Below are 57,671 nucleotides of genomic sequence, written 5' to 3'. Positions count from 1 at the left end.
GACCGTCAGGGCGCGGCCATCGCGCACGATCTCGCGGCCGCCGACGAAGACTTGCCGGACCGCGCGGTCGCCGGCCGAGTAGATCAGCGACTGCACGGGATCGCGGCACGGCCGCATGGCCGGATGCGTGCAGTCGACGAGGACGAAGTCGGCCTTGCAGCCCGGCGCGAGCCGGCCGATGTCGTCGCGCCCGAGCGCCCTTGCGCCGCCCACAGTGGCGGCGTGGAACACGTCCGCCGCGCGGGTATCGCGGGGATTCTCGGCGACGACCCGGGCGAGGTACGCGACGAGGCGCATCTCGTCGAGCATGTTGTGCGGGTAGACGTCCGTGCCGATGCCCATGTTCACCCCGGCCTGGCGGTAGCGGCCGAAATGGTGGAGCGCGATGCCGCGGCGGGCGAAGACCGTCGGGCAATGGGCGACCGTGGCGCCGCGCTCGGCCAGGCGGCGCATGTCCGAGCCCGGGCTGTGCCAGTGGGTCCAGGGATGGTCGTCGAGGAAGATCCCGTGGCCCACGATCGTGCGCTCGGTGAGCACGCCGAGATCGTCGAGCCACTCGATCGGCGTCATCCCGGTGCGGCGGGTGATCTCGTGGAATTCCGACAGGGACTGCGCCGCATGGGTGTGGAACCGCAGGTCGCGCCGGACCGCCTCGGCATGGGCGTCGCGCATCAGCTCCGCCGTACAGGTGTCGACCTGGGCCGGGCAGAGCATGCCGGAGAGGCGTCCGCTCGGGTGGCGCTGCGCCGCCTCGATTTCGGCGAGCGCTTGCTCCAGGCCGCGCTGGCCCGCCGCCGCGTCCCATTCGTACTCGACGCTGTGGCCGTTCCGGGTGAGCCATCGCCCCGACCGGAACATCGGGGCGATGCAGACCCGCAGGCCCGACGCGCCGAGGCGATCGAGCCAGCCGTCGCTCGGCAAAGCGAGGTCGCAGACGGTGGTGACGCCCGAGAGCGCCAACTCGGCGAGCGCCACCCCGTAGGCGGCGCGGGTGCCCTCCGCGTCGGGCCGCAGGATCGGCAGGTACTCGTAGAGCGAGGTGTTGTAGAGCCGCTGGCTGCCGACCTCGTCCCACATGCCCTTGTTCATCGGCTCCGAGAACAGGTGGGTGTGGATGTCCACGAGGCCGGGCATGACCAGGCAGCCGGAGGCGTCGATGGTCCGGGCCGGCGCGGGGCCGGCGTAATCCGGACCGACATGGATCAGGACGCCGTCCTCGAACACCACATCCGCCCCGGTGCGGTAGACGTGGCCGCCGCTGTCAGGGTCCCAGGCGACGACCCACCGGGCCCCTGTCACCAGGGTGGCGCCCATCGCCCCGTCCGCAGCTTCGTCGTGCATCGATACCCTCGCTCTTGCGCCGACGAGGCGGGCAAGATCGGTGCCCAGTCGGGCCGGCATCGCGGCGCGGCGCGGCCCGGGTTTCGCATCGCGCGGGCCACTGTCATCAGCGGCAGGCCCGCGCGTCGGTTCCGCAGGAGGCGGCATGCATCATCGCGGCACCACCGGACCCGCGCGCATCCTGGTCATCAACCCGAACGCCTCCCGGGCGGTGACGGCCGCCATCGACGCGTCGCTGACGCCGCTGCGCCTGGCCGGCGGCCCCGTCATCGCGGTGACGGACCTGCCCGAGGGGCCGGCGGGCATCGCGACCCAGCAGGACGCGGATTCCGTGGTGATGCCGCTGGTCCGGCGCATCGCGGAGGATCCGGCGGACGCCTTCGTCATCGCCTGCTTCAGCGACCCGGGCCTGCATACCGCCCGCGAGGTCGCCGGCGGCAGGCCCGTGATGGGGATCGCCGAGTGGGGCCTCCTCCGGTCGCTCACCCTCGGCGAGCGCTTCGGCATCGTCGCCCTCTCGGAGGGCAGCGTGCGGCGCCAGCGCCGGACGGTCCGCCAGATGGGCCTCGGCGAACGCTATGCCGGCAGCCGGCCGGTGGAGGCCCGGGCCGACGAGACGGCGGGGGAGGCGATCCGCGACCGCCTGATCGCGGCGGCCCGGACCCTGGTCGCGCGCGACGGCGCCGACGTCATCGTGCTCGGCTGCGCCGGCATGGCCCCGCACCGGGCCGCCGTCGAGCGGGCGGTCGGGTGTCCGGTCGTCGAGCCCTGCCAGCAGGCGGTGGCGGCGGCCCTCGGGGCGGTCCTGCTCCGGGCGGACCTGTAGGGAGACACCGGCGATGCACTACGACCTGCTGATCCGCGGCGGCACCTGCGTGACGCCCTGGGGCACCGAGGCGATCGATCTCGGCGTCAGCGACGGGCGCATCGCGGCCCTCGCGACCCCGGCCGGCGCGACCGCGGAGGCGGTGATCGACGCCGCGGGCCTGCACGTCCTACCCGGCCTGATCGACAGCCACGTTCACCTGCGCGACCCCGGCGACCCGGCGGTGGAGACGATCGAGACCGGCACGCGGGCCGCGGTGCTGGGCGGGATCGCCACCCTGTTCGACATGCCCAACACCGTCCCGCCGATCGCCGATACCGAGCGCCTCGCGTGGAAGCGCGACTACGTTGCGGGCCGGAGCTGGTGCGACATCGGCCTCTACGTGGCCGGCACGAAGGCCAATATCGACGCGCTCGCCGCGCTGGAGCGCGCGCCGGGCGTCTGCGCCGTCAAGGTCTTCGCCGGCAGCTCCACGGCGGCGCTGATGATCGAGGACGACGCGCATCTCGAACGCGCCATGCGCGCCGGCCACCGGCGCATGGCCTTCCACAGCGAGGACGAGGACCGGCTCCAGGCCCGCAAGCCGCTGTTCAGCCGGGGCCAGCCGTACCGGACCCACATGGAATGGCGCGACCCGGAATGCGCCTTCCTGGGCACGCGCCGCCTCATGGCGCTGGCGCGGAAGACCGGCCGGGCGACCCATATCCTGCACGTCTCCACCGCCGAGGAACTCGCCTACCTGCGCGATTTCCGCGACGTCGCCACCGTGGAGGTGCTGGTCAATCACCTCACGCAGGTGGCCCCGGACTGCTACGACACCCTCGGTGGCTTCGGCGTCATGAACCCGCCGATCCGCGACGAGCGCCACCGGGCGGCCGCCTGGGCGGCCGTGCGCGACGGGACCGTCGACACGATCGGCAGCGATCACGCGCCCCATGCGCGGGCCGCCAAGGAACGGCCCTGGCCGGATTGCCCGGCCGGCCTCACCGGGGTCCAGACCCTAGTGCCGATCATGCTCGACCACGTCGCGGCCGGGCGCCTGCCGCTCGCCCGCCTCGTCGACCTGATGGCGGCCGGGCCGGCCCGCGTCTACGGGCTCCGCGGCAAGGGCCGGATCGCCGCCGGCTACGACGCCGACTTCACCCTCGTGGACCTGAAGGCGCGCCGCAGGATCGAGGAATCCTGGATCGTCTCGCCCTGCGGCTGGACGCCCTTCGCCGGCACCGAGGTCACCGGCTGGCCCGTCGCCACGCTCGTGCGCGGCCACCTCGTGATGCGCGACGACGCGGTGCTCGGCACGCCCGTCGGCGGCCTCGCGCGCTTCGCCGCATGATGAGGCCCGCCCTCAGCCGTCGCAGGTTTCCGCCGCCAGCCAGGTGGTGAGGATCGCGACGGCGTCGAGAAGGTCGTCGATCGCCATGGCCTCGTCGGGGTTGTGGCTGCCGTTGGCGTTGCGCACGAACAGCATGGCCATCGGCACGCCGGCCTTGGCGAAGGCGGCGGCGTCGTGCGAGGCCGGGCTGCCGAGGGGCCGGGTGGCGATGCCGAGCGCGTCCGCGGCCGCCGCGAGCCCGTCGCGGATCCGGGGCGAAACCGCGCCGACGCCCGCCTCGGCGCGGGGCCCGAGGGCCACCGTGACACCGCGGCGCTCCGACACGTCCGTTACGGCGGCCAGGAATGCGGCCTCCAACGCCGCCAGCACCTCGGCCGCGTAGGCCCGCATGTCGAGGCTGAACCGGAACTCGCCGGGGACGGTGGTCAGGCCGTGGGCCGCGGCATCGGTGTGGAACCGGCCGAAGGTGACGGCCATCGGGCAGCCGGCCGCCTCGCGCTCCGCCCAGACCCGATCGAGGGCCAGGGCGATCTCGGCGCCCGCCATGGCTGCATCGCGGCGGAAGCGGCGGGGCGTTCCGACATGGTCGTAGCGCCCAAGGATCCGGACGTCGGGGTAGCGGACGTTGCCGGGGATCCCGGTGCAGAGGCCGACCGGGATCCCGGCCTCCTCCAGGCTCGGCGCCTGCTCGATATGCACCTCCAGGAAGGCGTGGATCGCGGCGGCGTCGAGGGCGGGCGGGCCGCTGCGCAGCGCCTCCGGGTCGCCGCCCTCCCGGGCGATGTGCGCGGCGAGGCTGAGGCCGCTGTCGATCCGGGCGGCGTCGAGCGCCCCGTCCGGCAGGGTTCCGAGGGCCGCCCGGCTGCCGATGTAGGAGACCTGGAACCAGACGCTCTCCTCGGCGCGGATGCCCATGACGGTGATGTCGCGCGCCGGGGTCAGCCCCAGCTCGCGGAGCGCCGCGACGGCGGCGAGGCCGGCCACCACCCCGGCGGCGCCGTCGAAATTGCCGCCGTGGGCCACGGTATCGAGGTGGGAGCCGATCAGGATCGGCGGCAGGCTCCGGTCCCGCCCCGGCAGCGTCAGGGTGGTGTTGGCGGCCGCATCCCGCCCGATCGCGAGGCCGAGAGCGGCGGCGCAGCGCGTCACCACCCCGTGCGCCGCACTCTCCTCCGGACTGTAGGAGGCCCGCGTGAACCCGGGATCGGTCCGGCCGCACCGGGCGAGGTCGTCGAACAAAGCCGCCACCCGGCCGCGCTGCGCGCGGACCGCCGTGCCGATCGCCGATACCGTGTCCATCCCGCCGCTCCCGGTGCGCGGGCCCGGGGCGGACCGCGACGGCGCCATCCTGCCACTTTCGTGCCGGCGTCGCGGAGATCCGGCCACCCGGCAGCCCACGGCTTCGCCGGCACGCTCGCCGGTCCGCGCCGCGTCCGGCGAGGGCACCCCGACCGGCGCGTCCGTCCGCGCGCGGTCGGACACGGCTTCCGATTGATGCGGTCGCTGGATGCAGGCATCCCGTCGACGCACTACGGGCGACACCAGTTCGACACCCGATACGAGAATTTTGACGTTCTCGGCACAGGACCGCCCGCAGCGCGCACAAATGCTGCCAATATGCGCAAGGCCCATGCCGGCCTGCAGCCTCTTTGACCTTCCCGTCCCCCGGACCTCGGCCGACAATCGCCAGGTCCATCCATGGGAGCTTCGGGGTCGATGACGCATCTCACGCGACGCGGCGTCTTGGGCACAGGCATCTCGGGCACGGCGGCGCTGCTTGCGGCCCCGGCCCTCATCCGGCCGGCCTTCGCCGCCGACACCGTCAAGCTCGGCTGCCTGTTCTCGTCCTCGGGCACGATGGCCAATCTTGAGGGCCGGCTGAACCACGTGGTCCGCATGGCCGCCGACGCGATCAACGGGCGCGGCGGCGTCAACGGCCGCCAGATCGAGGTGCTGACCTCCGATCCCGCCTCCGACTGGCCGCTCTACGCGCAGGTCGGGCGGCAGATGCTCCAGCAGGAGAAGGTCGCGGCCCTGTTCGGCTGCTGGACCTCCGTGTCGCGCAAGTCGGTGCTGCCGGTGGTCGAGCAGAATGACGGGCTGCTGTTCTACCCGCTGCACTTCGAGGGCGACGAGAACTCCAAGAACGTCGTCTACGTCAACTCGCCGCCCGCGAGCTCGGTGCTGCCGGCGGTCGATTACCTGATGGGCCCGGACGGGGTCGGGGCGAAGCGGTTCTTCATGATCGGCTCGGACTACGTCTGGCCGCGCACGATCAACAAGCAGCTCAAGGGCTACTGGAAGAGCAAGGGCATCCCCGAGAGCGCGTGGCGCGAGGAATACGTGCCGTTCGGCTTCTCGAACTTCCAGACGCTGGTGAATCAGGTCCGCAGCTTCGCCAGCCAGCCGGGCGGTCAGGCGATCGTGGTGCTCACCGTGGTCGGCTCCTCGATCCCCGACTTCCTGCGCGAATTCGCCAACCAGGGCATCAGCGCCACCGACGTGCCGATTCTCGGCCTCGACATGGTGGAGGCGGACCTTGAGGGGCTCGATACCGCCAAGCTCGTCGGCCACCTGAACTGCTGGGCCTATCTTCAGGCCGCCAAGGGCGAGCGCAACCAAAAGTTCCTCGCCGACTGGGCCGCCTACGTGAAGGCCAAGAACGTCCCGTTCAGCGCCGACACGGTGATCGACCCGATGGTCTCGGCCTATGACAGCGTCAACCTCTGGGCGCTCGCCGCCGCCAAGGCCGGCTCCTTCGCGGTGCCTGAGGTGCGCAAGGCCTTCGCGGGGCTCAGCTTCGACGACCCGTCGGGCTACACGCTGACCATGACGGGGGAGAACAACTACGTCTCCCGCGGCGTGTTCATCGGCTCGGTCAACGAGAAGCGCGGCTTCGACGTCCTCTGGCAATCCCCGGACGCCCCCAAGCCGGTCCCGTTCAGCCCCTATGGCTGATCGGCTCCGCGCGCTCCTGGCCCTCTGCTGTCTGGCGCTGCTGACGTTTCCGGCCTCCGCCGCGCCAATCGACCGGGCGGCCTTCGCGGCGGGTCTGTGCGGGGACGGCGCCGCGCAGGTCCGCGCGGCCGAGGGTCTCGTGCAAGCCAGCGGCGATCTGGCGGCCGACGACCTCGCCTATGCCGGCGGGCTCCTCGGCGCGCTGGCCGAGCGCCGTCTCGCCTGCCCGGCGGAGGGCGCACTCCTGCTCGACCGCCCGGGCGCATCCGAGGGGCGCGATGCGGTCAGCGGCGCGCCGCGTCCGGCCGCCGAGGCGCGCGCGCCGGTCCTCGGCCTACGCCAGCGGGCCGCCGTCGAGACCGCGCGCGGCACCGTCGCTCTGTTGACCGGCCCGGATCCGGCCGCCCGCAGCGCCGGTCTCGCGATCCTGGAACGGCGCATCGCCACCGTTCCGGCTTCGGTCCTCGACCGGGCGCGGGACGCGGAGACGGATGCCGGCCTGAAGGGGACGATCGCCGGTCTCGCCCAGGCCGCCGCCCTGTCGTCGCCCGATCCGGCCCGGCGCCGGGCGGCGATCGCGGCCGTGGCGGCGAGCCCGTCCGGGGCCGCTGAGGCGCGCCTCGCCGCGCTGAAGAGCGATCCCGCCTACGCCTCCGACCCGGCCTTCCGGGCGGCCCTCGATGCCGGCCTCGCGCAGGTCTCCCGCGCGGTGGCGATCGGCGACGGGCTCGCGGTCGTCTATAACGGCCTGAGCTTCGCCAGCATCCTGTTCATGGCGGCGGCCGGGCTCGCGATCATCTTCGGGCTGATGGGCGTGATCAACCTCGCCCAGGGCGAGTTCATCATGCTCGGCGCCTACGCCACCTACGGCGTGCAGGAGGCCTTCCGCCGCCTCGCCCCCGGCCTGCTCGACCTCTACCTGCTCGCCGCCATCCCGGTCGCCTTCGGGGCGGTCGCCCTGGTGGGGATCACGGTCGAGGCGCTGATCCTGCGCCACCTCTACCGACGGCCGCTCATGAGCCTGCTCGCCACCTGGGCGGTGAGCCTGTTCCTGGTGAACCTCGTGCGCGTGACGGTCGGCACCCAGAACCTGCAATTCGTCATGCCGGCCTATGTCAGCGGCGGCGTTCCCCTCTACGCCGACTTCGTGATGACCTGGAACCGGCTGTTCGCCATCGCCTTCGCGGCCGCGACGCTGGTCCTGACGCTCGTGATCCTGCGCCGCACGCCGCTCGGCCTCGACATCCGCGCCGTGACCCAGAACCGCGACATGGCCGCCTGCCTCGGCCTGCCGACCCGCCGGGTCGACCGGCTCGCCTTCGGGCTCGGCTCGGGCCTGGCCGGGCTTGCCGGGGTGGCGCTCTGCCCGATCTACAGCGTCAATCCCGGCATGGGCTCGGGCTTCATCGTCGACAGCTTCATGGTCGTGGTGCTGGGCGGCGTCGGCAGCCTCGTCGGGACCCTGGTGGCGGCCGTCGGCGTCGGCGGCGCCAACGTGCTGATCGAGCCGATCTCCGGCGCGGTCGCCGCCAAGGTGATCGTGCTCGTCGGCATCATCCTGTTCCTGCAGCGCCGGCCCGAGGGGCTGTTCGCCGTGCGGCGGCGGCGATGAGCGGCGCCGTGCAGACCGCCCTCGCCGCCCCCGCCGGACCGGGACGCCGCGCCGTGCGCGATCCCCTGGTCGCCGGCCTTGTCGGGCTCTGCCTCGCGGCCGCGGTCGGGCTCCTCGTGGCACCGCCCGCCCCGTATCTCGTCAACGCGGTGGGTCAGCTCGCCGCCTTCGCGATCCTCGCCGTGTCGCTGGATCTGGTCTGGGGCTATCTCGGGATCCTCAGCCTCGGGCACGGGCTGTTCTTCGCCATCGGCGGCTATGTCTGCGCCATGCACCTGCTGGCCCACGGCGTGGCCGTGACCGGCGTGCTGCCGGACTTCGTGCAGTTCATGGGCTGGAAGAGCCTGCCGGCCTATTGGGCCGGCCTCGACCACGCGGCCTACGCCTTCGTCCTCGCCCTGGCGCTCGCCGGCCTCGTCGCCTTCGTGTTCGGGCTGGCCTCGTTCCGCTCGCGGGTCAACGGCGTCTACTTCTCGATCATCAGCCAGGCGCTCGTCTACGTCGCGATGCTGCTGATGTACCGCAACGATACCGGGCTCGGCGGCAACAACGGCATGACCGGCTTCCCGCTGCTGTACGGCTGGCCGATGGGCTCCCCCGGCGTCGTCACGGGGCTCGCTGTCGCCGCCCTCCTGACGCTGGCGGCGGTACTGGCCGGCGCGCGGCTCCTGGTCGGCAGCGCGATCGGGCGGCGGATGCTTGCCTGCCGCGACGACGAGACCCGCCTGCGCACGCTGGGCTACAGCACCACCCGGCTCAAGCTCGGGATCTGGTGCCTCTCGGCCATGATCGCGGCGCTCGCCGGCATCCTGTACGTGCCGCAGGTCGGCATCATCAACCCGCGGGTGCTGGCGCCGGACCTGTCCATCGAGATCGCCGTCTGGGTGGCGATCGGCGGGCTGGGCCGGCTCGGCGGGGCGGTGATCGGCGCGATCCTGGTCAACGGCCTGAAGTTCTGGCTCAGCGCCGCGATGCCGGAAGCGTGGCCGTTCATCCTGTCGGGGCTGGTGCTCGTCGTGGTGCTGGTCCTGCCGAACGGCCTCCTCGACCTCGTGGGCTGGCGCCCGCGCCCGACCTGGCTGCGGGGCGCCCGATGACCGCCCTCACCATCGACGCCCTGACGGTCGCCTTCGGTCGCTTCACGGCCCTCGATGCCGTCTCGCTCGCGGTCGATCCCGGCGAGGTGCGGGCCGTGATCGGCCCGAACGGCGCCGGTAAGACCACCCTGCTCGACGTGATCTCAGGGATCACCAAGCCGGTCTCCGGCCGCGTGATGCTCGGCGACCGGATCGACCTGACCAAGCGCTCCGAGGCCGAGATCGCGAAGGCCGGCGTGCGGCGCAAGTTCCAGAAGCCCAGTGTCTTCCCCGCGCTCACTGTGCGCGAGAACCTGGAGATCGGCTGCGGGCCCGCCCGCCCCGCCCGCGAGCGGCCCGCCCGCATCGCCTCCGTCCTCGGCGAGATCGGCCTCGGACCCCGCGCCGCGGTGCCGGCCGGCCGCCTCGCCCACGGCGAGAAGCAGTGGCTGGAGATCGGCATGGTGCTCGCCGCCGAGCCGGCGCTGCTCCTGCTCGACGAGCCCGTGGCCGGGCTCTCCGACGCCGAGACCGCCCAGACCGCCGCGCTGATCCGGAGCCTGCGCAGGCCGGACCGGGCGATCCTGGTGATCGAGCACGACATGGGCTTCGTCGAGGCCATCGCCGACCGGGTGACGGTGCTGCACGAGGGCCGGACCCTCTACGAGGGCAGCATGCAGGGCGCGCGCGCCGATGCCCGGGTGATCGAGGTGTTCCTCGGCCGATGACGCAAGCGTGTGCATCTCCGCCCGCACGCCTCGCCGTCGAGGGGCTCGACCAGCATTACGGCAGCGCGCAGGTGCTGCGCGGGATCGGCCTCGACGTCGAGCCGGGCGCCTGCCTCGCCGTGCTCGGCCGCAACGGCGCCGGCAAGACCACGCTGCTGCGCTGCCTCACCGGCCTGATCCCGGAAAGCCGCGGCCGGATCGCCCTCGACGGGACCGAGCTGACGCGCCTGTCGCCCGACCGGCGCGCCCGCTCGGGCCTCGCCTACGTGCCGCAGGGGCGCGAGATCTTTCCCGACCTGACCGTCGCCGAGAATCTGCGGGTGGCGGCCCGGGCCCACGGGCTGGAGCGGACCGACGCAATTGACGAGGCGGTCGCCCTGTTCCCGGCGCTGCGCGGCCTCTGGCACCGTCCGGGCGGCAACCTCTCGGGCGGCCAGCAGCAGCAGCTCGCCATCGCCCGGGCGCTCGCCACCCGGCCTCGCGCGCTCCTCCTCGACGAGCCGACCGAGGGCATCCAGCCCTCGATCGTCGCCGCGATCGAGGCGGTGATTGCCGGGCTCAAGGGCCGGATCACCGTGCTGCTCGTGGAGCAGTATCTCGATTTCGCCCTCCGGGTCGCCGATTCCGTGGTGGTCTTGTCCCGCGGCAGCGTCGTCGAGCGCGGCGATCCGAAGGTGCTGAACCCCGAAGCCCTCACCCGTCACATCGCCGTCTGACATCCGTAGAAGGAGCCGCCGTGTCGACCCATCACGAGATCCCCGCGACGCCCGAGACCATGGTGCTCGGCTATTTCGACGCCGCGCTGCCGCCCGTGCTGACCGTGAAATCGGGCGACACCGTCACCCTGCACTCGCATCCGGCGGGCGGGCGCGAGTCGCTCCACCCCGACCCCGCCCGGGTGCCGGCCGACCTGCTCCACGCCCTCGACACCCTGGAGCGCGGCCCCGGCCCGCACTTCGTCACCGGCCCCGTCCACGTGGAGGGCGCCGAGCCGGGCGACATGCTGCAGGTCGACATCCTCGACGTGAAGTTCCGCCTCGACTGGGGCTTCGTGGCGATCCTGCCGCTCCTCGGCACCCTGCCGGACGAGTTCACCGAGTACGAGACCGTCCACGCCGACATCGACACCGCCCGCGGCCTCTGCCGCCTGCCCTGGGGCACGGAGCTGCCCCTCGACCCGTTCTTCGGCATCATGGGCACCGCCCCGCCCCCCGCCTGGGGCCGGGTCGGCAGCCCGGTGCCCCGCGCCTTCGGCGGCAACATGGACAACAAGGAGCTGCGCGTCGGCACCACCCTCTACCTGCCGGTGTTCAACCCCGGCGGCGGCTTCTACGCGGGCGACGGCCACGGCGTGCAGGGCGACGGCGAGGTCTGCATCACCGCCCTGGAGACCGGGCTGACCGGCACGTTCCGCCTCACCGTCCGCAAGGACCTCCCGGGCGCGTGGCCCTTCGCCGAGACGCCCACCGACCTGATGTCGATCGGCCTGCACGAGAGCCTCGACGAGGCGATGCGCCAAGCCGTGCGCGAGATGGTGCGCCTCGTCTGCGCACGCACCAGCCTCACCCGCAACCAGGCCTACATGCTGTGCTCGCTCGCCGGGAACCTGCGGATCACCCAGACGGTCGACGGCAACAAGGGCGTGCACATGCTGATGCCCAAGACTGCCCTCGCGTCGACGTCCGGGTCCGCCTGAGCGCATTCTCGGCTGATGCTGCCTCCTCCGTCTTTGCGAGCGCAGCGAAGCAATCCGGCAGCGCTACGTTCAACGGTCCCGCTGCCCTGGGTCGCTTCGCTGCGCTCGCGATGACGGGGAGGAACGCCTCACCCAATTCCTGCAGATGGAGACCGCCTCAGTTCGCACTGCGTCCGAAGGCGAACCGGCCGACACAGGCTTGGGCGCCGCGATGGTGCGGCGGCTGGCTCAGGCTCGTGCGCTCCGTCGTGGCCGGTGCCCCGCGCCCCGGCTGGACGAGCAGGGCTGCCCGAAGCCGCAGCACCTCGGCCCGGAGGCCGGCATTCTCCCGCTCGACCTGATCGAGCCGGGCCACACCGGCGGGCTTCAGGCCGCCGAGGCGTCTTCGCCAGCGGTAGAAGGTGCCGAGCGAGACATGGGCGCTGGCGCAGATCGCGGCGATCGGTATGCCCCGCGCGGCCTCGTCCAGCAGGAAGGCGATCTCCTCGTCCGTGTGCAGGGATCGACGCATGCAGGGTCTCCCGGTTCGGCAGCCTCGGGGCACTCTTCGGGCGGAGGATCAGCAAGAAGCGGACCGGCCGCGACGGGCCGACCGCGGCGCTTTCGTGCCGCGAAGCCCGCGATCCGGGCCGGCGGCCGCCGATTCACGTAACCGGCGCTCGGTTCTGCGGTCTCCGTACGCTTGGGTTTGCGGGCGCTTGTCAGGCGCGCGTGGATCAGCGCTGCGACCGCATCGGAGTGGATTTTGGCATCGCCCAATCAGCTATGCCGCGGCGCGGCTGGCCAGGTAGCGGCGCCAGCCGCCGAACTGCGTGATGTCGGCGGCCCCCGCGACGCCCGCCGTCTCCACCAGGAAGCCCTTCGGCGCGGTCCCGTCGGCGAGCCGCAGGGTGCCGATCCCGAGCGGTTCCGGGATGGCCGCCACGAAGGCCCCGAAGGCGGCGGGCGGCAGGGCCCAGACCTCCGTCTCGATCGCGCCGCCGTCGCCCTCGGCCACCCGGAGCAATCCGGGACGATGCGGCGGTCCGCCGGGCAAGGCGTAGAGGCGGTACTCCGGTCGGGTCGCCACCGTCCGCAGATACCGGGCGCCGTGCGCGGCGAGTTCGCGGTTCAGCGGCAGGCCCGACAGATGCGCCCCGACGACCGCCAGTTCGATCTCGCCGGGCCATCCGCGGGCCGGACCCGGCGCCACGGCCGGCACGGTCGTCTCCCCCGCGCCGATCCGGCCGGCCGCAGCCGCGTGCAGGCGGGCGCCCAGGGCGGCGAGGAGCCCATCGGAGCCACGCGGCGCGAGCAGGGTGATCCCCGAAGGAAAGCCGTCGGCGCGGGGCCGCCCCGGGACCGCGAGGGCGCACCAGTCGAGCAGGTTGACGAAGTTGGTGTAGGTGCCGAGCTCGCTGTTCGGGCCGATCGGGTCGGCGGCCACCGCCGCGCAGGTCTGCGGGCGCGGGTAGGTCGGCACGGCGAGCACGTCGACCCGGTCCCAGACCGCGTCCGCGTGCCGTCGCAGTTCCGCCAAGCTGTAGAGACCCGCGAAGGCGTCGGCGGCGTTGTAGCGCCCGGCGGCGGCGATCACCGCCAGCGTCGTCGGGTGCAGGATCTCGGGGCGCGTCTCCATGATCGGCCGGATCGCCGCGTAGCGCTCGGCGACCCAGGGCCCGTCGTAGAGCAGGGCCGCTACGGCGAACATCGGCGCGAAATCGACCGGCAGCGCCGCCCCGACGAGGGTCTCCAGATCGGCAATCGTCGCCGCGAAGGCCGCCTCCGAGTGGCCGTCGCCGCCGAAACGGAGGCTCGCCGCATCGGGAAGGCCCAGCCGCAGGCCGGGTGGAAGGCCGGCCGGTGCGGGCGGCACCGGCAAGGCCCGCGACCAGGGATCGGCGCTGTCGAAGCCCAGCATGACCCGGAAGGCGGCGTCGGCGTCGGCGACGGTGCCGGCGAACACGGAGAGCGTATCGAGGGTCCGGCAGGCCGGCAGCATGCCGCGGCTGGAGATTGACCCCAGGGAGGGTTTCAGACCGACGACGTTGTTGAGCGCCGCCGGCACACGCCCCGAGCCCGCCGTGTCGGTCCCGAGGGCGAAGGTCACGATTCCGTGGGCGACCGCGACGGCCGAGCCGCTGCTGGAGCCCCCCGGCACGTAGGCCGGATCGATGGCGTTGCGCGGGACCAGGTCGGGCGTGCGCAGGCCGACGAGGCCGGTGGCGAACTGGTCGAGGTTTGTCTTGCCGATCAGGATCGCCCCGGCCGCCTGTAATCGGGCCACGGCGGGCGCCGTCTCGGTCGGGGTGTAGGCGAAGTCCGGGCAGGCCGCGGTGGTCGGCAGGCCGGCCACGTCGATGTTGTCCTTGACGGCGAAGGGCACGCCCCAGAGCGGCCTCGACACAGGGTCGAAGGGCGGAAGCGCGGCCGCCTGCGCCAGCGCCTCGGCCTCCGGCACCAGGGCCAGGAAGATGCCGGGGTCGTCAACCGCGGCGAGCCGGCGGTAGGCCTCGGCCACGACGGTGCGCGGGTCGCGGCCGTCGGCGTAGGCCGCGTGCAGGAGCGGGATCGTCGGGAAGGGCGGCACGGCGGTTCCTCGGGTCGCTGCTCAGGATTCGTCGCCGGTGGCGCGGTACCAGTCGAGGATCTCGCCCCCCTGCATGAACACCGCGTCGCTGCGCGCCAGGATCGCGTCGAGCAGTCGCTCCAGCAGACCGATCCGGTGCGGGACGCCGGTGATGTAGGGGTGGATCGCGAAGCCCATCACCTTGGCGCCGCCGAGGGGACCGGGACCCGCCGCCTCGGCGGCGAGGCGGTCGAGGTTGGCGAGCGCCCGCTCCACGAACTCGTCGGCCCGGTGATGCTGGATGGCGAGCAACGGGATGTCGTTCAGCTCCACCGAGTAGGGCAGCGCCACGAGGGACCCCGTGCGTGTCGCCACCCGACAGGGCCGATCGTCGACTACGAAGTCGCCGACATAGTCGACGCCGGCCGCGTGCAGGTGGTCGGGCGTGTCGAGGGTTTCGGTGAGGCCCGGCCCCAGCCAGCCGCGCGGCGGACGCCCCGTGGTCGCGGTGATCGCCGCGATGGTGCGAGAAATCATCTCCGGCTGGTCCTCGACCCGGTGGGTCGGAACCTGATGGAAGCCGTGGGCCATGAATTCCCAGCCGGCCGCATGGGCGGCCTCGGCGATGCGGGGATAGGCCGTGCAGACCGAGCCGTTGATCGACAGGGTCGGGCGGATGCCGCGGCTGGAAAAAGCCTCGAGGAAGCGCCAGAAGCCGACCCGCATCCCGTACTCGTGCCACGCCCAGTTCGGGATGTCCGGGAGCAGGCTCGCGGCGGTCGGCGGCACCAGGATCTGGCGCGGCATCGGATGGTCGATGAGCCAGTGCTCGACATTGACCACCGGCCAGACGGCGACGTGCTTGCCCCCGGGCAGGGTCAGGCGCGGCCGGTCCACGGCGGCGCGGTAGGCGAGCCGGTTCTCGGGCCGGCGGGGATCGTCGGGGGCGGTGTCCATCAGGCGGCGGCCCGCGGGGCGTGGTGGCTGTGGAGCTGGGCCGCGAGCATCCGGCGCAGGTCGTTGAAGGCCGGGCTCGACACGTCGCGCCGCCGCGGCAGCTCGACCGGATGGATCGCCTCGATCCGGCCGGGGCCGGGCGACATCATCACGATGCGGTCGGCGAGAAAAATCGCCTCCTCGATGGCGTGCGTGACGAACAGGATCGTCAGCCCCGTCCGCGACCAGAGGTCGAGCAGCTCGTCCTGCAGCCGCTCGCGGGTCATGGCGTCGAGCGCCCCGAAGGGCTCGTCCATCAGCACGACCTCGGCCTCGTTGGCGAGCACCCGCGCGATGGCGACCCGCTGCTTCATCCCGCCCGAGAGCTGGTGCGGGTAGGCGTCGGCGAAGGCCTGGAGGCCGACCAGCGCGATGTAGCGCTCGGCGGTGTCGCGCACCTCGGCGGCGGGCCGCCCGCGGGCCTTCGGGCCGAAGCCGATATTGTCGCGCACGGTGAGCCACGGGAACAGGCCGTAATCCTGGAAGACCATGCCGCGGCTCGGCCCCGGCCCGGCGATCGGCTTGCCCCACATCAGGGCCTCCCCGGCGGTCGGGGCCTCGAAGCCGGCGGCGATCCGCAGCAGCGTCGACTTCCCGCAGCCCGAGGCGCCGAGCAGGCAGACGAACTCGCCGCGCGCCACGGTGAGGTTCGCCTCGCGCAGGGCCTCGGTCCGGCGGCCGCCGGCCGCGTAGGTCTTGGAGACCGCCCGCATGTCGAGGATCGGGATCGTCGGATCAGCCATGATTGGGGCTCCAGGCGAGCAGCCGGCGGCCGAGCTGCATGACCAGCCAGTCGGACACGAACCCCGCGACCCCGATCACCGCCATGCCGCAGATCACGATCTCGGTGCGCGAGAGCTGGCGCGCTTCCATGATGATCGCGCCGAGGCCGGTCTGGACCCCGGTCATCTCGCCGACCACGATCACCACCCAGGCGAAGCCGAGGCCGAGCCGCAGGCCGGTGAAGATCGATGGCAGCGCCGCCGGCAGCACCACCCGGACGAACTGCGCCGGGCCGGTGCAGCCCAGCATCGCGGCCGCCTCGAACAGGCGCGGCTCCACCGAGCGGACCCCGAACACGGTGTTGACCAGGATCGGGTAGAACGCCCCGAGGAACACGAGGAAGAAGGCCGAGCGGGGTCCCAGGCCGAACAGGATCATCGCCAGCGGCAGCCACGCGGTGACCGGGACGGGCCGCAGCACCTGCAGGACGGGGTCGAGCAGCGCCCGGATCAGGGGCACGCGGCCGATCAGCAGGCCGAGCGGCAGGGCGGCGGCGGCGGCCAGCGCGAAGCCGCCATAGACCCGGCTCAGCGACGCCGCGAGATGGGTCCAGAGCGTGCCGCTGAACGCGTCGTCGTTGACGCCGCCGACGGCGAGGTCCCGCATCTCGGCCCAGACCTCCGCGGGGGGCGGGATCAGGCTGTAGGGCCGGCCCGCGGTGCTGACCTGCCAGACCGCGACGAGCACGGCCGGCACCACGCAGGCGAGGGCCAAGCGGCGCAGGTGGGCGAGCCCGGCCCCGGCCCGGCCGGCCCCGCGGGCCGGGGCCGGCGTCACCGGCGAAGTCACCGGCGCCGCCACCGGCAAAGGGCCGGCCTCGATGCCGGTGCTCACGCCCGCCCCATCGCATCGACGAAGCGGGTGTCGATGAAGCCGGGCTCCGGCAGCCGCTTGATCTGCTTGAGCGCCAGCATGTGCTGCGCGTAGGCGTCGGCCTGCCGGACCTCGTTCGGCCCGAGGCGCCAGGTCAGCTCGACGTTCGGGGCCGAGAGTTCCAGCGCCTCGCGCTTCTGCCCGAGCTTGGCCACCGCCATGGCGATCATCGCGTCGCGGTCGCCGGCCGCGAAATCCGTCGCCTTGCGGTGGATCTCCAGCATGGTCCGGACGAGGTCGGGCCGCTCGGCCAGCGTGTCGCGGTGGGCGCCGAACACCATGTTCAGCGCGCCCATCTCGGTGCCGTAGGGGTACTCGACGAGCTGGCCGACGCCCGAGGCGAGGCTGACGCCGGGCCCCGGCTCGGCGCCGACATAGGCGTCGACGTCGCCGCGGGCGAGCGCGATATGCATCTCCGAGAAGGAGACGCGCACGGGGGTGATGTCCTTCACCGACAGCCCCTCCATGCGCATCCGCTCCAGGACGAAGACCTCCTGGGTGCTGCCGGGCCAGATCGCGACGCGCTTGCCGCGCAGGTCCTTGATGGCGTGGATCTCGGAGCCCTTCTTGGCGATCACCGCCATCCCGCGGTTGCAGGTGGAGGCGATCACCACGAGTGGCTCACCGGCGGCGGCGCCCAGCGTCGCGGCGGCGATGCCGAAGGTGCCGAAATCCACCGACTTGGTGACCACGGCGTTCTTGCACTCGGTGGGGCTCTCGAAGGGCACCACCTCCACGGTCACGCCCGCGGGGGTGAAGCGCTCATAGAAGCTCGGCGCGATCGAGTGGATCAGCTTGAGCGAGCCCATCCGGATCGTGACCGGCGTGCCCGCGGCGCGTGCCCGCGACAGGGGACCGAGGGCGAAGCCGGCCCCGAGACCGGCCAGAAGGGTGCGGCGGCGGATCATCGAACGGCTCCTGCGGGATCGCTATCGCCGTGACGCTAGGTGCGCTCCCTGTTGCAAGGAAGTGCTATTTTCTGAGCGTGTCGTTGCATCTTCGGCAACGGGGGCGCACGATGCCGGCGTGAAGCATCTGCGCACCGTCACCTACGTCGCCGAGGTCGCACGTGCCGGCTCGATCCGGCGCGCCGCGGAGCGGCTGAACCTGACGCCCTCGGCCCTGACGCGGCAGATCCAGGATCTCGAATACGAGCTCGGCACGCCGATCTTCGAGCGCCTGCCGCAGGGGATGCGGCTCAACGCGGCCGGCGAGCTCTTCGCGCGGCACATCCGCGACCAGGTGGCGGATCTCGACCGCGTGAGGTCGCAGATCGCCGATCTGTCGGGGGTGCGCCGCGGTCACGTGTCGCTCGCCTGCAGCCAAGCCTTCGTCACGCAGGTGGTGCCCGAGGAGGTCGAGGCCTACCGGGCCCGGTTCCCCCAGGTCGGCTTCATGGTCCAGGTCCGCGATCACGCGCAGGCCGTGACGGCCCTGGCGGCGTTCGAGGCCGATCTCGCCCTGATCCTGCAACCGCCGCCTTCGGCGGAGCTGCATCCGCTCTTCTCCGGACACCAGACCCTCTGCGCGCTGATGCGCACGGGGCATCCGCTGGCGTCGGAGACCGGGCCGGTCCGGCTGCGCGACTGCCTCGGCCATGCCCTGGCCCTGCCCGACCACTCGCTCGCCATCCGCCATCACATCGAGCACGCCCTGGCCCGGCGCGGGGTCGAGCTCCGGCCGGTCGTCGAGTCGGGCTCGCTCGAATTCCTCCGCAACCTCGTCCTGCGGGAGGATCTCATCAGCCTGCAGATCCCGAGCGGCATCCCCCAGGATCCGCGCCTGCACAGCCGCCCGATCGATCTCCGCGACCTGACGCCGATGACGCTGGTCCTCGCGCAGTTGCGCGGGCGATCGCTCTCCGTCGCGGCGGCGAAGTTCGCCGATCAGCTTGTGGTTCGGCTCAACCGGGAAGCGGTCTGATGCGGCGCACGCCCTGAGGCCGGCGCGTCACCGCTCTCCGCGCCCGATCAGGGCGCGCCCGCTTCGGCTGTGGCGAGGAAGGCCCGCACGGTGTCGCGGAGAAAGGCGGCATCGGCCGGGTTGATCGACGGGTTGCCGGCGCGGTGGCCCCAGATGCTCGGGATCGGCTGCAGGACGGCGTCGCGCAGATGCGGCAGCTCGGCGGCGTTGTCGGCGACGCGGAAGTAGAGATCCGTCTCGCCCGGCATCAGCAGCAGCCGGGCGGTGATCGCGTTGAGCGCCCGGGTGAGATCGCCGCCGTAGCGCGGGTCGCGGCTGATGTCGCCCGCCTCCCAGGTGCAGAGCTGCGCGTAGAGATCGGCCGCAGGGCGGCGGGCGAAGCGTTCCTCCCAGTCGGTGCGCAGGAAGCTGTCGAGATCCGGGGCGCCGAGCGCGGTGCGGTGGAGGTCCGCCCGGTAGAAGTCCTGGCTGAGCGCCCAGCCCGCATAGATGCGTCCGAAGGCCCGGAGGGCGGCGGCCGGCTCGGCCGAGAAGCGGCCCCCGCCGCCATGCTCCGGCGCCGCCTCCAGCACCGCCATGAGGCCCTTCAGGAACACGCGGTTGTGGGTGGCGGTGCGGGCGCTGCCGCAATTGATCACCGCGCGGGCCACGCGGTCGGGGAACAGGGCGGCCCAGTGATAGGCCTGCTGGGCCCCCATGGACCAGCCGTAGACGGCGTGCAGGCGCTCGATCCCCCACATCTCGGCGAGCAGGCGGCGCTGCGCGTGGACGTTGTCCCAGGCGGTGACGAGGGCGGGCCAGTCCGGGGTGTTCGAGGGGCTCGACGACAGCCCGTTGCCGAACATGTCGGGGATGACGATGAACCAGCGGTTGGGATCCAGCACCCCGTCGGGGCCGATCAGCCATTCGAGGTCCGGATGCTGGGCTCCGTAGCTCGTCGGGTAGAGCACGACATTGTCGCGCCCGGGCGACAGGGTGCCGTGCGTCTTCCAGCGCAGCTGCGCGCTTGGCAGCACCGCCCCCGACTGAAGCGTCAGGTCGCCGAGTTCGAAGGTTCCGGTGGCCGTCGCCCAGCCGCTCACGGGCGCAGCGTCCGCACGAAGCCGACCTGCCAGCGGTTGTCGCCCCGCTGCAGCACGCCGGGCCGCGTGCGCATCGCGGTATGGGCGTCCGGCAGGCGGTGGAACGGGATCGACGGATAGAGGTGCTGCTCGGTGTGGACGGGCATGGCCCACATGAGGCGCCGCATGAGGCCGTTGGTCAAGGTCGTGCGCGTGTGGGTCGGGCCGTTGTCGTCCATCGTGCCGGCCGCCCGCTCCAGGTCGGGCCGGCCTTCGGCGCGCCCGGTGTCGGACTGAGATACACGGAAGATCTACTGCGTACTTCGGTGTAATAATTTGTGTCGGAAAAATATTTCCCTATCCCGGCGATGTAATGGATCGGTCGGTCCGAAACCTGCTTGGCACGCGTGTTGCGAACGGGCTGGACGCTTCAGGAGTCCTCTGGCTTGTCCCGCACGTCCGACGTGACCGATCTCTCCCGCCGCACCGTTCTGGCGCTTCCCCTCGGCCTCGCAGCGGCCGCGAGCGGCGCGCGCGCCGCCGAGCCGAGACGCGGGGGCACGATGGTGATGATCGTCCATCCCGAGCCCTCGACCCTGGCCCATTACGCGGTGTCGGCGGGCAACATCCCGCCGATCGCCACGCAGGTCTACGAGGGGCTCTGCACCTACGACTGGGACCAGAACCCGCAGCCGAACCTCGCGAAGTCGTGGGAGGTCGCGCCCGACGGCAAGACCATCACGTTCAAGCTCCAGGACGGCGTGACCTTCCACAACGGCAAGCCGTTCACCAGCGCCGACGTGCAGTACTCCTTCATGGAGATCCTGAAGAAGTACAATCCGATCGCGCCGGTCATGCTCGCGGAGCTGGTGGCCGTCGACACGCCGGACCCGATGACCGCGATCCTGCGGCTCGCCAATCCGGCGCCCTACATCATGAAGGCGCTGTCCGGGCGGGACCTGCCGATCCTGTGCCGCTCGGTGTTCGAGGGCACGGATGTCCTGCAGAACCCCAGCGCCAACAAGCCGATCGGCACCGGTCCGTTCAAGTTCACGAGCTGGGAACGCGGCCAATTCGTGCGCCTGGACCGCAACGAGCAGTACTGGAAGCCCGGCCTGCCGTATCTCAACCGGATCGTCGCCCGGTTCATCCCGGATGCGGCCACGCGCTCGGCCGCCATGGAGGCGGGGGAGGCGCATTTCGCCGGGTACAGCGCGGTGAACTACGCCGACCTCGCGCGGATGAAGACCAACCCGATCCTCGATCTGACGACCAAGGGCTACGAGATGACGCCGGCCCAGAGCGTCCTGGAGCTGAACGGCCGTCACCCGCATCTCCAGAAGAAGGACGTGCGCCAGGCAATCGCCTACGCCATCGACCGCAAGGTCATCCTCAAGGACGTGATGTTCGGCTACGGCCTGCCCGCCACCGGCCCGCTCAGCCGCAAGTTCAAGACCGCCGGCCTCTACACCGACGACGTGCGCCAGTACGACGTGCCGGACCGGCTGGACATCGCCAATAAGCTGCTCGACCAGGCCGGCGCCCCGCGCGGCGCGGACGGGACCCGCTTCGCCCTGCACCTGGAGGTGAACTCCTTCGGCGAGCAGTGGCTGCGGCAGGCCGAATATTTGAAGCAGGCGCTGGCCGTCGTGGGCATCGCCGTGACGCTGCGCTCCGAGGACACCGCGACCTGGCTGCGGCGCGTCTACACCAACTACGATTACGACCTGAACGAGCCGTTCCTCAGCCAGGGCGTCGACCCGGTCTACGGGCTGAACAAGCAGTTCCTCACCAGCCAGATCCGCAAGGGCGTGACCTTCGTCAACGACACCTTTTACAGCAATCCTGAGGTCGATCGCATGCTCGGCGAGGGCGCGCGCGAGCCGGATGCCGAGAAGCGCGCCGCGCTCTACAAGAAGGTCCAGCAGATCCTGGCGGAGGACAGCCCGATGATCTGGCTCATCGACGTGCAGTACGTCAGCGTCTTCAACCGGCGCCTCAAGGACCACACGACCGGCCCCCTCGGAACCCAGCAAGCCTTCGAACGGGCCTGGATGGACACGTAGTCCCGTGCGGCTCGCGCGGTTCCTCGGTTACCGGCTGCTGCTGGCGATCCCGGTGGTGCTCGGCATCGTCGTGCTCAACTTCTTCCTGATCCACCTCGCGCCCGGCGACGCGGCCTCCGTGCTGGCGGGCGAGAGCGGCGCGGCGAGCCCCGAATACATGGAGCAGCTGCGCCACAAGTTCGGGCTCGACCAGCCGCTTGCCACGCAGTTCGGCGTCTATCTGCTCAACATGCTCCACCTCGATCTCGGCTACTCGTTCCGCAACGACAGCCCGGTGGGAAGCCTGATCGTCGACCGGCTCTGGCCCACCGGGCTCCTGATGCTCACCGCCTTCGCGGCCGCGTTGCTGATCGGCACGCTCCTCGGCCTCGTGGCCGCGACCGGGCGCAACAGCTGGCGCGACGCGGTCATCTCCCTGGTCAGCCTCGTGGCCTACGCGACGCCGGGGTTCTGGCTCGGACTGATGATGATCGTGGTCTTCGCGATCCGTCTCGGCTGGCTGCCCACCAGCGGTTACGACACGGTCGGCGCCGACAACGAGGGCTGGGACGAGGTCTGGGACGTCGGCCGCCACCTCGTCATGCCGGCGGTGGCGCTCGCGCTGTTCTACCTCGCGGTCTACGCCCGGGTGATGCGCGCCTCCGTGCTGGAACAGGTCGGCATGGACTACGTCACCACCGCCCGCGCCAAGGGGCAGACCGAGGCGCGGGTGATGACCGGGCACGTCCTGCGCAACGCGCTGCTGCCGGTGGTCACCATGGCGGGCGTGCAGGCCGGCAACCTGATCGGCGGCTCGATCGTGGTCGAGACGGTGTTCGGCTGGCCGGGGGTCGGCACGCTGGCCTTTAACGCGCTCCAGTCGCGCGACCTCAACCTGCTCCTCGGCATCTTCTTCGTCTCGGCCTGCCTCGTGGTGGTGATCAACCTCGCCGTGGACCTCGTCTACGTCTGCCTCGATCCGCGGCTGGAGCTCTAGCGATGCGTACGGCTCTGGCGCGGTTCGCCCGGAACCGCCTCGCGCTCGCGGGCGCGGCGGTGCTCCTCGGGCTGGTCGTCCTCGTGGCGCTCACGCCGCTCCTCTATCCGGGCGATCCGTTCGGGCTCGTCGGCCCCGCCCTCCAGCCGCCGGGCGGCCGGTTTCTGCTCGGGACCGACACGCTGGGCCGGGACGTGGCCGCCGAGATCGCGTACGGCGCCCGCACCTCCCTGATCATCGGCCTCAGCGCGACCGGGGCGGCGATCCTGCTCGGGACTCTGATCGGCGGGCTCGCCGGCTATTACCGGGGCGGCGTCGAGGTCGCGCTGATGCGGCTTACGGAGTTCTTCCAGACGATCCCCGCCTTCGTGCTGGCGATCCTGATCGTGGCGATTCTGTCGCCGTCGCTCTTCAGCGAGGTCGTGGCCATCGTGGCCGTCTCCTGGCCCGGCATCGCCCGCCTGGTCCGGGGCGAGTTCGTGGCGCTCGGCGGCCGGGAGTTCGTGCTGGCCTGCGACGGCCTGGGGGCGGGCGACGCCCGCATCGTCTTCCGACACATGCTGCCGAACTGCACCGCGGCGATCATCGCGGTCGGCACGCTCCTGATCGGCACGGCGATCCTGATCGAGGCGGGGCTCGCCTTCCTGGGCCTCGGCGATCCGAACGTGATGAGCTGGGGCCTGATCATCAGCTCGGGCCGCGCGGTCCTCCGGTCGGCGTGGTGGATCTGTACCTTCCCCGGGCTGGCGATCCTGCTGACCGTTCTCGCCATCAACCTCGTCGGGGATGGCCTGAACGAGGTCCTGAACCCGAGGCTCCGAGAGCGATGAGCGACGCCGTCCTCGAGATCGAGACGCTCACGATCACGCTGCCGCCCGGCGCGGACCGGCCCAATGCCGTCACCGATCTGGATCTCGTCCTGCGGCCCGGTGCGGTCACCTGCCTGATCGGCGAGAGCGGATCGGGCAAGTCGATGGTGGCCCGCGCGATCCTCGGGCTGCTCCCGGGCCCGCGCGTGCGCGTCAGCGGTGGCCGCATCCTGTTCGAGGGCGCGGATCTCGCCGCGATCACCCCGCGACAGATGCGCAAAGTCCGGGGCGCGCGCATCGCGATGATCTTCCAGGAGCCCATGACGGCCCTGAACCCGCTCCACACGATCGGGCGGCAGATCGACGAGGTCCTGCGCATCCACACGCCGCTCGGGCGCGCGGACCGCCGGGCGCGCATCCTCGCGCTGCTCGAAAGCGTCCACCTCCCGGACCCGGCCCGGCTGCTGCGCTCCTACCCGCACCAGCTCTCGGGCGGCCAGCGGCAACGGGCGATGATCGCCATGGCGCTGGCGTTGAACCCGCGGCTGCTCATCGCCGACGAGCCGACCACGGCGCTCGACGTCACCACGCAGGCGCAGATCCTCTCCCTGATCCGCGACCTGCAGCGCGAGCACGGCACGAGCGTCCTGTTCATCACGCACGATTTCGGCGTCGTGGCCGACATCGCCGACACGGTCGCGGTGCTGCAGAAGGGCGTCCTGGTCGAGCAGGGGCCCGCGGCCTCGGTCCTCGGCGCCCCGAAGCATCCCTACACGCGCGCCCTCATCGCCGCCGTGCCGAAGCTCGTGCCGCCGCCGCGGCGCGCCGCCAGCACCGCCCCCCTGGTGGTGGAGGCCAGGGGGGTCGAGAAGACCTACGGCGCCCGCGGCCTGTTCGGGGGCCGCGTCACCCGGGCCCTCGACGGCGTGGACGTCCTGCTGCGGCGGGGCGAGACCCTGGGCCTCGTCGGCGAGAGCGGCTCCGGCAAGAGCACGCTGGCGCGGGCACTCACCCGCCTGATGCCGGTCGATGGCGGGGAGATCCTGCTTGCCGGGCACAGCGTCGCCGAACTGAGCCGCCGCCAGATGCGTCCGCACCGTCGGCGCGTGCAGATGGTGTTCCAGGATCCCTACGGCTCCCTCGATCCGCGCCAGCGCGTGGTCGACATCGTCGCCGAGGGGCCGATCATCCACGGCACCGAGCCTGGGATCGCGCGGGTCCAGGCGTGCGAGATGCTGGCGCTGGTCGGCCTCGACCCCGCGGCGGCGCAGCGCTACCCACACGAGTTCAGCGGCGGCCAGCGCCAGCGGATCGGCATCGCCCGGGCGCTCGCCATGAAGCCCGAGATCCTGGTGGCCGACGAGCCGGTCTCGGCCCTGGACGTCTCCGTCCAGGCGCAGGTCCTGGCGCTGCTCGCCGACATCAAGGCGCGGCTCCATCTCAGCATGCTGTTCGTGACCCACGACCTCCGGGTCGCGCTGCAGGTCTGCGACCGGATCGCCGTGATGCGGTCCGGTCAGGTGGTCGAGGTCGCGCCGACGTCCGAAATCTTCTTCGCGCCGAAACACCCCTACACGAAGGCGCTGTTCGCCGCCGTGCCCGGCGCCCAATGGCAGGACCCGATCCCCGCATGACGACCGCGCAGCCCCTCTCGACGGACCCGTTCCTGCCCGGGCCGCGCGTCCGCGTCGCCGGATCCGCGACGGGGCCGCTCGCCGGCCTCACCTTCGCCGTCAAGGATCTGATCGACGTCGCGGACAGCCCCACGGCGGGCGGCAACCCGGACTGGCCGCGGGTCTACCCGACGCCGACCCGCCATGCCGGCGTGGTGCAGACGCTGCTCGATGCGGGCGCCTCGGCCGTCGGCAAGACGGTGACCGACGAGGTCTCGCTGGGAATCCTCGGCGAGAACGCCCACGACGGCACGCCGCTCAATCCGGCGGCGCCGGACCGGGTGCCCGGCGGCTCGTCCAGCGGCTCGGCCTCCGCGGTGGCTGCGGGCGCCTGCGACTTCGCCCTGGGCACCGATACCGGCGGCTCCGTGCGCGTGCCGGCGAGCTTCTGCGGGCTCTACGGCATCCGGCCGACGCACGGCCGCATCGACTTTTCCGGGATCTGCGTCCAGGCGCCGAGTTCGGACACCTGCGGCTGGTTCGCCCGGGACGCGGCGACCTTCGCGCGGGTCGGCGAGGTCCTGTTCGGCCAAGTCATGCCGGACCGTCTGCCCCACACGCTGCTCGTGGCCGCCGACGCGCTCGGCTTCGCGGACGCCGCCGTGCAGGAGGCGATGGCCCCGCAGATCGAGCGTCTGGCCGCCCTCATCGGCAATCGCCGCGACGTGACGCTCGCGCCGCAGGGCCTGTCCGTGTGGCAGCGGGCGCAGCGCGTCCTGCAGAGCAGCGAGGCGTGGCAGACCTTCGAGCCCTGGCTCGATGCCTGCAACCCCCGCATGGCCTTCTCGGTGGCCCGCTCGCTGATCCAGGGCTCGATGATGACCGATGCCGAGCGCAGCGCCGCGAGTTTGATGCGGATCGAGGCAAGGGCCCGCCTCGCGCGGCTCCTGCCCCCCGGCACGATCCTGTGCCTCCCGACCACACCATTCCCGGCGCCGCTGCGCGGGCTGCCGCTCGGCGCGCTGCATCCGCTGCGCGAGCGGATCGCCTGCCTGACGAGCCACGGCGGCCTCACCGGCGTCCCGCAGGTCAATCTGCCGGGCGCCCACGTCGATGGCGCGCCGGTCGGCCTGTCAATCCTCGGGGCGCGCGGGACCGACCTCGATCTGATCCGCCTGGCGGTCGCCCTGGAGGGTTGAATGGACGTGACGGTGAACCGCCCGGAGATCGTGGCCGAGATCGCGGCTTTGTTCGAGCGCTACGAGCAGGCGCTCATCGAGAAGGATGTCGCCGTCCTCGACGCGACCTTCTGGGACAGTCCGCACACGATCCGCTATGCGCTGGCCGAGAACTGCTACGGATTCGCCGAAATCCACGCTGCCCGCGATGCGGCCGATCCGCCGCCGGGCGGCACCAAGGAGGCACGGATCCGGCTGGAGATCCTGACGCTTGGGAGCGACTTCGCCACCGTCAATCTGGAGTTCAAGCCGCGCGGCAAGGCCGGCATCGGGCGTCAGAGCCAGACCTGGATGCGCTTGCCCGGTCTCGGATGGAAGGTGGTGTCCGCCCACGTGTCCATCCTGCCGATCGGGACGTGACGCAGGATCGCCGGGCGCGGAGGACCGGACACATCTGGGTTCGGTCAGCCGGTCGGCGCGTCTCTGCCGCCAGCCAGTTGATGGTCGTATGAGCAGGACGCAGGCGTCCGCCTCTGGACGATTGCGCCGAGGAGCTGAACGGCTGAGATGTGTTGATAGAAGGCTGTCCGCTTTTGCGGCAAGTCCCGCACCGAAGCAGACCAGCCGCTGACGGCCCGACTTCGTCACACTTGATCGCCCTCGCGCGCAAAAACGGCCATTCGGCCTTGCGCCCAATCCGGCCGTTTATGCGCGTTCAGCACTGGCCGCGAAGCGGACATCAACCGTGCATTCGATTGCAGAAACACAAGAAGGCTGGCATGCACCGCGCCATCGTCATATGCTGTGAATGGGCCGGCCACAGTTGGCGACCTTCAATTGAATGTTGCGGCATCGCGAGGCAAACGTTCGTTGGCGTCTGGTTGGATTGTCCTCCAAGAAATTCGTGCGTGAAAAATACAAGTCTCTGGGGAGAATGATCAAAATCGGTCGATGCGCCGGGGACAAGAATTAATTACATCCAACGCTACCGCAGAGCGAATTAGTTGGATTGATCGACGAGGATGTGCTCGCAGATCCGCGCAGTATGTTAAGGGCACTTTTGGCTTCTTCATTATCAGGTTTAAGACGAAGGACCTCTTCGTAATCTCGAACAGCCGCCTGCGTGTTTCCGAGGGTGATGTTAGCTTTCGCCCTGTTGATGAGCGTATTGGAAAAGGTCGGCCGCATCGCCAGCGCACGGTTGAAGTCCGCGATCGCGGCGGTCGGGTTCTGCAGGCCGGCATAGGCGACCCCGCGATTGTGGAAGGCGTAGGGGTACTGATCGTCCGCCCGGATAGCGCTATTACAATCCGCGAGAGCATCCGCAAACGCACCCCGGTCGATGTTCGCCCAGCAACGCCCATCGAGTGCGATCGCGCGCTGCCGTGGTGTCCGGGCCTCGGCCAGGAGGCGGCTGCATCCGCCGACGCGCATCTCCGGGTTCCCAGACCGACAATCCTGGGCGGCATCGGCCAGAGCGGAGGGGCTTGCAAGCACGATCGCCGCCATCAGGCCGGCGTGTACACATACGGTGAGGGTGCGTAATGGTGCACGCATAATCGATCAATCCTGCTTCCGGCTTGTCGGGCGGCTCATCGCTCTCAGTTGCAGCGATTGTTGAAGACGTCCCGGCCGGGCAGCTGCATCGAGTTCATCATGCGGAGCAGTTCGGCACGGTACAGATCGCTGAACTCGGCCGGGAAACGCCCCCCGATATTCGTGATCGTGCTGCGGTCGTCGCGCCGGATCGTCGCAAAATCGTAGAAGCTTCTGTCGTCGAAACTGCCTTGAGCGACCGCCGTGCCGCGGCCTTCGAGCACGAACCCGGCGCGAACCGGCGATGTATTGACCTCCTGCGCGCGGCTGATCTGGCTCCGTCGCGGCCGGATCTGCTCCGTGATGAACTGTTGCGCGCTCCCGCAACGCTCGTTCGGGCTGACCTGCACGTACATCACCACCTGCTCGCCGTGCTGCCGCGAGTGCCAGATCGTCGTGTAGGTCTGCTTCTGCGGATCGAACTGGTCGTTGGCGAGCGGCGAGATCTCGAGCAGGTTGGTCGAGTAGTTCAGCGTCCAGCCGGAGGCGCTTCCGACCGTGGTGCGCTGCTGCAGCTCACGCTGGCGCCGCTCCTCCTCCAGGCGGCGCTGCTCGTCCTGCTCCCGCTGACGTCGGGCGTCCGCCCATTGCCGATCCATCTCCTCCTGCCGTCTCCGCCTGTCCTCCTCCTGACGCCGAGCCTCGTCCGCCTGCTGGCGGCGGGCTTCGTCCTGGCGATCCCGCGTGCGGCCGCACTCGACCGCGAAGGTATCGACAAGGGCGCGGAAGCGCCCAGCCGGGTAGGACGCGCTGTAGCTCGCGGTGGCCGTGGGATCGTCGCAGGAGGCGACGGCCCGCTGATAGGCCCGCTGCTCCCGCCCCGCCTGGAGCCGGTCCTCGAAGGGACGGGCATAGGGATAGGTCCCCGTCATCGCCTCGCAGCCGCGGATCGCGGCATCGAGGTTCACCCCGCGCAGCGCGGCCGGCTCGGCATTTGGGTCGATCTTGTTGCACTCCGTCCGCAGGCCCGCGAAGAACCCCTGCGGGATGAAGGCGAACGACGTGGTGAGCGCGCCGCTCGCCCGGGGCTCCAGATCGCTGCCGGCGAGGCCCCGCTTCAGCGTTTCGTGCGACTGCAGAAAGGTCTCGCCTTCCTGCGCCATCGCGGCGAGCATGGGATCGCGCAGCGAGGCGCGGCCCGCTAGCGGCGCGCCCGAGGCAGTGCGGCGGCCGGCGCGTTCGCCGCCGATGACACTCGCCCCGGAACTCCCCGCCGCGGCATCGAAGTCGCAACGCCCGCCCGCCGAGGATTGACACTCGTCGATCACAACGACGAGTTCGCGGGTCCGGCGTCGGGCGATGCGGCGCAGCACGTCGCTCAGCCGCACGCCCTCGCTGTCGAGCAGGCCCGGGCGCTGTCCGGCATCGGCCGGGGTGTCCTGCGGCATTAGATAGATGTCGTCGGCGCCGCCGATGGTCGGCCCGAGGGCGAAGACCGCCACCTGGGCATCCTCCGGCAGGCGGCCGACGGCCTCGCGCAATCCGCGATCCAGCTGCGGGCGGTCGGCCGGCCCGAGCGTCCACACCTCGAAGCCGATGTCGCGCAGGCGCTTGCGATAGGCTTCCTCGTCGGCGTTGGCCGTCGCCGCCCGGCCGCCGGAGGCCGCGGCTTGCGGCACGATCAGCAGCGCGATCCGCTGCCCGGTGACGGCGCTGCTGCGCGCGGCGGCGGCCTGGACCGTCAGGCGGGGCGAGGCCGCGTGCCCGCCGGTGGCGGCGGCGAGACCGAGCGCGGTCGCGGCGGCCAGGCGCCTCCAGCGACGGCCGGTTCGGGCGGGCGGAGCCATGTCGGGGATCCTCGGCATCGGACGGGGTGAAACGCGCGGACGGACGAACATCGTGGGGTGCGTTGGGGCCATCAGGGACGACAGATCGCCCGGAGGCGGTCGCTGGCGGCGTTGCCCTCGCACAGCGCCCGGAGCGCCTCGGTGTGGCGGGGGGAGCGGTTGCGCCACAGGGCGTAGTAGTAGGCGGCCCGCACGATGTCGGGCCGCGCCGCCTCGCGGTACGCCGCGTCGGCGTTGCCGGGGTCGTAGAAGCGCGCGAGCTGCCAGGCCGCGTCCGCGCTCGTGACCGGATCGGCCTCCTCGAAGGCGCGGAAGGCCGCGCTCCCCTGCCGGGAGGCGAGCGCCGTCTCGCCGAGCGCCAGGAAAGCGCCGGCCGGCGCGCGCTCGTCGACGAGGCGGGCGTAGCGCTGCCGCAGCTCGGCGGCCGTCAGGCGGGACTCCGGCTCGGGAGGCGCGGGCGGCGGGCCCGGCTCCTGGGAGGGTAACTCACGGCGGGCCATGATCTCGGGCAGCCGGTCGCGGTACAGGTAGGCGCCGCCCGCGGCCAGCGCGAGGAGCATCAGCGCGACCAGCGGCCAGAGCAGCCGGCTCTTGCGCGCGGGCGGCTCGGGCACCGGCGGAACCGCGGGCGCGGCGTCCTGCGGCGGGGCCGGCTCCGGCTCCGGGAAAGGCACGGCCTCGGCGACCGGGACGGCCGGACTGCCGGTCCCGGCCCGGGTCAGCGTCGGAGCCGGTGCTGGAAGGCCGGCGAGGATGCCCCCTCCGGACGGCGCGGGCGGTATGAACGGCCACGCGATTACGCCGAAAGAGGTGCCGTCCTGCGCGACGATCTCGATCGGGACCAGCTCCTCGATGCGGTCGACGACGTTGGGGCCGAAGCGCGCGACGGCCCGCCCGTCCCGCTCGGTCACCGCGAGCGGCGCGAGCCACGCGACCTCCGGCTGCCAGCCCTCCGCCCCGAGATGCCGCGGCTCGGTATCCTGGCGGCGGAACGAGAGCAGCGGCGACGCCAGCGGGCGACCGAGATCGATGAAGGCGTAGCCGCCGGACTCGTCCTCGTCCTCGGTGATGCGGATCGTCATGGCGAAGGCTTCTTGGTCAAAGCGGGTGGAGCGGGCGAGGCGGTCAGGCGGCGCGCGCCTGGAGACCGGCGAGGATCGCGCCGATCCGGGCGTTCTGCGCGAGGTCGATCGTGACGCCGGACGCGCTCTTCGCGTTGTCCTCAACGACCCGGTAGAAGCCGTGAAACCAGTCGGTGGCGTAGGTTTGGGCGAAGGTCGCGGGGGCCTGCCCGATGCTGCGGGCATCGTAGCTGACCGGCCGGTGGGCGAAGGCGACCCGATCCCCCGCCTCGTCCTGGATCGCGGGGCGCTCGCAGGCCGGCGGGACGAGGGTGAACCCGAGGCTGCCGGTCAGCCGGTTGAGGCGGGTCGCGGCGATCAGCGCGAGCTTGACCGTCGACTGCTCGGAGCGCTCGACGGTCGCCAAATCCCGCAGGTCGGACGCGATGCCACCCTCGATGTCGGCCCGGCGGGCCAGGACGATCAGCTCGCTGACCACGATCTCCAGGGCGGTCAGCGGGACGGCGAAGCGGCGCGCGAAGTCCTCGGCCTCGATCGTGCGGCGCAAGGCCCCGATCCAGGCGGCGACCACGGCCCGCGCCATCGCGCGCTCCCGGTCGTTGCCCGGGCTCGACGGCTCGGCCCGGAGCGCCGGCGCCGCGCCCGGCCGCGGGATCGCCCCGGGGCGAGCGATGCGCGGCGCCGCGACGGGGAGCGCGGCCTCGGTGGTCGCGCCCTCGGCCCCGTGCAGAGCGTGCGCGAGCGCCGCGGGGTCCACCATGAGCGCCCGCAGGAGCGAGCCGAACTGGCCGGCCGCCACGACCCCATCGAGCGCGTCGAAGACCTGGCCGGCCGCCTCGCGCCGCGCGGCCAACCGCGTCTCGATGTCGAGGGCGACGTGGAAGCGGGCGAGCCGCTCCCGCATCTCGGCGCGCAGGGCCTCCAGCCGGGAGGCGATCTGCTGCGCCTTGAGGGCCGGTCGGCAGACCCGCGACAGGTTCTCGACGAGGTAGCTCACGCCGCCGTCGTTGAGGCGGAGGGCCTCATCGAAGGCGCGGCCCGGATCCGCGAAATGCGCGGTTGCCTCCGGCAGGGCGGCGAAGCCGGCGCGCAGCTCGGCGATCCGCTCCTGCTTTTCGGGCAGGAACGCCACCTCGCGCCGCCCGTCGTAGCGGATGACCGATTCCGCCGGGTAGTTCGGGTTCCGGAACCAGTAGGTGTTGCGGAACGGCTCGCCCGGAATCCATTGCCGCGGCCACGTGTGCGCCTTCCCGAAGAATCCGAGCAGCGAGGCCTCGATCCGGTTGCGGAAGCGCAGGCCCGCATCCTGGCCGACGTCGCCGGCCTTGTCGACGAAGTGGCTGTCGAACCACGTGAGCACGAGGAACAGCAGGTTCGGCAGCTGCGCCCGCGCTTCCGGGCTCGATCCGTGCGTGAGCGTGATCCAGCGCTCCACGAGGTCGGGCAGCGTCACGACCTCCTGGTTGGAGGGGCGGACGCACAACATCATCGCGGTCAATTCCTGCTCGGCGACGTAGCGGTCGAACAGGTAGGCGACCTTGCCGCGCAGGAAGGTCTCCTTCAGCGCGTCCGGGTGCGCGGTCAGGAAGTGGGTCAGATCGACCTTCTGCCGGCTGCGGGCGCCAGGGAAGTCGAGCAGGTCCGCCTCCTGGAGGAAAGCCCGGGGCGTGTCGGCGATCTCGATGCGCAGCTCCGCAGTGATCGCAGCCACCGTGGCGCGGGCGAGCGTGACGGCCCTGCCGCCGGCCGCGTGCACCGTCAGGTTGTCGTCCGAACGCGCTGCTCCGAGACCCGCCAGGGTCGCCACATCGAGGATGCTGCCCTCGCGCGGTACCAAAGCGGCGAGCGGCGCGAAGATCTCCTCCGGATGGTCGAGGCGCTCCAGCGCCTCCGCGAGCTGGCGGTAGAGGGCCGTGAAGGCCGCGTGGCCGCCCCAGAGCGGCGCGAACAGGCGGGCGCGCCCGTCGAGGTCGAGGCTCCCGGCCAAGCTGCGGGCCTCGTCCCAGTAGCGGGCGAGATCGTCGAGAGGCCGCGTGCCGCGGGCCTGGTCGCGCACGTAATCCTGCAGGTCGTCGATCGCGACGTCGCCGAAGCGCGACATACCGGGGCGGGCTTGCGCCTTCAGGCTCGCCAGCAGCGCGGCGATGGCCTCGGGACCCGGCGGTGTGTCCTTGGTGGCGTCGCCATCGTGCAAGAAGGTGTTGCACAGGACCTTGACGAGATCGACCTCGCTGAGGACCCTCAGGCGGACCGGCGCACCGGGCGGCGTTTGCCCGGCCGGGGCCCCTGCACCGGCCGTGAAGCGGGTGACCAGCCCCGTCGCCTCCTTCTCGCCGATCGGGTTGATCTCGGCCAGGAAGTCCACCGGCTCGTGCCCGTCGAAGCGCGCCCGCAGGGCACCGTCCTCCGGACGCGCCAGGACCTCGACCAGATAGGATTTGCCCGCCTGGCTCGGCCCGAACACGCCCGCGCACATCGGCCGTGCCGCCGCGCGGGCCAGCCGCTCGGCCCGGTTGGCCGCCTTCCGGACGTAGCGGATGAGATCCGCGCGCTCCCGTCCGACCGCGCCGGCATTGGCCTCGTCGCCGAGCCACTGCTCGGCGTCCTCGGCCAGCCGACCCGTATTCCTGCAATCCTGCGCCAGATGTTCGGTCGACATGTTTGATCTCAATCCAGGGCAAGGATGCCGGTGTCGAGCCAGTATCCCTGCTCCGAGGCCAGGGTATCGAGCACGAGCTCGATCTTGCGTCTGACGTCGAGACCGCCCGCGTCGTAGGCGTCGGTGATCTCGAATTCTTCCTTCATCGACTCGGAGCGCAGCAGGGCATCCGGCCCCTCATCGTCGGGCCGGCCGTCGCCGCTGCGCTCCAAGGTAATCTCCAGGGGCAGCCGCAGCTGCGTCGCCTCCTGGCCGGCGCGCATCCGCAATTGGTAGAGCGGTGTCGCGATCCAGCGCTCCACCGGCAATTGCCGGTACCCCAGGCGCATCGGCGCGTAGTACCGGAGCTTCGCGCTCATCGCGGGTCCCTGGCGCCGGGCCGAGGCCGGGGCGTCGAGATCGACCTCGCGGAAGACCAGGCCGGCGTCGCGGAGCTGGCCGCTCAGCTCCAGCTCGCCGATGTAGCGGGCCGTGGAGCGCAGCGCGAGGCGGCGGGTGAACAGGGTGAAGTTGGTGAGCTGGCCCTCCGCGAGCGCGCAGAGCATGCCGCCCACCGCCGTGGTGGTCTTGGGGTCGCCGATGCGGCGGTTGTCCCGTTCCCGGAACGGGTACCACGTGCCGGCCTGATACTGGTGGAGCGGCACGATTCGGTCCGGCGAGACCGCCAGCTTGTCGACGAGGCAGTCGACGAAGGCTTGGAGCCGGGAGGGGCGGCCCGAGAGCAGGACCACGTCGACGTCGAGGGCGTGCACGGCCTCGCACAGGTTGTCGAGGACGAGGTCGAGCGTCGCGACCACGCAGGCGCCGACCACGTCGGCCCGGCTCTCGAAGACGCAGTCGGTCAGGGCGAAATCCGCCGCGCCGCCCGCGCGGGCTGGGATCTCGAGGAAGTCGAGCAGGCGCTGCTGCGGCAGGGCGCGGCGCAGGATCCGGCCGCCGCGTTCGGGGAAGAACTCGGCGAACGGGCGCGCGGTGATCTCCGCGCCCGCCTCGACGTCGCCGAGGATCCGCAGGCCGATCGGCTCCAGCACCCGCGACACGAATTGCCGCCGCAGATGCTTTTCCTGCTCGGCCATGTTGGCGCGGTCGCCGCCGAAGCGCTCCAGCAGCAGGGCGTGCGGGTCGGGATGCCCGGCCGACCGCAGGGCCGCCTCGATCGTGGGCAGGACGAGGCGCTCGATCACCCGCTTGAGGATGTCGTCGCCGGCGATCCGGAAGCCCTCGCGGAAGTTCTGCACCGGTTTGATCGCCCGGTTACCCTCCGCGTAGTAGGTGGTGATCATCAGGTCGGTGGTGCCGCCGCCGACATCGATGCTGGCGATCCGCACCGATGGTTCCGGGGGTATCTCGGGGCCGGGCGTGGTGTCGGGCTCGGCGAAGGGCCGGGGGCGGCCGACGAGGCGCAGGAAGCCGTCGACCGCGCCGCCGAGCTTCTGCGTGATCTCTCCGTACAGGTAGACGAACTGGACGCAGCTTGCCTCGTCCCAGGCGACGTGGACCTCGGGCTGGGTCAGGCCGGGGGGCGGATTGTCGGCCCAGCCCATGAGCTGCCAGATGAGCTTGACTGCTCCCTCGGCGCGGGACCGGAGCAGGCGCTGCTCCTGGACCGGCATGGCGGGCGGCAGGGTGAGGATGATCCGGCGCAGCTTGCGTGGGGCGTCCTTCGTGCGCCGCCGCTCCCGCACACCGGCGTTGTTGATGGTCGAAAGGGCGTGGCAGATCACCTCGGCGACCATGAAGGTGAAGAAGGACGAGCGCGAGAAGGTCAGGCGCGAGGCACCGACGCGGTCGTCCGGCAGGACCCGGATTCCGTAGCGCTTCCTGTCGGCGTCGAGCTGCGCGATGACGTCGCCGCGGCTGTTGACGAATTGCCGGATCGTGCGGTCGATCAGCGGGCTCGTCCCGTCGGCGCCGTAGTCGCGGTCGGGGAAGCGCCATTCCTGGTTCACCGGGCGGACGTCGCACAGATAGCGTTTCGGGCTCGACAGGCCGCCCACCGCCTCGGTGCCCTGGGCAAGCTCGCGGAACCGGCCGGCCTCGGGCCCGACCCGGACGGGGCTTGGCCAGAAGAACGCCCGCGGGCGCGCCGACAGGCGCGAGAGGTGATCGCGGCCGAACCGGGCGTGCGACAGCTCGACATGGCTTTCGAACGGCTCGGTGTAGACCTGCTCGGGCTCGGACAGGTCGCGCAGCTGCAGCACGAACGAGTTGTTGAGATCGACCCGGTCCTCGTTGGGGTGGGACTCGATCAGGATTCCGCAGGTGCGGCTGTTGCCGATATCGAGGATCAGGTCGACCGTGACCGGCCGGATCGCCGGCTCGGCCGTCACCGTATCGGTCAGCCGCAGGGTCCGGGGCCGGACCGCCATTTGCAGGTATTCGAGGAAGACGAGATACCGGGCATAATGCTCCAGCGCATTCGGGAAGTCCGTGTCGCGCAGGGGGCGATCGGGCCGCTGCGCCGCCTTGAACTCGCGGAACTGCTCCATCAGCCACGCGGGGACCCATTCCTGGAAGCCCGTCAGCCGGCGAGTCTCCTCGTCCTCCCCGGCCGCGCCCAGGAACCAGCCGATGTCGCGAAAGCGGTGGGCGAAGCGGAACTCGTGCTCGTTGGCGGCATCCTCCAGGCAAGGCGCCGTGTAGGGCCGGTTCGGGCGCCGCTCGAGCAGCTCGGTGTCGAAGGCGAAGATCACCCGGTGGCTGATCGGGCTGTCCGGCGCCCGGTCGGCGACCTCGACGATCCGCACGCGCGCCCAGTTGGTCGGCCCGAGGTCGAGTTCCTCGCCGCCCTCGACTCCGGCCTTGACCCGCAGCATCGGCACCGGGGTCCATTTCTCCAGGAAGACCTCGAGGGCGCCGCGCTCGCCGACCGCGTATTCCCGGTCGTCGCCTTGCGCGGTCTCGACCGCGTCGGCGCCCGGGTCGTCCTCGTTCCAGGTCGGGAGCAGGCGGTAGGTCCGGCGTCCGTCGGCTCCGGGCGAGCCTGAGACAGCGCGCTCGACGAAGCGGCGGGACAGGCGGCCGACCGTGTCGATGTGGAAGGCGTATTCCACGAACTGGACGCCGCTGTGCGGGACCAGCCGGATCGTGGGGCCGAAGGGGACGGGATCGACGAACATCGCGGGTGGCGGGTCTCGTGTGACGCGGGACGGCGGGTCAGGGAGCAACTCTTGGCGTCGGGTCGGTCAGGGCACAGCAGCGTTCCCGGTCGGGGCCTGGGGCCCGCTCTGCGGCGTTGCCGGAATCGGCAGGTCGAAGGACAGCACGGCCTGCGCGACCCTCTCCGCCGAGATCCGGCCGGTGCGCTGCTCGACGACCTCGCCGTGACGCGACAGGATGATCTGGAACGGGATCTCCGGCCTCGCCTCACCGTGACGGGCAAAAAGCCCGACCTCGACGCCGTAGCGGCCCTCTGGGGCGGGGGCATCGTCCCAGATCACGTGCTCCACCGGCCGGCTGGCGCTGCTCCCGCCCTTCTCGTTCTGGTCGGCCACGAGGCGGGCGCCGCAGGAGGCCCGGTGGTCGAAGCTGATGCGCGTGCGGTCCGGACAGACGACCTGGAGGTCGAGATCGGACGCGCCCTCCCACGCGAGCGTCAGTTCGAGACCCTGCCCGCGCTCGATGCCGGTGAGACGCCGCGCGAGGTCGGGCGGGATCACCTGCGGGGCCTCGAGTGCGGCTCGCCGCGGCGGCACCGGGCAGCTCGCATCGCAGGTGAGCGCCCGGCGCGTGAGGGCGAGTTCGGCGGCCCGCACGGCGCCATCCGTGGTCCGGATCGCCGCGAGGATCGCGCTGCCGTCGGGATCGAGGGCCACCGACGGTGCCGGGCAGTGATCGGGCAGCGCCGCGCGCATCCAGGCGGGCCAGTCGCCGCTGCCGACGGCGCAGGCACGGAGGAGCCGATCCGCCAAGACGCCGCAGAGCAGCACGAAGACGAGCCAGAGGATCGGCGCGAGCCATGGCCGCCGCGTGGGCGCGAGCCGGACGCCGGGCCGCGGCGCGGGCGCTCCGGCCGTGTCGGAAGGCGGCGCCGGCGGCGGCGCCCAGGGGCTGGCCGGCGCTTCCACCGCCGCGGCGCTCGCCGTGATCGCGGCGCCCCGCGCGACGGCCGGGCCGTCCGAGCCGGCGCGCCGGTAGCCCCAGGCCACCAGGACCGGCTGGCCGTCGACCGACCACAGGTGGTCGGCGTCCGGGACAACGAGCGCGTCCCGCAGCAGACGGGCAAGGTCACGCGAGGCCTCGCCCTCGCGCTCCAGGCCATCCGCGAAGGCGGTGATCTCGGCGACCAGACGGGCCGCGGTCTCGCGCAGGGTCGTGGCGGCGACGGGATCGAGCGCGGTCACGGGCCGCGCGTCACCGTCGACCGCGGCGAACCACGCGAAGCCTGGACGTCCAGTGCCGGCGACCGCGACGGGGGCCGGTTCGGCGAACAGGTGTGCATGCGCCGGACTCAGACGGCGCGCTAACAGGTCGACGAGCTGCTCGTATTGCTGCGCGAGCTTCGGATTGACCGGGTCGAGGCCGAGGCGCGGCGTCTCGGTGAGCTTTGTGGTCGCTGGCATGATGACGGCCCCTCAGCGTGCCGGCGGGCGGGCGTCGCGCCCCGGCCGAGGGGCGGTTCGCGCGTCCGGCCGCGGAGCCGTCTGACCCGCCGGTGCGGCTGGCGCCTGGGCCGGCGTCGTTGCGGCAGCCTCGGCCGGCTCCGCCGCGGCAGTCACTGCAGGGCGGGGCGTCGCCTGGAGATCACACGGGCGGTCATCGAGAGCCGCGGTCACGCCGGCGCCTGCCAGAAACGCCGCGAGACCGTCGGCGCCAAGGGCGTAGCGCGCGGTGACCGGCATCCGGTCATCGGTGCGGCCGAAGGCGTTCACGCCGACGACGCGGCCGCAATAGTCGACGAGCGGGCCGCCGCTGTTGCCCGGTGCGATCTCAGCACCGTGCAGCACGAGTGTCACTGCGGCCTCGTCGTAGCGCTGCAGATGGTTGACCACGCCGGTCTGAACCACCGGGACCAAGTCGCGGCTCGCGGCAGCGTCGCCGTCCCGGAGCCGCGCGAAGGTCGGGTCGGTGCCGAGATAGAGGCCCGGGAACCCGGCCGCGACCACCGGCGTCAGCGGCCGGCCCGGCTTCGCGAGGGCGAGGGGCCGCCCCCCCGAGCGCGGCGGGACCCGCAGCAGGGCGAAGTCGGTCAGGGTACCCGGAGCGCCGACCTGCACCAGGGTCGCCGGGACGACGCCGGCGTGCCGCCCGGCGATCATCAGCGTTGCGGCGCCCTCGACGACGTGGCGATTGGTGACGACGAGATCGTCCGCGATGAAAAACCCCGAGCCGGTCGCGTCGCCGGCCAGGACCAGGACCGTGCTGCGCTCCAGCCGGTCGATGAGCCCGTCGGTGGCCGGCGTGCCGGCTCGAACGGATTCTGCCGGCGACGTTGACGGCTCGACGGCGGCGCGGGCCGCGGGCGGGGCGGCCGGATCCGCGGGCAGGCGCACACCCGCAGGGCTCTGCGGAACCAGGCCCGGAAGTTCCGTCCGGAGACGGGGGCAGGCGAAGCCTTCCGCCGCGGCGAGGGCATCGCGCCGGCGGCGAAGGCCGTCGAGCCAGGCCGTCTGGAAGGCCCTGGACTCGGCCGAGACCACCCGGGGCAGAGGCGGGAAGACCAGCACGCCCGGCACGTAGGAGAGCGCGACCAGGGCCGCCGCCGTCCCGGCGGCGACGACCGGCGCGATGCTGCCGCGCCAGGCCGGCCGCGCGGCGATCCCGTGCCGTGGTCCGGGCGACGGATCCTGGCTGGTTGAAGCCGTCGGCTTGAAGCGTGCGGCCCAGTCCTCACGGCTGATCGGCGGATAGGGCAGGTGTTCGGGTGCGTCCGCGCTCGTCCGCGGCCAATCCCTGAGGAAGCAATCCCCAGTCGACGAGGAGCGGGACGTCCCCGACCGCCAGCACGGCGGAAGGTCCCGCGAGGTTGAGGCACGCCGCCGTGAACGCCCCCGCCTCGCGGTCCCGCAGCACCGGCTCCAGCGCCGCCAGCGCGGCCCCGAGGCGGTGCCTGAGGCGGGCTGCACTGTCTGGATCGAGGTCGGCGAGCGGCCGGATCGCGCCCTCGAGATTCGTGTACCAGTCAACGCGTGCCGCGGCCGCCCCGTTGCTGCGCGAGATGACCGGTTCGGCGAACAGTTCGGCAGCGGCGTCGCCGCCGTGCTGGCGCAGGAGCCGCCGCAGCCGGTCATACGCCTCGATGACCGGCCGGTCATCGAGGCGCACCGCATCGAGTCCGGTCAGCGTCCGGCTGGCGACGAAGCGCGTGGCGCCGGTCATGACCGCACCGCCCACGCTGCCTGCGGCCGCCGGCTAATCACAGCGCACGCCCGTGCCGGAGCCGTCGAGTTCAAGGCGCACGAGCGCGTCCCGCGCCTTCGTGGTGCCGCGCTCGGCGGACTTCACGTACCAGGCTCTGGCCGCCGCCGCGTCCGGAGAGCCACCGATCCCGTTGTCGAGGGCGACCGCGTAGCAGTACATCCCTTCCGGAATGCCTGTCTCGGCCGCATCGCGGAACCAAGCGCGCGCCTTGGCATCACTTTTCTCGAATCGGCGCCCCTGTTGATAGAGGATGCCGATATTGACCTTGGCTGCACCGCTGCCCAGTTCGGCCGCGCGCCGATAGGCCTCGAAGGCATCGTGGTTTGCGCCCTGCCGGTCGTAGGCGCGTCCGAGCTGGAAGTGGAGGCGACGCAGGCGCGGGGCCTCAGCGATTGCTGCCCGGCACGCCGCGACGGCCGCGCTGGCGCGCAGATCCCGGAAGTTGACGGTCCGCTGTGCGTCGGGGGCGTCTGGATCCCACGGAGCGCTCGCCAGATGGTCGCAGGACTGGATAACCCCCAAACCCATATCGCCGTCGCGTGCAGATGACGCGCCGCAGGACATCGCAGCGCTCAGCACGGAGGACACAAGGTTTATCGTGAATACTAGCTTGCTTCTGCTAGATCTGCTCAAGGCTAGCACTAGAGTGTCTCTCGAACACGATTGCTGCTTCTACCTAAGCGCTTGCGGGTTAACGCATATACAATCTCAAGTGGTTAAAGCGGTCGCGCAGCTGCCTGTACAAGGCAACTCAGAGTGTTTGCCGCACGCCATGGCGAGGAAGCCACACACGTCCCGGGGCTTCCCATCGTGGTACGACGCCGCCGAAACCTGCAGCGGCCGCAAGTGGATGCGGCTGCGGCCGTGCCGGCCTCAATGACAGGTGATCTGGACCGTGAAATCGCGAGCCTTCTCGGCGATCGCGGCTCCGTCCATTGGGTCCGTCATGCGCACGTTTATCGGCGCCTCGACGCCGTTCGCCTCGAGGAAGTTGAGGGCGATCGTCGACTTGATTGCGAAGTTGACGTTCTGCGGCACATCGCCTGAGGCGAACGCGACCTGCTTCGATTGCACCACCCCGATCACGTTGCCGAACTGATCGAGGGCGGGGCCGCCGCTATTGCCCTGCTGGACCGGCGCCGAGATCTGAATCTTGCGGGTGTCGTCGCCTGAACCCGCCGTCGCCGTCACGCTGCCGATGGTAAAATTGCCGGTCGAAGCCAAGACATTGCTCTGGGGATAGCCGTAAACATAGACGTTCTCGCCGAGCCGCGCGCGAATCGAGAGCGGCGGCACCGCTTTCTGCGGGAAATCGGTGGTCAGCACCGCGAGGTCATTGGCGGCGTCCCGGGCCACGAGACGGGCCCGCAGGGCGGTATGGCCGGGCTGCTGCACAGAGATATCCGAGCACGCCTCGACCACATGGTTGTTGGTCAGCAGATGCCCGCGTTCCGACACGTAGAAGCCGGTTCCGGTGCTGGTCATGCCGGCTTCGCGCTTGCGCGGGCTATCGGGCGCGGGCTCCGCCTTTGCGGCCGCCGTCGTCACGTCCTTCTGACAGCCGATGACGGCGTCGAAGGCCTCCGTGGATCCGACGAGGGACAGGACGGCGATCTGACGTCCCTGGAAGATCACGTTGATGCTGCCGGACGCGGACAGGTCGGCCACGAAGCGTTCCTTCAGCCCCGACTGGTACAGCCCGTGCGCGTCCCCGCGCTCGAACCCTGTGAATGTCCCCTGCCACTTCTGGCGGCCCGCTATCATCCGGAGCTCGTACTGCCCGCCGACCTCCAGCGAGCGCCACTTGGCGTTGGTGAGGGCCAAGTACGACGCGCCACGGGCGCCGTTGAAGCCGAACCACAGCGTGGTCCCGTCGCCGTAGCTCGCCGCCGCCAGGCAGCCGCCGAGGCTCTCGCTGTAGCCGATGGACCAGCCCGCGACTTTCCCGAAGCTCTTGTCGACCGTCAGCTTCGGTGGTGCGGGCGAGGCCGCGGCGGGGTGAGCCACGCCGCCGACGACCGCCAGAACAGCGAAGGCAACCTTCATGCGAGACATGCGCGTCGATCCGGCGTGCGTCTTGGAAGTGGCTCTCAGCGCGTCTGGTTGATCGAGGTCGTGGCATTGCCCCGCGGCGAGGCGAAGGGATCTGCGGACGCGTTCACGACCTGCGCCCCCGTCGGGCCGGCGGCGGGCTGCATGGGCTGACGGTTCGCACGGACTACTTTCCGCCGGGGAGCTGGCACGCGCCGCACTTCATGGATGACACGGACGGTACGGCGCGGCGGGGCATAAACGACGACGGGTCGCTCACGCGCCGCCTGCGCGGCAATCGAGCCGGCGATGACGCCGCCGAGGACGCCTCCAGCCAAGCCGCCGAATACGGCGCCCGCGCTTTGCGCGTGGGAGGGCGCTGGAGCCAGACCCAGTGCGATGATCGCACCAGCCGCGCCGGCCGACAACAAGAAACGCCCTCGCATCAACTCACCCTCTACAGACCAGGCTCAGAAGTGGCCGCGTCCTGATCTAAGCTTAGCCATATTCAGGGCGCTGTGAAGGGGGATCGATCGCATTTTGCATATTTTAGGTTGCCTGGCCCTGAAAAAGGGCAACGGAAAGTTACGTAGACGGGGCGAGCAACCGGGAGGGATATTCCACAGGCTGTCAACCTTTGTATATTTCAAAATTGCCCCGAATCTGAGCGACCTTGATGCTATAAAACAACTCTGGATATTGAGTTTTGGTAAATCCAAATATAATATTTTGTCTGGCGAGATTTTTGTCGGATTCAAGGCAACGACGACTCGATCGAGCTTCCAATCAAGTCATTATTTTTTCTTGTCGAGTTTTGATCTATCTTCGATTTCGGTCAAGATGGAAAAATTTAATAGATCGGCTTATGAATATTTTCAGAATTTACATTCTTAGATAACTTTGAAATATGATTGGATTACATCTGCAGATTTACTGCATTGAATGAAATTAATGTGCCGCTCAGCGCGCCAGTCGGTTGGTGACGGGCCCGTCTGCCTTTACAGCAGATCTATCTCAAAGCACACCTTCCACTTGCGGCCAGTCTCCGTCGTACTTGACCGCCATCGCGCGCGAAACCGGTCGTTCGCCCTTGCGCCTATCCCGGCCATTCAACGGGCTGTGACGGCACCCTCTAAACGGACGCTCCCAACTCGAATCGAGCGTCGCATAAGGTCGGTTTACGGAGCGCTGGGGCTTACATGGCAGCAGCGTGCTGACGGTGACGAAGGGGCTGGCGATGCCGCGCAACGTCATCGTGCGCAAGCGACCAGGACGTGAACGACCGTCTGGCTCGAAGACAGCCGTTCTTCGCCGATGTCGCCCCGAGACGGGGTGATGCTCTACGAGGCGGAGGTGTTCCCGCTAGGTGTTTGATCCCGCGATGTGGTGGTACGGTTGACCACCATGCGGTGAGGGATGGGCTATGGGCCAAATTCTCCACGGCAGCGCCCGCACGACGGAGGCGATCCGTCGCGCAATACAGCTACGTCAAGAGAGTGTGAGAGCGGCGGCCAAGCGCCACGGCGTCAGCCCGACGACGATCCAGAAATGGCGCGGACGGCAGTCGACGGCCGATGCCGCCATGGGGCCGAAAGAAGCTCGGTCGACGGTCCTGACACTGGAGGACGAGGCGACCATCGTCGCCTTCCGCCGGCATACCCTGTTGCCGCTGGACGACTGCCTCTACGGCCTGCAGCCCACGATTCCGCAACTGACCCGCTCGTCGCTGCACCGTTGCCTTGAGGGGCACGGCATCAGCCGCCTGCCCGAGATGGAGGGCGACAAGCCCAAGAGGAAGCGCTTTGCCGATTACCCCATCGGCTACGTCCACATCGACATCGCCGAGGTCAGGACGGAGGAAGCCAAGCTCTACCTGTTTGTGGCTATCGACCGAACCTCGAAGTTGGCTTTCGCCAAGCTGGAGACGGAGGCCAACCGCGACACCGCTTCAGACTTCCTCCGCGCGCTGGTCGCGTTCGTGCCGTACAAGATCCACACGGTGCTGACCGACAACGGGGTGCAATTCTGCCATGCCCCGCGCAACCGCGCAGGCCCGACTGCCCTCTACATCCGGCACATGTTCGACCGCGTCTGCCATGAGCACGGCATCGCGCATCGCCTGACCAAGCCCAACCATCCCTGGACCACTGATGTAATCGACAAGAGCTTTCTTCGTAGATCTGCGCTATTTTCGGCTGGCGCACGGGCGACCGCGTGGCGAAGAGCAGGGCGTGAGGTGGGAGCCCTGCCGCGCAGCCTCTATCGGCGCACCTCAGTTGCGGCGCCCGTGCGCACCTTCTTGGGCCCTTGCGGATTCCAGCCCGTCACGAAGCGGGCGTAGACCGTCTCAGCCTGTTCGACCCAGCGCCGCTCCCCATCGCGGTGGCTCTTGCTGTTGTAGGCGTGAGCTGCCCCCTTCTGACCGCGAGCCGCCTTGTAGCCGGCCCTCAGCTCAAGATCGCGAAGCTTCTTCGCGTGAAGCGAGGGGCGGGCCCAGACGTAGCTCTCGCTCTTGGTCAAAAGATGCCAGATCACGACCGCGAGCTTGCGGGCGGTTGCGACAGCGGCAACGTGCTGGCCGCGTCGCGCCCTGACCCGCAGGAAAAAGGCTCGGAGTGGGCCTGGAGCGCGGGCTGCGGCCCAGGCGGCCTCGACCAACATGCCGCGGGCGTGACCGCGACCCTGCTTGGTGATCCGGCCGTGGTGCGCGGGTCCCGGTCCTGATTGCCGCACGCTCGGGTTCAGACCGAGGTAGCTGACAAGCTTTTGCGGCTCGTCGAAGCGGGTCACCTCGCCGATGGCCGCTGTCAACGCAAGCGCCACCACCATGTCGATGCCGGGGACCGTCATCAGTCGCTTGACGCTTTCGTCAGTGAGGGCCGAACGGGCGAGATCGCGCTCGATGACCTTCAGGTCCTCGCCAAGCCTGTCAAACTCGCGCAGGTGCCGCTCGATCGCGAGCCGTTCGTCCTCTGGCACGACCTGTTCGACGAGCCAGGCCCGGCCCTTGGCCCCGCAGAGGTCGGCGTGGGGACAGGATGGGATCAGGTGGCTGTGCAGGATCGACTGGATGATGTTTTTTAGCCGGGATCGCTGCCGGACGATCTGGTTGCGGCGGGTAACCTGCCGGCGCAGCGCCTGGGTCGGCTCGTCTGGAACCCACACCTCCGGCAGGAACCCGCTCGCGTAGAGCTGCGCCAGCACGCCGGCGTCGATCGTGTCGGTCTTGATCTTGGCATGCGCGATCATCCGCACCTGCATCGGGTTGGCGATCACCACCTTCTTCACGTGCGGCGCGAGAACCGCCACAACGGCCGAGGCATTGCCAGTGGCCTCAACCACCACGACGTCATCCGCCGAAAGTTGCTCAGCGAAGGCGGTCAGAAGATCGCGACGCATGTCGACGCGACCCAGCCGCCTCAGCTTGCCATCATCCCACGCTACCGCTTCCGCGAAGGCGCGGTGAATATCCAGTCCGATAATCCGCATGCCCACTCCCCATGATGGTTCGTCGACAAAAACGGGAGCTGGCGGGCAACACGACACCTACTGATCCGCGCTCGCAGCGCATCCGGGAAAGTCGCAAGGGGCGGCCATGTAACGAGTTCGGGCTCTCAGCCCACTGTCTATCGACGGCCTGCCCGCACCTTCGTGCTCCCGGTGCCCCGCGTCCCAGATGGGCTCACCATAATGCCGTTCTCCGGAGAGAACAGCGGAACGAGAAGGCACCGCACAGGTACATACCGGATAACGGTCAAGTCGAGCGGATGAACCGCACCATTAAGGACGCTACGGTCAAGCGCTACCACTACGACACGCACGAACAGGTCCGGGCGCACCTGCAGCTCTTCGTCGACGCCTACAACCATGCCCGTCGGCTGAAGACCCTTTGTGGCCTCACGCCCTACGAGCATGTCCTTCAGGTCTGGACCAAACAGCCCAAACGCTTCAAGCTCGATCCGTCACACCACATTCCGGGACCATACAGTCCTGCGCGCGCCGGCCTACCGGCGTGACGTAGTCAGTTTGTGAGCGTTATGCCTGGTTCGGAAAAGGCTCGCCATAAAGGCGGACGATCTCTCCCGACGCAACCCAGTCATTCCGTTGAAGAAGCAAGCATCCTGAAAGCAGGTATTCGGTGAACCCAGCTCCACCGAATGGTCGCCGATTTGCGGATGAGCAACTCAGGCACCCATGCTTCTCAATGCAGACTCACTGCTGACGCGACCCCGCGTTCCGGCATGGCGGCAAGTGCTCAAGCCGGGATGCTGTCCGGCGTGGCCGTGTTCTCGGCGGTGACACCGTTCGCGCGATGTCGGAAATCGCTGAGGGCCCGATAGACCTGGAGCCGTGCCCGCATCACCGAACCGAGCGGACGGTGTTCCGAGAGGCTGTGCGCGGGCCGAAAGGTCATCACCTCATCGAAGTAGCGTACCCGCTCGGGGGAATAGGCATCCTGGCGCGGCAGCCGGAGCGTCGCCACCGTGCGGTACGGGCTGATCGCGACCGGCCAGTCCACCGAGGCATCCTCGATGGGCTGGCGTTCGGCATCGGCCCAAAGCTGCGCCTTCAGTTCGTAGACCACTTCGTGGTCGCGGAAGAACGCCGCGGCTGCATGGCGGAAACCGTCCTCGTCACCGTGCGGGTCGAGCCGCCATTCGGCCAAGTCCCACTGCGCCTGCGAAGCCGGGACCGCGCCGAGCTTGGCGACGTAGTCGCCAAACCGCATCGGGGCTTGGCTGAAGTCGCTGTCGGCGAGCGGATGGCTGTAGGGATGGCCGAGAAAGTCGGCCATGGCACTCTCCGTGCCGAAGGCATGCAACATCCGGTTGAGGTTGCGTGCGGTGGCGGCGACCGCACTCTTCACACCCTCGGGCAGTCCGGTCGCCTTGCCGATCACCGTGCCGTCACGCAGGAAACCCGCTGCCGTCCCGGACGGAAAGGTCGTGCCGGTCGCGAGCACGAAGTCCTGGGTGTCGACGTCGTGGCCGGGCAGCTTCTCGCCCGGGACTCCGAACACCTTGATCGACATGCCGCGATGGGTGGACACCCGGTCGCCCAGAGTCTCGCCCGGCCCCTGGGCGAAGCGCACGGCTACCTTGTGTGTCCCCGGCCTGGCGAACAGACCCTGCGCGAGTTCGGGCGGCAGGCCCTCCGGGATGTCCAACTCGCCGACGACGCAGGCCGAGCTCTTGGCGTGGCTCGCGCGCACCGCGTGATGCTGGCGCTTCTCCACGACTTGCGATTGCTGGGTCATCCCCTGGATGATGCCGTCGATGGACGTCTGCTCGTCCGGCGCCGGCGTCTCGATGTCGAGGGCATAGCGAAGGTAGGTCATGAGCGTCTCCTCGGCGTGTGGCTCGCCTCTGGGAGTGTTTGACGAAGGCCGCGGTCAGGGCGCGGGATCGACCTGCTGGTCCGGGATGGGGACGTCGAAGCCGTTGAGCGTCGTGCACACCATCGCGTAGAGGCCGACGAGTTGGATCAACTCGGCGATGCCCCGGGGTCCGAAGGCCGCCTGGACACAGGCGTAGACAGGCCCCGGCAACACACCGCCGGCGTTGAGCGCGGTGGCCGCGTCGTAAACGGCCGCCTCGTCGGGCGAGAGGTCCGCGGGGCGCTGACCGGCCGTGATGGTGGCGATCTTGTCCGGGGCCAAGCCTTTGTCGCGGGCGATCCTCACATGGGCGTAGAGTTCGAAGGCGGCCTTGAACCGGGCGCCAGTGGCCAGGATGGCAACCTGTCGTGCGTTGTCCGGCAGGGCGCCGCAGGCTGAAACTGCCTCGGTCAGTTCCCAAACCGCTCTGCCGATCCGCGGCTCGTGGAGCCAGGGGTTGAACGGGCCGAGGAGCGCACCGTCCGCCCTGGCCGTCTGGAATCCCTGGAACTGCTTGGCGATGCCGGCCCTGAGCGTGTCGCAGAGATCGCGCTGCTTGTTGACGAGCTCACTCGGGGGGATGGGAGGCAGGCGCAAGGCGATAGCTCCGGCGCGAATTGGCAAGCCGCGCCGCCGATAAGCCATCCGCCCGGCGGACGTTCCATAGTTCGTTCATGGGCGATTGAATGTCGCGCAATCCGGAACGTCAGCTACCCGTGGCTCTTCTCTCTCGGCCGTCGCCAGGAGACAGCAGGAGACAGACCGTGCAACCACCCGTGCGATACAGTCCCGATGTCGAGGCGGTGAGGCCAGACGAAGGGCAGATCATCGAACAGCTGAACGCAGCCTTCGACAAGATCCTGACCAGGGTCGCGGAGGATTCCGGGCACGCGGTGCGCTCGGTCCACGCCAAATCGCACGGCATCCTCGAAGGTACGCTGACGATCGATGCGGACTTGCCCCCCGAATTGGCCCAGGGCCTGTTCGCTCGAGCGGGCGAGCACAAGGTCTACATGCGGATGTCGACCAACGCCGGTGACATCCTGCCTGACGCCGTCTCCCTACCCAGGGGCATTGCCTTGAAGGTCCTCGACGTCGAAGGCGAGCGTCTCCCGGATGCGGAGGGGACAACGCAGAACTTCATCATGGTCAACGGCACGGTGTTCCAGGCGCCGAACGCCGAGAAATTCCTCGGCAGCCTGAAGCTTCTCGCCGGCACGACCGACCGGGTGGAGGGGCTGAAGGTCGCCGCCTCCACCGTGCTGCGCGGGGTCAACAAGGCCCTCCACGCGGTCGGTATCGACAGCCCCACCATCGGCTCCCTCGGCGGAGCCCCCAACGTCGATCCGCTCGGCGAGACCTATAACAGCCTGACCCCGTTCCGGTACGGCGACTATATCGCGAAGTTCTCGCTGGTCCCCGTCGCCCCGGCCCTGACCGCCCTCACCGGCACCGAGATCGACGCTTCCGGCCGCCCGAACGCCATCCGCGAGACGGTCCAGTCCGAGATGGCCGGCATCGCCGGGGAATGGGAGTTCCGCGTGCAACTCTGCCGCGACCTCGAACGCCAGCCGGTCGAAGATCCGACAGTGGAGTGGAAGGAGGACGAGGCACCGTTCCAGCGGGTCGGCGTCGTCCGTGTCCAGCCGCAGGACAGCTGGCACCCGGACAGGGTCCAGGCGGTTGATGAGGAGATGCGCTTCAGCGTCTGGACCGGGCTCGCCGCGCATCGGCCGCTCGGCAACGTGAACCGCGCCCGCAACGCCCCCTACCGGCATTCGGCCGAGTTCCGCGAGCGCTTCAACCGCTGCCCGATCCACGAGCCCGGCGCGCTGCGCTGATGATGGATGATAGGGCGCGGCTCGTCCGCGCCTTTTTTGAAGCGTCCGCGACCGCAACGAGATTCGGTGGGATGGCAACATCGCACCTGATCTCGTTGACCCGACCCGAGCCTCGACTTCGAGGTGCGCGGCCCCGCGGGTATCCGCACGCTTGCCGCAGACCTGCGTGGTGGCCTGTCGTCGAGGGCGGCCGCGTTTCCAGGGCAGACAAACCGGCGAGGTCCAAGGCCCGTCGGCCACCGGGGAGCCCATCGACATCGTGGTCATGGACCTCTTCCGGGCCGCGGTCGGCTGCCGGGCAGACTTGGCTGAAGGAGACCGCCTCGATCCAGATCAGTCCCTGCGACCGCGGCAGCTATGCTGAGGTGGTGCGGCCACGATCGCTGGCCCAAGGCCTGGATGAGCAGCGAAAGTGCATCAGAGTCAGAGTTGCACGCCAAAATATACTATTCGACGCTGGGATCGAGTTCAGCCCCGCGGGGTACGGTTACCGTGGAGAGAACCGAAATTTGTTCATGGTGGTCGCTTCGATCGGTTTCTCCAAAGCGGATCCACGCCGCTCTAGCCGACGGAGACACTTTCCCGAGTTCTGTGTTGGGATGAAAGCTCGCCCAGAACCGTTGGTCTGTCCCGAAGAAGAGTCGCCGGAAACATGTACGCGCCCCTACCGACGCATGTCGGCCCTGCGGACAGCCGTCGCCGTCTTCTCAGCCCGGTCACATCGCGGCCGCCAGAATCGGCCAAGCGCGCGAACCCGGAAACCGGCCTAAGAGACCTGCCCTCCTCTACAGAGCGGCGATCCAGCCATCTGGTATAAGCGGATCGATTGAGGGCAATGCGGTAGCGCGCTATCTTTCTTCCTGATCCGGCTCGAACCGTTCCGGACGGTGCCCGCACGTGATGCGGAGCATGGAAACAAGGAGGAGACATGGACGCACATGCGACGGGGGATCCGGTCGGCGGACAGCCTTTTGGACCCCACAACACGGTGACGGTGGTCGATCCGTCGCCGGTCAACTGGCTCTCCATCACGTGGAACACCATGGAGGAGGCCAACCGCGTCGATCACGACGGCATCGGCCAGCCGAGCCTCGCGGAGTCCTGGCGCTGGCTCGACAGCGAGACGCTCGAACTCACCATGCGGCAGGCCGTCTATCAGGATGGCGAGCCCTTCAACGCCGGCATGTTCAAGCTCGGCTTCGACAAGGTCCAGGAATGGACCAACCCGCACCCGCCGGGCGCCTTCCTTAATTTCGCCCGGGACGTCACCTGCGAGGTTGTAGACGACCGGACCGTGCGGATGCGCTTCCCCGGCGGCGACTCCGCAGCGCTGATGAAGCTGCGGGGCATGCATCTGCCCTCGACACGATTCTGGAACGAATGGGGTTTCGTCGACCCGAAGACGGGATCGGCCGAAGGCCATTGGTGAGTGATCGACGCGCCTGGTCCGTGGGGGACTGGCCCGTTCGTGCTTACCGAAGGCGTCTCGCTGATCGACTCGCGCTCCGACCGCGTGGTCATGGAGCCCAACGAGACCTACTGGAATCCCGACCGCAAGCCGACGGTCCGGATCGTCTACGACAACGTGATCGGCAAGGCGGAGGGCATCAAGTCGGTAGCGGCCGGTGACGGCCGGGTCGACGTGGTCTTCGATCTGACACCGGACGAGGCGCACGCCTTCCCGGCGAGCGAGCATGGAAAGATCCAGACGAAGAAGGCGAAGACGATCCTGACGGGCGTTTTCAACGAGAATCGTCCGGACTCACCCTGGCGCAACCCGGAGGCCCGCCGGGCCTTGAACCTCGCCATCGACCGCGAGTTCGTGCTCCACCAGGGCGCGCACGGCTACGGCACGGTCATCCCGGCATTCATCCAGCCCGGCCGTTACGGGGCGGATCCGGAGATGAAGCCGTTCCCGCACGATCCCGAGGCCGCCAAGCGCGCCCTCGAGGCTGCCGGGATCGGCGGGCGGGAGCTCGTGTTCGTCGCCTCGCCGGCCTGGAAGGGCGTGGTCGCGGCGATCGGGCAGTGCCTCGCGAAGATCGGGCTCGGCTGCCGGTTCGTCAGTGCCAAGGAGGAGCCGCCGGAGGAGTTCGACGTCAAGCTCGAATGGTACTTCGACTGGACGCCGCAATATCCGGTGGCCTGCGTCCACCGCGAGTTCTTCGGGAAGGACGCGACCCTGCGCCAGGGTCCGGAGGATCCGGACTTCGACGCCCTCTACGACAAGCTTCTGCACACGCCGCACGAGCCGCAGCAGGAGGAGGTGGTGCGGGCGGTCGAGCGCTACCTGCAGGACCAGGCCAAGGCCCTGTTCCTGTACGCGCCCTACACGCTGTTCGCCGTGTCGGACCGCGTGGCGTTCACGCCCTACGACACCTGCATGTCGGAGCTTGCCGAGACCCGGATCAAGGGTTGAAGCGGCAGGCGGCGCGGGGCTTCCTGCGCCGCCACCCCAGGAAAGTGTTCTGATCCGGAGCGAGCACAGCGTGATCGTCGTCACCGCCGGCCATATCGACCACGGCAAGACGGCTCTGGTGAAGGCGCTCACCGGGATCGACGCCGACCGTCTGCCGGAGGAGAAGGCCCGCGGCATAACCGTCGATCTGGGCTTCGCCTACACGCGTCTTGGGACCCGAACCGTCGGCTTCGTGGACGTGCCTGGTCACGAGCGGCTGGTGCGTACGATGGTGGCCGGCGCCACGGGCGTCGACTTCGCGCTGATCGTCGTCGCAGCCGACGACGGCGTGATGCCTCAGACCCGCGAGCACATCGCGATCCTCGACTTGCTCGGCCTGCGCCGGGCGGTCGTCGCCATCACCAAGAGCGATCGGGTCGACGACCGTCGCCTGTCCGAAGTCGAGGCGCAGGTCCGCGTCGCGCTCTCCGGCACCGGCCTCGCGCACGCACCCGGCAACGCGCCGCTCCAAGCGCCCGTCAAAGCGCCCATGATCGCCTGCTCGGCGCTGCGCGGGACCGGCATCGCCGACCTTGCCCGGTACCTGGAAGAGGCTGCAGCCAGCCCGTCCCCTGGGGCCGCCGGGACAGAGTTCCGGCTCGCGGTCGACCGCTGTTTCACCGTCGTCGGCGCCGGCCTCGTCGTCACGGGGGCGATCCATGCCGGCGCCGTCCGGGTCGGCGATCATCTCGTCGTATCCCCCAGCGGGTTCGAGGCGCGGGTGCGGGGCCTGCGCGCCGGCAACGAACCGTGTGATGTCGCGGAGGCCGGTCAGCGCTGCGCCCTCAACCTGTCCGGTCCCCGCCTGTCCCGCGCGGGTATCCACCGGGGTGACTGGATCCTGGCGCCGCAGCTTCACGGCCCCGCCAGCCATCTCGACGTAGCGCTCCGCGTCTTGCCGGGCGAGGCGCGTCCGCTGCGTCACCGCACGCCCGTCCACATTCATCATGGGGCTGCGTCCGTGACCGGACGGGTGCTCCTGTCACCCGGAATCGCGGTCGAGCCCGGCGCGGCGGCGCACGCACGGATCGCCCTCGACGGCAGCCTCGGCGCGCTGCACGGGGACCGCTTTGTGCTACGCGACGCGTCCGCCGCCCGCACGCTCGGCGGCGGCCGGGTCATCGACATCGAGGGAGCCCGCCGGGGAGCCTGGGCGCCGGGGCGACGCGCGGTGGTCGCGGCGCTGGACACGCCGGATCATGCTGCGGCGCTCACCAGCCTCCTCGACGTGAGCGAGGCAGGAGTCGACCTCGACCATTTCGCCCGCGTGCGGAATATCCCGAGGCCCGCCCTGGAAGCCTTGACGCGCGCGCACGGCGTCGTCGCGATAGCGGGGCCGGCCGGATTACGGGGATACGCCGGCGCGCGGATCGCAGCACTCGGCGAAACCGTGGTCGCTCGTCTCGACGCCGCACACCGGTCGGAGCCGGACAATCCCGGCCTGTCGGCCGAGGAGATCGGCGCGCATGTGGCGCTGCCGGAGCGTCCCGCTCTGCGGGTTGCCCTCGATCGGCTGCTCATGGACGCCCGTATTCTTCGGCGGGAGCATCTCTACCACCTGCCCGGCCACGAAGTCCGCCTAGCCCCGCCGGAGGCCGCCCTCTACGAGGCGGTCAGGATCCGCCTGGAGGCGGCTGGTCTCGATCAACCGCGCCTCGCGGACCTCGCGGAACAGGTGGGTCGGGAGCCGGAAACCCTGCGGCCGCATCTCGACAGGTTCGGCCGGCTCGGATGGCTGCGGCGCATATCCGGGCATTACTACGTGCTGCCGGGCGTCCTTGCCGAGTTGACGGCGCGAGCATGCGCGGTGGCGGCGGACCATCCGCAGGCGCTCCTGACGGTCGGCCGCTTCCGCGAGGCGACGGGGATCAGTCGGAACATGACCATGCCGGTGCTGGCTTATTTCGACGCCCGTGGTTTCACGACGCGTGTCGCGGACGGACGGCTGGTGGATCCCAGGAAGGGCGACCTGTGACTCCGGTTCGACGGGCGTGATCGGGTCCGGAGCAAAGGCCGCGGGGCAGCGTTTCGTACCGTCACGGTAACGATGCGCCTGCCAAGAACTTCAGGTGCGGTTTGGGAAGCAGCATGGTCGAGGGCACGGATCTGACTGGCGACGAATGGACGCTCGCCAGCTTCACCGCGGCCATCCACCGGGGCGGCGTCGGGATGTGGGCTTGGGCCCCGGAGGCGCGCCTCGCCCGGCTCGACGGACTCTGCATGGCCTTCTGGGGCACCACGGAGCCGGTGGTGAGCATCGACGCGTTGTTCGCCAAGGTGAATGCCGAGGACAGACCCAAGATGATGCTCGACTGGTTCGCGAGCGCGACCAGCCCGAAGGCCTACAGTTTCGACTTCCGCATCGGGGAAGACCCGGACGTCCGCTGGATCTCTGCCCGCGGCATCGGCGGGGACGAGGGCCGGGTCGGCGCGTGGATCCAGGCCATCTTCCTCGACATCACCGACCGCAAGCGTGCCGAGGACGCCGAGCGGCTGATGACCCTGGAACTGGCGCACCGGGTATCGAACATGTTCACCGTCGCCCGCGCGCTGACCAACATCGTAGCCCGGGAGGCCGAGTCCACCGCCAGCTTCGCCGAGGATTTGTCGCGGCGGTTCCACGTCCTACACGAGGCGACCACCCTGGCGACGCGGTCGCACGGGCTCGAGCAGGGCGACGTGCGGCTGCGTGACCTCGCCGCGCGTATCCTGTCGCCGTACCTGCAGGGCGCCAACATCGCGGTCGATATCGAGGACGCCGCCGTGGCGGCCCCCGACAGGGTCGACGACTACGCGATGATCTTCCACGAACTCGCCACCAATTCGGCCAAGTATGGCGCGCTCGCCAACGGAGGCACCCTGAACCTGGTCGGACGTGTCGTCGATCACGCCCTGACCCTCGACTGGACCGAAGGCGCGGCTCCGTCAGGAACCGCCAAGGCCGACGGCACCGGCTTTGGATCGCGGCTCCTCACGCAGACCATCGAACGCAGCTTGGCCGGTCAGTTCCAGCGGACCATCGACGATGCCGGTCTCCATTTCCGCATGATCGTGCCGATCCGGTGACCGACACGGCCCGGCGCTCCGGCCGTGCAACAGCAAGCCTCGGATCACAGGATGCAAGGAGCTCGCCTGCTGTTGCCGGTCCGGAACCGCGTCGGCGCGTCTGCGTGCCCTGATCGAATGCCGGGTGTGGGCGAAGAGCTGCCGCGTTGGATTCGCGGCCCCTCGGCGCTTTAGCCGACGGGCCAAACGCTCAAAGCTCCGTTCCTTCTGAGCCACGCCGTGTTTCCCGGAGGTCGACCAGTTCGAGCCGCCGCCGGTGGTAGAACCGATCGACCCGTTCGAGAGTGGCGAAACTGATAGCGTCCAAGGATCGCTGCGACCCGCGGGCGGAGAAGCAGACGAGGCCCCGCCGGATCGGGACCGGTGGTGCGGATCCTGCGCCGTCGGACGACGCCGGTCAGGCCCCTCCCCCGCATCGGCCGGGCCATCGTGCCGCGCGCCACAGCGCGTCCCGCTTGGTCCGGGCCGGCAGTTGCTCCGGATCGGCCGACCGCGCCGCATGGGCGTGGGCCGTCGATGCGTCGACCGACCGGATGCAGCCCATTGCGAGCCGTGCTCGCCCTCATGCTCCCGGACCGGCCGGACCGCCCGCTCGCGAACCTCGGCGAACGGGCGTAATATTCGGCGTCCTGGCTCCAATCTCCCGGGCGTTGGAGCCTCCGGAAAACCCGGCGCGGTTCATGACTGGAGGGCTCGGGAAACGGTTTGGTTCCGAGGCCGCTTCAGGGTGGGGGTGCCGTGAACACCAAGCCGAGCTGTGAGCTCTCCGTCCCCCGTCCCATCCTTCGGTCTACCAAACGCAGCGTCGGCGTGACGGTGACGCCATGCATCAGGATCGAGATCAGAACCGTCAGGCCGGCTGTGGCCCAGAGAAGGTCCGCGCGCTCGAACGTGGCCTGTCCGCAGGCAAAGGCGAGATAGTAGACGGTCCCGAGCCCCCGGATGCCGAAGAAGCTCACGACTGCGCGCTCCTCAAGGGCTCGGTCGCTGCCCAGCATGCCGATCCATCCGCTCAGAGGACGGACGACCAGAAGGGCGATCAGGGCAAACAGAGCGGCTTGCCAGGTGAGAGCCTTGAGTAAGCCGCCGCCGACGAGCACGGCGCCGAAGCCGACGAGGAGCACCATCATCAGGAGGCGTTCGAGTTCCTCGGCGTAGTCGTGCATCTTGCGATGATAACCATGGCCCCGGCTCGATGAGCGAAGGGCCAGGGCCGCGGCGAACACGCCGATGAAGCCGTAGCCGTCTGCGGCTTCGACGATGCCGTAGGCGAGGCAGGTCACACCCAGGGCCACGAAGCCGTCTCCAGTTCGGGACAGCTTCGACAGGTTCGGGAGGTGAAAGGTCAGCCAGCCGAGGGCCCGGCCGATGATCGCGCCCAGCACGGCACCCACGGCGATCTTCCACAAGACGTCCACCGCGAACCAGTGCGACCAGGACAGGCCGGCCAAGCCGCCGCCTGCGGCGAGCGCGATGGCGAGGTTCACGAAGGGGAAGGCGAGGCCGTCGTTGAGCCCGGCCTCGGAAGTCAGGGCGAACCGCGGCTCGTCCTCGTGATCCTCGGCCGGGTGACCGACCTGAACGTCGGACGCGAGGACCGGATCGGTGGGTGCCAGGGATGAACCCAGCAGAAGCGCGGCGGCAAGACCGAGTCCCAGCAGGGTCGATGCCAAAGCCGTCAGGGCGAGGATGGTCAGCGGCATGGCGATGCCGAGCAGGCGCCACGTCACAGCCCAGCGCTTCCAGCCGATGAGCCGGTCGATCTTGAGGCCCGCGCCCATCAACGAGATGACGACGACCGCCTCGGTCGCATGCTCGATGAGCTTCAGATGCAGGCTCGGATGGGGTGTGATGGCGGCTACAGCCGGGATGGCGGACAGTGCGGCCCCGATCCCGACGCAGCAGATGGGCAGGGACAGAGGAAGGGCCCGGAGCACCATCGGCAGCCATGCCGTCAGAAGCACCAGGACACCGAACCCGGCGACGACGAGGACATAGGTTTCCATTCAACGATGAACCGCATTGGGGCCCGGCTCGTTCCTCATCCCGCACCGTCTGCAACGGTCGGTCCGCCGGGGCTCCTCCGCATAAAGCGACGGTTCGTGCCAGACCGCCCGAAGCCGCACCTTGGTCCGCCCTCGCCTCCGGCCCGAGCCGGCCCATCAGTCGAAAACTTGGACAGGAAGGTCGCCTGAGGCGCGCTCCTCAAGAACCCGCCGGGTCTGGCACATCCGCCAAGAACGTCAGTGGCGGTGCGCTCGACGGTTCTTCGCGTGCGACAGGAAGAAGCGCAGCATCTCGCCACTGGCATCCGGACCGGTCGGATCGGTGTGCGAGCCGGCCGGGTGGCCGCCGGCCCAGGCATGGCCGGCGCCGTGCAGGACCCAGTGCTCCGAAGACCACTGGCTGTCCGGTTCGGTCAGGACCCTCCGCGTATATGCCATCCCGCCCTTCGAGCGTCCCGCGACGGTGGTAACGGTCAGTCGTCCCTCGGGCTGCGCCTGGGCGAGCGCCTGATCGCCGTTGACCGGCGAGACGGTCGTGTCCCTGTCTCCGTGGAAAACGATGGTCGGCACGGGATGCGCGGCCTGTACCGGCCGGAGCAAGGCACCCCGCCGCATCGTGGCGATGGCGGCCGACATCGAGCCGGCCGAACCGCACGCCAATCCAGAATGGATGCCGACCGCCGCGTAGAGGTCCGGGTACATCATCGCCATCACCGCGGCGGCCGCACCGCCCGAGGACAGGCCGGCGACATAGACCCGCGACGGATCGACGGAGAACTCGGCCATGGTCGCGCGCGTCAGACCGGCGATGATTGACGGCTCGCCCCGGCCGCGTCGCTGGTCCTCATCCCTGAACCAGTTCCAGCTCTTGGCGAAGTTGGCCGACCGCGGCTGGTCGGGATAGGCGACGAGGAAGCCCTGCGCCTCCGCCAAAGCGTCCATTCCCGTACCGATGGCGAAGTCGCGCGACGTCTGCGAACAACCGTGCAGCATCACCACCAGCGGAAGCGGT

44 protein-coding genes and 4 pseudogenes (2 of these 48 running past the window's edge) are annotated in these 57,671 nt (G+C 70.2%); 21 read left to right on the top strand and 27 right to left on the bottom strand.

Annotated features, from left to right (window positions below):
- A protein-coding gene (locus P9K36_RS02945; protein ID WP_278306546.1) for an amidohydrolase family protein crosses the window boundary here: on the bottom strand, nucleotides 1-1,341 show its 5' portion. The gene continues 126 nt to the left of window position 1, outside the view; the window shows 1,341 of its 1,467 coding nt (coding positions 1-1,341); its start codon is at nucleotides 1,339-1,341; its stop codon lies off the left edge, out of view.
- Nucleotides 1,342-1,486: 145 nt separating this feature from the next.
- Here P9K36_RS02945 and P9K36_RS02940 point away from each other — a divergent pair, with 145 nt between their 5' ends.
- Together P9K36_RS02940 and P9K36_RS02935 are read left to right on the top strand one after the other, a co-directional pair.
- The gene (locus tag P9K36_RS02940; protein ID WP_278306545.1) at nucleotides 1,487-2,167 is read left to right on the top strand and encodes an aspartate/glutamate racemase family protein; all 681 of its coding nucleotides are present in this window, start codon (nucleotides 1,487-1,489) and stop codon (nucleotides 2,165-2,167) included.
- Between the two features lie 13 nt (nucleotides 2,168-2,180).
- On the top strand, nucleotides 2,181-3,500 hold the full coding sequence (locus P9K36_RS02935) for a dihydroorotase (protein WP_278306544.1): 1,320 nt from the start codon (nucleotides 2,181-2,183) through the stop codon (nucleotides 3,498-3,500).
- Nucleotides 3,501-3,512: 12 nt separating this feature from the next.
- Here the strand turns inward: P9K36_RS02935 and P9K36_RS02930 are convergent, their stop codons facing one another.
- Nucleotides 3,513-4,799 (bottom strand): hydantoinase/carbamoylase family amidase, encoded by a 1,287-nt coding sequence (locus tag P9K36_RS02930; RefSeq protein WP_111474400.1) that lies wholly within the window; start codon nucleotides 4,797-4,799, stop codon nucleotides 3,513-3,515.
- Between the two features lie 417 nt (nucleotides 4,800-5,216).
- Between P9K36_RS02930 and P9K36_RS02925 the strand changes: the two genes are divergently transcribed.
- From P9K36_RS02925 to P9K36_RS02900, 6 genes are read left to right on the top strand one after another with little or no spacing between them, the layout of a single operon-like run.
- Entirely contained in the window at nucleotides 5,217-6,458 is a 1,242-nt protein-coding gene (locus tag P9K36_RS02925; protein WP_051976164.1) for a transporter substrate-binding protein, read from the top strand.
- Nucleotides 6,451-8,070, top strand: a complete 1,620-nt coding sequence (urtB, locus tag P9K36_RS02920) for an urea ABC transporter permease subunit UrtB (protein WP_043755390.1) — start codon at nucleotides 6,451-6,453, stop codon at nucleotides 8,068-8,070. Before P9K36_RS02925 ends, urtB begins: the two co-directional genes overlap by 8 nt.
- Nucleotides 8,067-9,167, top strand: coding sequence for an urea ABC transporter permease subunit UrtC (gene urtC, locus P9K36_RS02915; RefSeq protein WP_278306543.1), 1,101 nt, complete (start codon nucleotides 8,067-8,069; stop codon nucleotides 9,165-9,167). Before urtB ends, urtC begins: the two co-directional genes overlap by 4 nt.
- A complete protein-coding gene (locus tag P9K36_RS02910; protein WP_278306541.1) occupies nucleotides 9,164-9,874 on the top strand; it encodes an ATP-binding cassette domain-containing protein in 711 nt (236 codons plus the stop codon). Before urtC ends, P9K36_RS02910 begins: the two co-directional genes overlap by 4 nt.
- Nucleotides 9,871-10,590, top strand: coding sequence for an urea ABC transporter ATP-binding subunit UrtE (urtE, locus tag P9K36_RS02905; protein WP_043385382.1), 720 nt, complete (start codon nucleotides 9,871-9,873; stop codon nucleotides 10,588-10,590). Before P9K36_RS02910 ends, urtE begins: the two co-directional genes overlap by 4 nt.
- A 20-nt stretch (nucleotides 10,591-10,610) precedes the next feature.
- On the top strand, nucleotides 10,611-11,570 hold the full coding sequence (locus P9K36_RS02900) for an acetamidase/formamidase family protein (protein ID WP_278306540.1): 960 nt from the start codon (nucleotides 10,611-10,613) through the stop codon (nucleotides 11,568-11,570).
- A gap of 157 nt (nucleotides 11,571-11,727) precedes the next feature.
- Here the strand turns inward: P9K36_RS02900 and P9K36_RS02895 are convergent, their stop codons facing one another.
- The 6 genes from P9K36_RS02895 to P9K36_RS02870 all read right to left on the bottom strand — a co-directional run bounded on the left by P9K36_RS02895 (nucleotide 11,728) and on the right by P9K36_RS02870 (nucleotide 17,678).
- Nucleotides 11,728-12,081, bottom strand: a complete 354-nt coding sequence (locus tag P9K36_RS02895; RefSeq protein ID WP_278306539.1) for a transposase — start codon at nucleotides 12,079-12,081, stop codon at nucleotides 11,728-11,730.
- Between the two features lie 252 nt (nucleotides 12,082-12,333).
- Nucleotides 12,334-14,139, bottom strand: coding sequence for an allophanate hydrolase (gene atzF, locus P9K36_RS02890; RefSeq protein WP_278306538.1), 1,806 nt, complete (start codon nucleotides 14,137-14,139; stop codon nucleotides 12,334-12,336).
- A 21-nt stretch (nucleotides 14,140-14,160) separates the two neighbouring features.
- Nucleotides 14,161-15,075, bottom strand: a complete 915-nt coding sequence (locus P9K36_RS02885; RefSeq protein WP_043755377.1) for a polysaccharide deacetylase family protein — start codon at nucleotides 15,073-15,075, stop codon at nucleotides 14,161-14,163.
- Nucleotides 15,075-15,857 (bottom strand): ABC transporter ATP-binding protein, encoded by a 783-nt coding sequence (locus P9K36_RS02880; protein ID WP_043755374.1) that lies wholly within the window; start codon nucleotides 15,855-15,857, stop codon nucleotides 15,075-15,077. Before P9K36_RS02880 ends, P9K36_RS02885 begins: the two co-directional genes overlap by 1 nt.
- Nucleotides 15,850-16,731 carry an ABC transporter permease gene (locus P9K36_RS02875; RefSeq protein ID WP_091955313.1) on the bottom strand — a complete coding sequence of 294 codons (882 nt, stop codon included), beginning with the start codon at nucleotides 16,729-16,731 and terminating at the stop codon, nucleotides 15,850-15,852. Before P9K36_RS02875 ends, P9K36_RS02880 begins: the two co-directional genes overlap by 8 nt.
- Nucleotides 16,728-17,678 carry an NrtA/SsuA/CpmA family ABC transporter substrate-binding protein gene (locus P9K36_RS02870; RefSeq protein ID WP_043755372.1) on the bottom strand — a complete coding sequence of 317 codons (951 nt, stop codon included), beginning with the start codon at nucleotides 17,676-17,678 and terminating at the stop codon, nucleotides 16,728-16,730. Before P9K36_RS02870 ends, P9K36_RS02875 begins: the two co-directional genes overlap by 4 nt.
- Nucleotides 17,679-17,796: 118 nt before the next feature.
- Here P9K36_RS02870 and P9K36_RS02865 point away from each other — a divergent pair, with 118 nt between their 5' ends.
- A complete protein-coding gene (locus P9K36_RS02865; protein ID WP_043354034.1) occupies nucleotides 17,797-18,693 on the top strand; it encodes a LysR family transcriptional regulator in 897 nt (298 codons plus the stop codon).
- Between the two features lie 47 nt (nucleotides 18,694-18,740).
- Here the strand turns inward: P9K36_RS02865 and P9K36_RS02860 are convergent, their stop codons facing one another.
- Nucleotides 18,741-19,775, bottom strand: coding sequence for an alpha/beta fold hydrolase (locus tag P9K36_RS02860; protein ID WP_043755370.1), 1,035 nt, complete (start codon nucleotides 19,773-19,775; stop codon nucleotides 18,741-18,743).
- The gene (locus tag P9K36_RS02855) at nucleotides 19,772-19,993 is read right to left on the bottom strand and encodes a fatty acid desaturase (RefSeq protein WP_043755368.1); all 222 of its coding nucleotides are present in this window, start codon (nucleotides 19,991-19,993) and stop codon (nucleotides 19,772-19,774) included. Before P9K36_RS02855 ends, P9K36_RS02860 begins: the two co-directional genes overlap by 4 nt.
- A 207-nt stretch (nucleotides 19,994-20,200) precedes the next feature.
- On the opposite strand from P9K36_RS02855, the gene P9K36_RS02850 reads away from it, so the two are divergent.
- The 6 genes from P9K36_RS02850 to hpxZ are packed head-to-tail and all read left to right on the top strand — an operon-like array spanning nucleotide 20,201 to nucleotide 26,816.
- Nucleotides 20,201-21,820, top strand: coding sequence for an ABC transporter substrate-binding protein (locus tag P9K36_RS02850; RefSeq protein WP_051976165.1), 1,620 nt, complete (start codon nucleotides 20,201-20,203; stop codon nucleotides 21,818-21,820).
- 4 nt (nucleotides 21,821-21,824) lie between these two features.
- The gene (locus tag P9K36_RS02845) at nucleotides 21,825-22,796 is read left to right on the top strand and encodes an ABC transporter permease (protein ID WP_043755366.1); all 972 of its coding nucleotides are present in this window, start codon (nucleotides 21,825-21,827) and stop codon (nucleotides 22,794-22,796) included.
- Between the two features lie 2 nt (nucleotides 22,797-22,798).
- Complete coding sequence (locus P9K36_RS02840) at nucleotides 22,799-23,626, top strand: ABC transporter permease (RefSeq protein ID WP_043385407.1); 828 nt, start codon at nucleotides 22,799-22,801, stop codon at nucleotides 23,624-23,626.
- Nucleotides 23,623-25,239 (top strand): ABC transporter ATP-binding protein, encoded by a 1,617-nt coding sequence (locus P9K36_RS02835; RefSeq protein WP_043755363.1) that lies wholly within the window; start codon nucleotides 23,623-23,625, stop codon nucleotides 25,237-25,239. Before P9K36_RS02840 ends, P9K36_RS02835 begins: the two co-directional genes overlap by 4 nt.
- Nucleotides 25,236-26,417 carry an amidase gene (locus P9K36_RS02830; RefSeq protein ID WP_043755361.1) on the top strand — a complete coding sequence of 394 codons (1,182 nt, stop codon included), beginning with the start codon at nucleotides 25,236-25,238 and terminating at the stop codon, nucleotides 26,415-26,417. The genes P9K36_RS02835 and P9K36_RS02830 overlap by 4 nt, the downstream gene beginning before the upstream one ends.
- Nucleotides 26,418-26,816 carry an oxalurate catabolism protein HpxZ gene (gene hpxZ, locus P9K36_RS02825; protein WP_193376713.1) on the top strand — a complete coding sequence of 133 codons (399 nt, stop codon included), beginning with the start codon at nucleotides 26,418-26,420 and terminating at the stop codon, nucleotides 26,814-26,816. It begins immediately after the preceding gene.
- Between the two features lie 549 nt (nucleotides 26,817-27,365).
- Here hpxZ and P9K36_RS02820 read toward each other — a convergent pair.
- The 11 genes from P9K36_RS02820 to P9K36_RS02770 all read right to left on the bottom strand — a co-directional run bounded on the left by P9K36_RS02820 (nucleotide 27,366) and on the right by P9K36_RS02770 (nucleotide 42,342).
- A complete protein-coding gene (locus P9K36_RS02820; protein ID WP_111474401.1) occupies nucleotides 27,366-27,905 on the bottom strand; it encodes a tetratricopeptide repeat protein in 540 nt (179 codons plus the stop codon).
- 92 nt (nucleotides 27,906-27,997) lie between these two features.
- On the bottom strand, nucleotides 27,998-29,779 hold the full coding sequence (locus P9K36_RS02815; RefSeq protein ID WP_043755359.1) for a hypothetical protein: 1,782 nt from the start codon (nucleotides 29,777-29,779) through the stop codon (nucleotides 27,998-28,000).
- 71 nt (nucleotides 29,780-29,850) lie between these two features.
- Nucleotides 29,851-30,861: a hypothetical protein gene (locus tag P9K36_RS02810; RefSeq protein WP_043755358.1), complete on the bottom strand. Its 1,011-nt coding sequence runs from the start codon at nucleotides 30,859-30,861 to the stop codon at nucleotides 29,851-29,853.
- Between the two features lie 43 nt (nucleotides 30,862-30,904).
- A complete protein-coding gene (locus P9K36_RS02805; protein WP_278306537.1) occupies nucleotides 30,905-33,520 on the bottom strand; it encodes a virulence factor SrfC family protein in 2,616 nt (871 codons plus the stop codon).
- Nucleotides 33,521-33,528: 8 nt separating this feature from the next.
- Nucleotides 33,529-36,639 carry a virulence factor SrfB gene (locus P9K36_RS02800; protein WP_278306536.1) on the bottom strand — a complete coding sequence of 1,037 codons (3,111 nt, stop codon included), beginning with the start codon at nucleotides 36,637-36,639 and terminating at the stop codon, nucleotides 33,529-33,531.
- Between the two features lie 66 nt (nucleotides 36,640-36,705).
- Nucleotides 36,706-38,082 carry a hypothetical protein gene (locus P9K36_RS02795; RefSeq protein ID WP_043755355.1) on the bottom strand — a complete coding sequence of 459 codons (1,377 nt, stop codon included), beginning with the start codon at nucleotides 38,080-38,082 and terminating at the stop codon, nucleotides 36,706-36,708.
- 12 nt (nucleotides 38,083-38,094) lie between these two features.
- Complete coding sequence (locus tag P9K36_RS02790; RefSeq protein ID WP_278306535.1) at nucleotides 38,095-39,186, bottom strand: serine protease; 1,092 nt, start codon at nucleotides 39,184-39,186, stop codon at nucleotides 38,095-38,097.
- A 163-nt stretch (nucleotides 39,187-39,349) separates the two neighbouring features.
- Nucleotides 39,350-39,838 (bottom strand): hypothetical protein, encoded by a 489-nt coding sequence (locus P9K36_RS02785; protein WP_278306534.1) that lies wholly within the window; start codon nucleotides 39,836-39,838, stop codon nucleotides 39,350-39,352.
- Between the two features lie 33 nt (nucleotides 39,839-39,871).
- Nucleotides 39,872-40,468, bottom strand: a complete 597-nt coding sequence (locus P9K36_RS02780; RefSeq protein WP_236961614.1) for a tetratricopeptide repeat protein — start codon at nucleotides 40,466-40,468, stop codon at nucleotides 39,872-39,874.
- Between the two features lie 285 nt (nucleotides 40,469-40,753).
- A complete protein-coding gene (locus tag P9K36_RS02775; RefSeq protein ID WP_043755352.1) occupies nucleotides 40,754-41,935 on the bottom strand; it encodes a serine protease in 1,182 nt (393 codons plus the stop codon).
- Between the two features lie 35 nt (nucleotides 41,936-41,970).
- Nucleotides 41,971-42,342, bottom strand: a complete 372-nt coding sequence (locus P9K36_RS02770; protein ID WP_124263043.1) for a hypothetical protein — start codon at nucleotides 42,340-42,342, stop codon at nucleotides 41,971-41,973.
- A gap of 992 nt (nucleotides 42,343-43,334) precedes the next feature.
- Here P9K36_RS02770 and P9K36_RS02765 point away from each other — a divergent pair.
- Nucleotides 43,335-44,075: pseudogene (locus tag P9K36_RS02765) on the top strand (DDE-type integrase/transposase/recombinase); the annotation flags it as partial.
- 95 nt (nucleotides 44,076-44,170) lie between these two features.
- Here P9K36_RS02765 and P9K36_RS02760 read toward each other — a convergent pair.
- A complete protein-coding gene (locus tag P9K36_RS02760) occupies nucleotides 44,171-45,400 on the bottom strand; it encodes an IS110 family transposase (RefSeq protein ID WP_075380600.1) in 1,230 nt (409 codons plus the stop codon).
- Nucleotides 45,401-45,660: 260 nt separating this feature from the next.
- On the opposite strand from P9K36_RS02760, the pseudogene P9K36_RS02755 reads away from it, so the two are divergent.
- Nucleotides 45,661-45,927 (top strand): annotated as a pseudogene (locus tag P9K36_RS02755) (integrase core domain-containing protein); the annotation flags it as partial.
- A 239-nt stretch (nucleotides 45,928-46,166) separates the two neighbouring features.
- Here the strand turns inward: P9K36_RS02755 and P9K36_RS02750 are convergent.
- Together P9K36_RS02750 and P9K36_RS02745 are read right to left on the bottom strand one after the other, a co-directional pair.
- On the bottom strand, nucleotides 46,167-47,249 hold the full coding sequence (locus P9K36_RS02750; RefSeq protein ID WP_111474280.1) for a catalase family protein: 1,083 nt from the start codon (nucleotides 47,247-47,249) through the stop codon (nucleotides 46,167-46,169).
- Between the two features lie 54 nt (nucleotides 47,250-47,303).
- Nucleotides 47,304-47,885, bottom strand: a complete 582-nt coding sequence (locus P9K36_RS02745; protein ID WP_111474281.1) for a carboxymuconolactone decarboxylase family protein — start codon at nucleotides 47,883-47,885, stop codon at nucleotides 47,304-47,306.
- Between the two features lie 167 nt (nucleotides 47,886-48,052).
- Between P9K36_RS02745 and P9K36_RS02740 the strand changes: the two genes are divergently transcribed.
- From P9K36_RS02740 to P9K36_RS02720, 4 genes and pseudogenes are all read left to right on the top strand, one after another.
- Nucleotides 48,053-49,129: a catalase family protein gene (locus tag P9K36_RS02740; protein WP_164706413.1), complete on the top strand. Its 1,077-nt coding sequence runs from the start codon at nucleotides 48,053-48,055 to the stop codon at nucleotides 49,127-49,129.
- A gap of 928 nt (nucleotides 49,130-50,057) precedes the next feature.
- Nucleotides 50,058-51,548 (top strand): annotated as a pseudogene (locus P9K36_RS31010) (ABC transporter substrate-binding protein).
- 70 nt (nucleotides 51,549-51,618) lie between these two features.
- The gene (gene selB / locus P9K36_RS02725) at nucleotides 51,619-53,562 is read left to right on the top strand and encodes a selenocysteine-specific translation elongation factor (RefSeq protein ID WP_043755343.1); all 1,944 of its coding nucleotides are present in this window, start codon (nucleotides 51,619-51,621) and stop codon (nucleotides 53,560-53,562) included.
- A gap of 113 nt (nucleotides 53,563-53,675) precedes the next feature.
- Nucleotides 53,676-54,653, top strand: a complete 978-nt coding sequence (locus P9K36_RS02720) for an HWE histidine kinase domain-containing protein (RefSeq protein ID WP_043755341.1) — start codon at nucleotides 53,676-53,678, stop codon at nucleotides 54,651-54,653.
- 347 nt (nucleotides 54,654-55,000) lie between these two features.
- Here the strand turns inward: P9K36_RS02720 and P9K36_RS02715 are convergent.
- From P9K36_RS02715 to P9K36_RS02705, 3 genes and pseudogenes are all read right to left on the bottom strand, one after another.
- Nucleotides 55,001-55,274 (bottom strand): annotated as a pseudogene (locus P9K36_RS02715) (hypothetical protein); the annotation flags it as partial.
- A gap of 101 nt (nucleotides 55,275-55,375) precedes the next feature.
- Nucleotides 55,376-56,659, bottom strand: a complete 1,284-nt coding sequence (locus tag P9K36_RS02710) for a cation:proton antiporter (protein ID WP_043755339.1) — start codon at nucleotides 56,657-56,659, stop codon at nucleotides 55,376-55,378.
- Nucleotides 56,660-56,896: 237 nt separating this feature from the next.
- Nucleotides 56,897-57,671, bottom strand: partial view of a PHB depolymerase family esterase gene (locus P9K36_RS02705; RefSeq protein ID WP_347568047.1) — the 3' portion only. The gene runs 140 nt beyond the window's last position; only the last 775 of its 915 coding nucleotides appear in the window; its start codon lies off the right edge, out of view; it ends in the stop codon at nucleotides 56,897-56,899.

Source organism: Methylobacterium sp. 391_Methyba4 (assembly GCF_029691625.1).
Taxonomy (GTDB): domain Bacteria; phylum Pseudomonadota; class Alphaproteobacteria; order Rhizobiales; family Beijerinckiaceae; genus Methylobacterium; species Methylobacterium fujisawaense.
Note: the sequence above shows the minus strand (reverse complement) of the source record. Positions and strands in the feature narration are given on the sequence as shown.

What these genes read in the sequence shown, in the direction of transcription:
- P9K36_RS02810 (WP_043755358.1), bottom strand. Translation starts at nt 30,861, where the DNA reads ATGACGATCCGCATCACCGAGGACGAGGACGAGTCCGGCGGCTACGCC.
- P9K36_RS02785 (WP_278306534.1), bottom strand. Translation starts at nt 39,838, where the DNA reads ATGACCGGCGCCACGCGCTTCGTCGCCAGCCGGACGCTGACCGGACTC.
- P9K36_RS02935 (WP_278306544.1), top strand. Translation starts at nt 2,181, where the DNA reads ATGCACTACGACCTGCTGATCCGCGGCGGCACCTGCGTGACGCCCTGG.
- P9K36_RS02750 (WP_111474280.1), bottom strand. Translation starts at nt 47,249, where the DNA reads ATGACCTACCTTCGCTATGCCCTCGACATCGAGACGCCGGCGCCGGAC.
- P9K36_RS02800 (WP_278306536.1), bottom strand. Translation starts at nt 36,639, where the DNA reads ATGTTCGTCGATCCCGTCCCCTTCGGCCCCACGATCCGGCTGGTCCCG.
- P9K36_RS02880 (WP_043755374.1), bottom strand. Translation starts at nt 15,857, where the DNA reads ATGGCTGATCCGACGATCCCGATCCTCGACATGCGGGCGGTCTCCAAG.
- P9K36_RS02835 (WP_043755363.1), top strand. Translation starts at nt 23,623, where the DNA reads ATGAGCGACGCCGTCCTCGAGATCGAGACGCTCACGATCACGCTGCCG.
- P9K36_RS02910 (WP_278306541.1), top strand. Translation starts at nt 9,164, where the DNA reads ATGACCGCCCTCACCATCGACGCCCTGACGGTCGCCTTCGGTCGCTTC.
- P9K36_RS02775 (WP_043755352.1), bottom strand. Translation starts at nt 41,935, where the DNA reads ATGTCTCGCATGAAGGTTGCCTTCGCTGTTCTGGCGGTCGTCGGCGGC.
- P9K36_RS02795 (WP_043755355.1), bottom strand. Translation starts at nt 38,082, where the DNA reads ATGCCAGCGACCACAAAGCTCACCGAGACGCCGCGCCTCGGCCTCGAC.
- P9K36_RS02820 (WP_111474401.1), bottom strand. Translation starts at nt 27,905, where the DNA reads ATGGCGGCGATCGTGCTTGCAAGCCCCTCCGCTCTGGCCGATGCCGCC.
- P9K36_RS02940 (WP_278306545.1), top strand. Translation starts at nt 1,487, where the DNA reads ATGCATCATCGCGGCACCACCGGACCCGCGCGCATCCTGGTCATCAAC.
- P9K36_RS02870 (WP_043755372.1), bottom strand. Translation starts at nt 17,678, where the DNA reads ATGATCCGCCGCCGCACCCTTCTGGCCGGTCTCGGGGCCGGCTTCGCC.
- urtE (WP_043385382.1), top strand. Translation starts at nt 9,871, where the DNA reads ATGACGCAAGCGTGTGCATCTCCGCCCGCACGCCTCGCCGTCGAGGGG.
- P9K36_RS02720 (WP_043755341.1), top strand. Translation starts at nt 53,676, where the DNA reads ATGGTCGAGGGCACGGATCTGACTGGCGACGAATGGACGCTCGCCAGC.
- urtC (WP_278306543.1), top strand. Translation starts at nt 8,067, where the DNA reads ATGAGCGGCGCCGTGCAGACCGCCCTCGCCGCCCCCGCCGGACCGGGA.
- P9K36_RS02760 (WP_075380600.1), bottom strand. Translation starts at nt 45,400, where the DNA reads ATGCGGATTATCGGACTGGATATTCACCGCGCCTTCGCGGAAGCGGTA.
- urtB (WP_043755390.1), top strand. Translation starts at nt 6,451, where the DNA reads ATGGCTGATCGGCTCCGCGCGCTCCTGGCCCTCTGCTGTCTGGCGCTG.
- P9K36_RS02710 (WP_043755339.1), bottom strand. Translation starts at nt 56,659, where the DNA reads ATGGAAACCTATGTCCTCGTCGTCGCCGGGTTCGGTGTCCTGGTGCTT.
- P9K36_RS02895 (WP_278306539.1), bottom strand. Translation starts at nt 12,081, where the DNA reads ATGCGTCGATCCCTGCACACGGACGAGGAGATCGCCTTCCTGCTGGAC.
- P9K36_RS02855 (WP_043755368.1), bottom strand. Translation starts at nt 19,993, where the DNA reads ATGGACGACAACGGCCCGACCCACACGCGCACGACCTTGACCAACGGC.
- P9K36_RS02930 (WP_111474400.1), bottom strand. Translation starts at nt 4,799, where the DNA reads ATGGACACGGTATCGGCGATCGGCACGGCGGTCCGCGCGCAGCGCGGC.
- P9K36_RS02840 (WP_043385407.1), top strand. Translation starts at nt 22,799, where the DNA reads ATGCGTACGGCTCTGGCGCGGTTCGCCCGGAACCGCCTCGCGCTCGCG.
- P9K36_RS02925 (WP_051976164.1), top strand. Translation starts at nt 5,217, where the DNA reads ATGACGCATCTCACGCGACGCGGCGTCTTGGGCACAGGCATCTCGGGC.
- P9K36_RS02805 (WP_278306537.1), bottom strand. Translation starts at nt 33,520, where the DNA reads ATGTCGACCGAACATCTGGCGCAGGATTGCAGGAATACGGGTCGGCTG.
- hpxZ (WP_193376713.1), top strand. Translation starts at nt 26,418, where the DNA reads ATGGACGTGACGGTGAACCGCCCGGAGATCGTGGCCGAGATCGCGGCT.
- P9K36_RS02830 (WP_043755361.1), top strand. Translation starts at nt 25,236, where the DNA reads ATGACGACCGCGCAGCCCCTCTCGACGGACCCGTTCCTGCCCGGGCCG.
- P9K36_RS02815 (WP_043755359.1), bottom strand. Translation starts at nt 29,779, where the DNA reads ATGGCTCCGCCCGCCCGAACCGGCCGTCGCTGGAGGCGCCTGGCCGCC.
- P9K36_RS02885 (WP_043755377.1), bottom strand. Translation starts at nt 15,075, where the DNA reads ATGGACACCGCCCCCGACGATCCCCGCCGGCCCGAGAACCGGCTCGCC.